This is a genomic window from Sphingomonas adhaesiva (assembly GCF_036946125.1).
Lineage (GTDB): Bacteria > Pseudomonadota > Alphaproteobacteria > Sphingomonadales > Sphingomonadaceae > Sphingomonas > Sphingomonas adhaesiva_A.
The window spans coordinates 613,241-669,172 of sequence record NZ_JAQIJT010000002.1; the positions used below are offsets into that span (position 1 = coordinate 613,241).

General features: G+C 69.5%; 52 protein-coding genes and 1 tRNA gene. 28 read left to right on the forward strand and 25 right to left on the reverse strand.

All coding sequences use genetic code 11. From position 1 onward, the window contains the following. Positions 1–503: 503 nt before the first annotated feature. Positions 504–1,412: a helix-turn-helix domain-containing protein gene (locus tag PGN23_RS09140; protein ID WP_335302571.1), complete on the reverse strand. Its 909-nt coding sequence runs from the start codon at positions 1,410–1,412 to the stop codon at positions 504–506. A 127-nt stretch (positions 1,413–1,539) separates the two neighbouring features. Here PGN23_RS09140 and pobA point away from each other — a divergent pair, with 127 nt between their 5' ends. From pobA to pcaDC, 7 genes are read left to right on the forward strand one after another with little or no spacing between them, the layout of a single operon-like run. Next, on the forward strand, positions 1,540–2,721 hold the full coding sequence (gene pobA, locus PGN23_RS09145) for a 4-hydroxybenzoate 3-monooxygenase (RefSeq protein WP_335302572.1): 1,182 nt from the start codon (positions 1,540–1,542) through the stop codon (positions 2,719–2,721). Further along, complete coding sequence (locus PGN23_RS09150) at positions 2,718–3,431, forward strand: CoA transferase subunit A (RefSeq protein WP_335302573.1); 714 nt, start codon at positions 2,718–2,720, stop codon at positions 3,429–3,431. The genes pobA and PGN23_RS09150 overlap by 4 nt, the downstream gene beginning before the upstream one ends. Continuing rightward, positions 3,428–4,075: a 3-oxoacid CoA-transferase subunit B gene (locus tag PGN23_RS09155; protein ID WP_335302574.1), complete on the forward strand. Its 648-nt coding sequence runs from the start codon at positions 3,428–3,430 to the stop codon at positions 4,073–4,075. Before PGN23_RS09150 ends, PGN23_RS09155 begins: the two co-directional genes overlap by 4 nt. After that, entirely contained in the window at positions 4,072–4,788 is a 717-nt protein-coding gene (gene pcaH, locus PGN23_RS09160; protein ID WP_335302575.1) for a protocatechuate 3,4-dioxygenase subunit beta, read from the forward strand. Before PGN23_RS09155 ends, pcaH begins: the two co-directional genes overlap by 4 nt. Further along, the gene (pcaG, locus tag PGN23_RS09165; protein WP_335302576.1) at positions 4,778–5,473 is read left to right on the forward strand and encodes a protocatechuate 3,4-dioxygenase subunit alpha; all 696 of its coding nucleotides are present in this window, start codon (positions 4,778–4,780) and stop codon (positions 5,471–5,473) included. The genes pcaH and pcaG overlap by 11 nt, the downstream gene beginning before the upstream one ends. After that, positions 5,470–6,612, forward strand: a complete 1,143-nt coding sequence (locus PGN23_RS09170) for a lyase family protein (protein ID WP_335302577.1) — start codon at positions 5,470–5,472, stop codon at positions 6,610–6,612. The genes pcaG and PGN23_RS09170 overlap by 4 nt, the downstream gene beginning before the upstream one ends. A 1-nt stretch (position 6,613) precedes the next feature. Next, positions 6,614–7,795 (forward strand): bifunctional 3-oxoadipate enol-lactonase/4-carboxymuconolactone decarboxylase PcaDC, encoded by a 1,182-nt coding sequence (gene pcaDC, locus PGN23_RS09175; protein ID WP_335302578.1) that lies wholly within the window; start codon positions 6,614–6,616, stop codon positions 7,793–7,795. A 151-nt stretch (positions 7,796–7,946) separates the two neighbouring features. Here pcaDC and PGN23_RS09180 read toward each other — a convergent pair whose 3' ends face one another. The 3 genes from PGN23_RS09180 to coxB form a co-directional block, all read right to left on the reverse strand. Then, positions 7,947–8,147: a hypothetical protein gene (locus PGN23_RS09180; RefSeq protein ID WP_335302579.1), complete on the reverse strand. Its 201-nt coding sequence runs from the start codon at positions 8,145–8,147 to the stop codon at positions 7,947–7,949. Between the two features lie 108 nt (positions 8,148–8,255). Then, positions 8,256–10,706: a cytochrome c oxidase subunit I gene (gene ctaD, locus PGN23_RS09185; protein WP_335302580.1), complete on the reverse strand. Its 2,451-nt coding sequence runs from the start codon at positions 10,704–10,706 to the stop codon at positions 8,256–8,258. After that, entirely contained in the window at positions 10,703–11,311 is a 609-nt protein-coding gene (gene coxB, locus PGN23_RS09190; RefSeq protein WP_335302581.1) for a cytochrome c oxidase subunit II, read from the reverse strand. Before coxB ends, ctaD begins: the two co-directional genes overlap by 4 nt. An 81-nt stretch (positions 11,312–11,392) precedes the next feature. On the opposite strand from coxB, the gene PGN23_RS09195 reads away from it, so the two are divergent. Beyond that, entirely contained in the window at positions 11,393–11,917 is a 525-nt protein-coding gene (locus PGN23_RS09195) for a DUF2231 domain-containing protein (RefSeq protein WP_335302582.1), read from the forward strand. Here the strand turns inward: PGN23_RS09195 and PGN23_RS09200 are convergent. Beyond that, entirely contained in the window at positions 11,887–12,378 is a 492-nt protein-coding gene (locus tag PGN23_RS09200; RefSeq protein WP_335302583.1) for a CopD family protein, read from the reverse strand. The genes PGN23_RS09195 and PGN23_RS09200 overlap by 31 nt on opposite strands. Then, complete coding sequence (locus PGN23_RS09205; protein WP_335302584.1) at positions 12,375–13,088, reverse strand: cytochrome c oxidase assembly protein; 714 nt, start codon at positions 13,086–13,088, stop codon at positions 12,375–12,377. The genes PGN23_RS09200 and PGN23_RS09205 overlap by 4 nt, the downstream gene beginning before the upstream one ends. Before the next feature lie 288 nt (positions 13,089–13,376). Here PGN23_RS09205 and PGN23_RS09210 point away from each other — a divergent pair, with 288 nt between their 5' ends. From PGN23_RS09210 to PGN23_RS09220, 3 genes are read left to right on the forward strand one after another with little or no spacing between them, the layout of a single operon-like run. Next, positions 13,377–14,444: an AI-2E family transporter gene (locus tag PGN23_RS09210; protein ID WP_335302585.1), complete on the forward strand. Its 1,068-nt coding sequence runs from the start codon at positions 13,377–13,379 to the stop codon at positions 14,442–14,444. Beyond that, positions 14,434–15,441 (forward strand): sensor histidine kinase, encoded by a 1,008-nt coding sequence (locus PGN23_RS09215; RefSeq protein ID WP_335302586.1) that lies wholly within the window; start codon positions 14,434–14,436, stop codon positions 15,439–15,441. The genes PGN23_RS09210 and PGN23_RS09215 overlap by 11 nt, the downstream gene beginning before the upstream one ends. Next, complete coding sequence (locus tag PGN23_RS09220) at positions 15,422–16,720, forward strand: NAD(P)/FAD-dependent oxidoreductase (protein ID WP_335302587.1); 1,299 nt, start codon at positions 15,422–15,424, stop codon at positions 16,718–16,720. The genes PGN23_RS09215 and PGN23_RS09220 overlap by 20 nt, the downstream gene beginning before the upstream one ends. Before the next feature lie 88 nt (positions 16,721–16,808). On the opposite strand, the gene PGN23_RS09225 is transcribed toward PGN23_RS09220, so the two are convergent. Beyond that, on the reverse strand, positions 16,809–18,155 hold the full coding sequence (locus tag PGN23_RS09225; RefSeq protein WP_335302588.1) for an alginate export family protein: 1,347 nt from the start codon (positions 18,153–18,155) through the stop codon (positions 16,809–16,811). A 310-nt stretch (positions 18,156–18,465) separates the two neighbouring features. On the opposite strand from PGN23_RS09225, the gene mqo reads away from it, so the two are divergent. Continuing rightward, the gene (mqo, locus tag PGN23_RS09230) at positions 18,466–20,082 is read left to right on the forward strand and encodes a malate dehydrogenase (quinone) (protein ID WP_335302589.1); all 1,617 of its coding nucleotides are present in this window, start codon (positions 18,466–18,468) and stop codon (positions 20,080–20,082) included. A 67-nt stretch (positions 20,083–20,149) separates the two neighbouring features. On the opposite strand, the gene PGN23_RS09235 is transcribed toward mqo, so the two are convergent. The 7 genes from PGN23_RS09235 to PGN23_RS09265 form a co-directional block, all read right to left on the reverse strand. Continuing rightward, on the reverse strand, positions 20,150–20,335 hold the full coding sequence (locus PGN23_RS09235) for a hypothetical protein (RefSeq protein WP_335302590.1): 186 nt from the start codon (positions 20,333–20,335) through the stop codon (positions 20,150–20,152). A 67-nt stretch (positions 20,336–20,402) separates the two neighbouring features. Then, the gene (nhaA, locus tag PGN23_RS09240) at positions 20,403–21,845 is read right to left on the reverse strand and encodes a Na+/H+ antiporter NhaA (protein WP_335302591.1); all 1,443 of its coding nucleotides are present in this window, start codon (positions 21,843–21,845) and stop codon (positions 20,403–20,405) included. A gap of 43 nt (positions 21,846–21,888) precedes the next feature. Then, positions 21,889–22,272 (reverse strand): reverse transcriptase-like protein, encoded by a 384-nt coding sequence (locus PGN23_RS09245; protein WP_335302592.1) that lies wholly within the window; start codon positions 22,270–22,272, stop codon positions 21,889–21,891. Next, on the reverse strand, positions 22,269–22,808 hold the full coding sequence (locus PGN23_RS09250) for a pseudouridine synthase (protein WP_335302593.1): 540 nt from the start codon (positions 22,806–22,808) through the stop codon (positions 22,269–22,271). The genes PGN23_RS09245 and PGN23_RS09250 overlap by 4 nt, the downstream gene beginning before the upstream one ends. Next, a complete protein-coding gene (locus PGN23_RS09255) occupies positions 22,805–24,418 on the reverse strand; it encodes an NAD(P)/FAD-dependent oxidoreductase (RefSeq protein WP_335302594.1) in 1,614 nt (537 codons plus the stop codon). Before PGN23_RS09255 ends, PGN23_RS09250 begins: the two co-directional genes overlap by 4 nt. A gap of 31 nt (positions 24,419–24,449) precedes the next feature. Further along, a complete protein-coding gene (locus PGN23_RS09260) occupies positions 24,450–25,649 on the reverse strand; it encodes a multidrug effflux MFS transporter (protein WP_335304561.1) in 1,200 nt (399 codons plus the stop codon). Between the two features lie 94 nt (positions 25,650–25,743). Beyond that, entirely contained in the window at positions 25,744–26,451 is a 708-nt protein-coding gene (locus tag PGN23_RS09265) for an arylesterase (protein ID WP_443019805.1), read from the reverse strand. 34 nt (positions 26,452–26,485) lie between these two features. Between PGN23_RS09265 and PGN23_RS09270 the strand changes: the two genes are divergently transcribed. The 4 genes from PGN23_RS09270 to PGN23_RS09285 all read left to right on the forward strand — a co-directional run bounded on the left by PGN23_RS09270 (position 26,486) and on the right by PGN23_RS09285 (position 30,784). Continuing rightward, positions 26,486–27,157 (forward strand): ABC transporter ATP-binding protein, encoded by a 672-nt coding sequence (locus PGN23_RS09270; RefSeq protein WP_335302596.1) that lies wholly within the window; start codon positions 26,486–26,488, stop codon positions 27,155–27,157. After that, a complete protein-coding gene (locus PGN23_RS09275) occupies positions 27,154–29,688 on the forward strand; it encodes an ABC transporter permease (RefSeq protein ID WP_335302597.1) in 2,535 nt (844 codons plus the stop codon). The genes PGN23_RS09270 and PGN23_RS09275 overlap by 4 nt, the downstream gene beginning before the upstream one ends. Positions 29,689–29,765: 77 nt before the next feature. Further along, positions 29,766–30,092: a DUF6481 family protein gene (locus PGN23_RS09280; RefSeq protein WP_335302598.1), complete on the forward strand. Its 327-nt coding sequence runs from the start codon at positions 29,766–29,768 to the stop codon at positions 30,090–30,092. Further along, the gene (locus PGN23_RS09285; RefSeq protein WP_335302599.1) at positions 30,092–30,784 is read left to right on the forward strand and encodes a spermidine synthase; all 693 of its coding nucleotides are present in this window, start codon (positions 30,092–30,094) and stop codon (positions 30,782–30,784) included. The genes PGN23_RS09280 and PGN23_RS09285 overlap by 1 nt, the downstream gene beginning before the upstream one ends. Positions 30,785–31,139: 355 nt before the next feature. Here PGN23_RS09285 and PGN23_RS09290 read toward each other — a convergent pair. Continuing rightward, positions 31,140–31,215, reverse strand: a tRNA-Ala gene (locus tag PGN23_RS09290). A 253-nt stretch (positions 31,216–31,468) separates the two neighbouring features. On the opposite strand from PGN23_RS09290, the gene PGN23_RS09295 reads away from it, so the two are divergent. Further along, positions 31,469–32,665 (forward strand): DUF2171 domain-containing protein, encoded by a 1,197-nt coding sequence (locus PGN23_RS09295; RefSeq protein ID WP_335302600.1) that lies wholly within the window; start codon positions 31,469–31,471, stop codon positions 32,663–32,665. A gap of 301 nt (positions 32,666–32,966) precedes the next feature. Here the strand turns inward: PGN23_RS09295 and ypfJ are convergent, their stop codons facing one another. Continuing rightward, entirely contained in the window at positions 32,967–33,881 is a 915-nt protein-coding gene (gene ypfJ, locus PGN23_RS09300) for a KPN_02809 family neutral zinc metallopeptidase (protein ID WP_335302601.1), read from the reverse strand. A gap of 131 nt (positions 33,882–34,012) precedes the next feature. Between ypfJ and PGN23_RS09305 the strand changes: the two genes are divergently transcribed. Then, complete coding sequence (locus PGN23_RS09305) at positions 34,013–34,798, forward strand: 3-hydroxybutyrate dehydrogenase (RefSeq protein ID WP_335302602.1); 786 nt, start codon at positions 34,013–34,015, stop codon at positions 34,796–34,798. Beyond that, positions 34,795–35,442, forward strand: coding sequence for a DUF4893 domain-containing protein (locus tag PGN23_RS09310; RefSeq protein WP_335302603.1), 648 nt, complete (start codon positions 34,795–34,797; stop codon positions 35,440–35,442). Before PGN23_RS09305 ends, PGN23_RS09310 begins: the two co-directional genes overlap by 4 nt. 12 nt (positions 35,443–35,454) lie before the next feature. Here the strand turns inward: PGN23_RS09310 and PGN23_RS09315 are convergent, their stop codons facing one another. The 4 genes from PGN23_RS09315 to PGN23_RS09330 form a co-directional block, all read right to left on the reverse strand. Continuing rightward, complete coding sequence (locus PGN23_RS09315) at positions 35,455–36,099, reverse strand: hypothetical protein (protein ID WP_335302604.1); 645 nt, start codon at positions 36,097–36,099, stop codon at positions 35,455–35,457. A gap of 71 nt (positions 36,100–36,170) precedes the next feature. After that, positions 36,171–37,121: an aldo/keto reductase gene (locus PGN23_RS09320; RefSeq protein ID WP_335302605.1), complete on the reverse strand. Its 951-nt coding sequence runs from the start codon at positions 37,119–37,121 to the stop codon at positions 36,171–36,173. Then, positions 37,118–37,288 carry a hypothetical protein gene (locus PGN23_RS09325; protein ID WP_335302606.1) on the reverse strand — a complete coding sequence of 57 codons (171 nt, stop codon included), beginning with the start codon at positions 37,286–37,288 and terminating at the stop codon, positions 37,118–37,120. The genes PGN23_RS09320 and PGN23_RS09325 overlap by 4 nt, the downstream gene beginning before the upstream one ends. A 32-nt stretch (positions 37,289–37,320) precedes the next feature. After that, on the reverse strand, positions 37,321–37,617 hold the full coding sequence (locus PGN23_RS09330; protein ID WP_335302607.1) for a hypothetical protein: 297 nt from the start codon (positions 37,615–37,617) through the stop codon (positions 37,321–37,323). 154 nt (positions 37,618–37,771) lie between these two features. On the opposite strand from PGN23_RS09330, the gene PGN23_RS09335 reads away from it, so the two are divergent. The 4 genes from PGN23_RS09335 to metH all read left to right on the forward strand — a co-directional run bounded on the left by PGN23_RS09335 (position 37,772) and on the right by metH (position 43,537). Continuing rightward, positions 37,772–38,722, forward strand: a complete 951-nt coding sequence (locus PGN23_RS09335) for an ArsR/SmtB family transcription factor (RefSeq protein WP_335302608.1) — start codon at positions 37,772–37,774, stop codon at positions 38,720–38,722. Beyond that, a complete protein-coding gene (gene metF, locus PGN23_RS09340) occupies positions 38,719–39,687 on the forward strand; it encodes a methylenetetrahydrofolate reductase [NAD(P)H] (protein ID WP_335302609.1) in 969 nt (322 codons plus the stop codon). Before PGN23_RS09335 ends, metF begins: the two co-directional genes overlap by 4 nt. Beyond that, complete coding sequence (locus PGN23_RS09345; RefSeq protein WP_335302610.1) at positions 39,684–40,730, forward strand: homocysteine S-methyltransferase family protein; 1,047 nt, start codon at positions 39,684–39,686, stop codon at positions 40,728–40,730. Before metF ends, PGN23_RS09345 begins: the two co-directional genes overlap by 4 nt. A gap of 131 nt (positions 40,731–40,861) precedes the next feature. Next, positions 40,862–43,537, forward strand: coding sequence for a methionine synthase (gene metH, locus PGN23_RS09350; RefSeq protein ID WP_335302611.1), 2,676 nt, complete (start codon positions 40,862–40,864; stop codon positions 43,535–43,537). Between the two features lie 313 nt (positions 43,538–43,850). Here metH and trmB read toward each other — a convergent pair whose 3' ends face one another. Next, the gene (gene trmB, locus PGN23_RS09355) at positions 43,851–44,531 is read right to left on the reverse strand and encodes a tRNA (guanine(46)-N(7))-methyltransferase TrmB (RefSeq protein ID WP_335302612.1); all 681 of its coding nucleotides are present in this window, start codon (positions 44,529–44,531) and stop codon (positions 43,851–43,853) included. A 59-nt stretch (positions 44,532–44,590) separates the two neighbouring features. Between trmB and PGN23_RS09360 the strand changes: the two genes are divergently transcribed. The 3 genes from PGN23_RS09360 to PGN23_RS09370 are packed head-to-tail and all read left to right on the forward strand — an operon-like array spanning position 44,591 to position 47,106. After that, positions 44,591–45,373, forward strand: a complete 783-nt coding sequence (locus tag PGN23_RS09360; RefSeq protein ID WP_335302613.1) for a hypothetical protein — start codon at positions 44,591–44,593, stop codon at positions 45,371–45,373. Between the two features lie 48 nt (positions 45,374–45,421). Further along, positions 45,422–46,048: a phosphatase PAP2 family protein gene (locus PGN23_RS09365; protein WP_335302614.1), complete on the forward strand. Its 627-nt coding sequence runs from the start codon at positions 45,422–45,424 to the stop codon at positions 46,046–46,048. Beyond that, complete coding sequence (locus PGN23_RS09370) at positions 46,048–47,106, forward strand: NAD(P)H-dependent flavin oxidoreductase (protein ID WP_443019806.1); 1,059 nt, start codon at positions 46,048–46,050, stop codon at positions 47,104–47,106. The genes PGN23_RS09365 and PGN23_RS09370 overlap by 1 nt, the downstream gene beginning before the upstream one ends. Before the next feature lie 646 nt (positions 47,107–47,752). Here the strand turns inward: PGN23_RS09370 and metK are convergent. Together metK and lnt are read right to left on the reverse strand one after the other, a co-directional pair. Beyond that, on the reverse strand, positions 47,753–48,955 hold the full coding sequence (gene metK, locus PGN23_RS09375; protein WP_335302616.1) for a methionine adenosyltransferase: 1,203 nt from the start codon (positions 48,953–48,955) through the stop codon (positions 47,753–47,755). Positions 48,956–49,000: 45 nt separating this feature from the next. Further along, positions 49,001–50,530 (reverse strand): apolipoprotein N-acyltransferase, encoded by a 1,530-nt coding sequence (lnt, locus tag PGN23_RS09380; RefSeq protein WP_335302617.1) that lies wholly within the window; start codon positions 50,528–50,530, stop codon positions 49,001–49,003. Positions 50,531–50,871: 341 nt separating this feature from the next. On the opposite strand from lnt, the gene PGN23_RS09385 reads away from it, so the two are divergent. Together PGN23_RS09385 and PGN23_RS09390 are read left to right on the forward strand one after the other, a co-directional pair. Then, complete coding sequence (locus tag PGN23_RS09385; protein WP_335302618.1) at positions 50,872–51,306, forward strand: VOC family protein; 435 nt, start codon at positions 50,872–50,874, stop codon at positions 51,304–51,306. Continuing rightward, positions 51,303–51,605 (forward strand): polyhydroxyalkanoic acid system family protein, encoded by a 303-nt coding sequence (locus PGN23_RS09390; protein WP_335302619.1) that lies wholly within the window; start codon positions 51,303–51,305, stop codon positions 51,603–51,605. Before PGN23_RS09385 ends, PGN23_RS09390 begins: the two co-directional genes overlap by 4 nt. Positions 51,606–51,829: 224 nt before the next feature. Here the strand turns inward: PGN23_RS09390 and PGN23_RS09395 are convergent, their stop codons facing one another. Beyond that, on the reverse strand, positions 51,830–53,158 hold the full coding sequence (locus PGN23_RS09395; protein WP_335302620.1) for a PQQ-dependent sugar dehydrogenase: 1,329 nt from the start codon (positions 53,156–53,158) through the stop codon (positions 51,830–51,832). Positions 53,159–53,645: 487 nt separating this feature from the next. Continuing rightward, complete coding sequence (gene katG / locus PGN23_RS09400; RefSeq protein ID WP_335302621.1) at positions 53,646–55,868, reverse strand: catalase/peroxidase HPI; 2,223 nt, start codon at positions 55,866–55,868, stop codon at positions 53,646–53,648. Between the last annotated feature and the right edge of the window lie 64 nt (positions 55,869–55,932).

Sequence of the window (55,932 nt, forward strand, 5' to 3'; positions counted from 1 at the left end):
GCGATTTCGAGAGCATCCCCGTTGAATGACCCCGGGGGAGCCTCGCAGGGCTGAGGGGTTCCAGGCACCGCGCGGTCGATGCCATCGCCCGACGGCCGCTGACCTCGTTCCTGCGCGTCGGCGACCGTGGCAGGATGCACGCCGGAGACCGCTTCGGCACCATCCATCAACGAGTGGTCGCCGGCCAAGCGAACCCCGATGATCCGGCGCGACCCGCGCGGACGAGGCGGCGGCCTACAGGAAAGAGGGAGAGGAGATGGCGACACGCCGCGAAGACGGCGCGGACCACCAGATGACCTTCTCCAGCTTCGAGGCCGATCCGGGCTTGCTGATCTGGCATTCGACCGATCCGGTAAACTGGCGGCCGGTGACATCCGTCCTGCCATCGCCGCTCCCATTCGGTGGTGATGCATTATCACCGGATCGGCGGCGGGTGGACGAGCCGAACGGTCCGCCGAACCGGCGGGTTACCGCCACGATTTCCTGTCGCCACCCGCAAGAAATCATCGACGAGAGCCGCAGCGGGCGGATGTTTCGGCGGGGACGGTCGCGGCCGGATCGCGAAAGGCGCGCGCCGAACACCGGGCATGTCGTCGGAAGAAGCGCGAGAAATAAGCCGGATCGCCGAACCCCAGCGAGAATCCGACCTCGGCGATGGAAAGGTTGCTGTAGAGCAGCATGCGCTGCGCTTCGAGCATCGCGCGATCGTCCAGCATCGCGGCGGGAGAACGACCGGCAATGCGCGTGCAGGCCGCGCGCAATCTCGTCTCGCTCGTGCCCAGCGCGGCGGCATGTTGGGCGACGGTTTCGCGCAGGCGGAAGCGCTCGTTGATCCTCGCGCGATAGCGAGCGACCAGTTTCGCCTGGTGCCCGGGCGCGCCGGGATCCGTTCCGGCCGCGGGTTCGACGTGGCGAAGCACCTTGACCATCAGTCCCGTCAGAGCGGCTTCGACCGCGGCGTGATGGCCGGGCGCGGACCAGCTGAGTTCGCGCTGCAAGGTGGCGATGTCGACGCGCAGCGGCGCGACATCGACATCGGAAACGACGGTGGCGGCCGCGAACACCGCGCGAAGCTCGGCATGGCGCTCGACGATCCGGCTCACATAGGATTGCGCGAGCGTGACGACCGTTCCGATCGATTCGTCATGCCACCGAAAGCCGTGCACGACACCCGCCGGCACGACGAGCAGGGCGGGTGCCCGGAAGTCCAGAGTCCGGGCGTCCGACTGCATGATGCCGCCCCCGACGTCGACCACGAAGATCTGGCACAGATCGGCGTGTTCGTGCGGCCGGATCGTCCACTCGCTGGGGCGGGAGCGATCGTCGAGCTGCTCGACGTGCAGGAAGCCTTCCGCAACGGCCTGATGCGGCTCGCCGTAGAGGTAGAAGGTGGGGATGCCCTGGGCCGTCATGTGGCGATCATGCACCTGGATGGGCGAATCGTCCAATTTTTCGGTCGATCCGCCGATGGTGTCGCGGCCGATCGGGCGGCATCGTGGCTCGCGCGCCCGGACGATAGTGGCGGAGAGGAGAGCGAAGGTGCGGACTCAGGTGGCGATCGTCGGTGCGGGACCGGCAGGCATGTTCCTGGCGCATCTGCTGCATCTGGAAGGTATCGATGCGACCGTCATCGAGCGCCGGGACCGCGCCTATGTCGAGGGGCGCGTGCGTGCGGGCGTCCTGGAACAGGGGACGGTCGCGCTGATGCATCGGCTGGGCGTCGCGGACCGGCTGATGCGTGAGGGGCTGGTCCACGGCGGCACGAACGTGGCGCTGGACGGAAAGCTGTTCCGGATCGACATGGCCGCGCTCACTGGCGGTTCGACCGTCACGGTTTACGGCCAGCAGGAGGTGATGCGCGACCTGTTCGATGCCGCCGAGGCGCGGGGGCTGTCGATCGTCTGGGATGCGAGCGATGTGGCGCTGTCGGGGATCGACGGCGATCGACCGCACGTGACGTGGCGCCGGGACGGGGTGACGCAGCAGCTCGACTGCGACTTCGTGGTCGGCTGCGACGGCTATCACGGGGTCAGCCGTGCCGCGATCCCGTGCGACGTGCTGCGGGTGTTCGAGCGGGTCTATCCGTTCGGCTGGCTGGGCGTGCTGGCCGACGTGCCGCCGGCGGAACACGAACTGATCTACGCCAATCACGAACGCGGCTTCGCGCTCGCCTCGATGCGATCGCCGACGCGCAGCCGCTATTATATCCAGTGCGCGCTCGACGAGGAGGTCGCCGACTGGTCCGACGATCGCTTCTGGGACGAACTGTGCCTGCGGCTCGGCCCCGATGCGGCGGCGAAGGTGACGCGCGGCCCGTCGTTCGAGAAGTCGATCGCGCCGCTGCGCTCCTTCGTCGCCGAGCCGATGCGCTGGGGCCGGCTCTTCCTCGCGGGCGACGCTGCGCACATCGTGCCGCCGACCGGCGCGAAGGGCATGAACCTTGCGGTGTCGGACGTGACGATGCTCAGCCAGGCGCTGACCGAACATTATCGCGAGCGCTCCGACGCCGGGATCGACCATTATTCGGCCCGCGCGCTGGCGCGGGTATGGAAGGCGGAGCGCTTTTCCTGGTGGTTCACCTCGGTGACCCACCGTTTTCCCACCATGGATGGTTTCGACCGGCGCATCCAGATGGCGGAACTGGACTATCTGCGCGGCTCGCTTGCGGCGCAGCGCGCGCTTGCCGAGAATTACGTCGGTCTACCGCTGGAGGCAGCATGAAGAGCAAGGTGTACGACAGTCCCGCGGCAGCGCTCGACGGGCTGCTGTTCGACGGCATGACGATCATGTCGGGCGGATTCGGCCTGTCGGGCAATCCCGAGAGCCTGATTCCCGAAATCCGCGCCAGCGGCGTGACGGGTCTGACCGTCATCTCGAACAACGCCGGCGCCGATGGCTTCGGGTTGTGGATGCTGCTGGAGAGCCGGCAGGTGGCGAAGATGATCTCCAGCTATGTCGGCGAGAACAAGCTGTTCGAACAGCAATACCTGTCGGGCGAGCTGGCGCTGGAGCTGAACCCGCAGGGCACGCTGGCCGAACGCATCCGGGCCGGGGGCGCGGGCATCCCCGCCTTCTATACGAAGACCGGCGTCGGCACCGTGGTGGCGGAGGGCAAGCCGGTCGAGACGTTCGAGGGCGAGGAATATGTGCGCGAGACGTGGCTGCGCGCCGACCTGTCGATCGTCAAGGCGTGGAAGGCGGACCCGGCGGGGAACCTTGTGTTCCGCAAGACCGCGCGCAACTTCAATCCCAACATGGCGACCGCGGGCAGGGTGACGGTGGTGGAGGTCGAGGAGATCGTCGAGGCGGGCGCGCTCGACCCCGATCACGTCCATACGCCGGGCATCTATGTCGACCGCATCGTGCTGAGTACGATCAACGAGAAGCGGATCGAGAAACTGACCACCCGCAGCCGGGAGATGACGGCATGAGCTGGACCCGCGACGAGATGGCGGCCCGCGCCGCGCGCGAGCTGCGCGACGGCTATTATGTGAACCTGGGCATCGGCATCCCGACGCTGGTCGCCAACCACGTCCCCGCCGGGGTCGACGTGACGCTCCAGTCGGAGAACGGCCTGCTCGGCATCGGGCCCTTCCCCTACGAGGGGGAGGCCGACCCCGACCTCATCAACGCCGGCAAGCAGACGGTGACGGTGCTGCCGACGTCGAGCTTCTTTTCCAGCGCGGACAGCTTCGCGATGATCCGCGGCGGGCATATCGACATGGCGGTGCTGGGCGCGATGGAGGTGAGCGTCGGCGGCGACATCGCCAACTGGACGATCCCCGGCAAGATGGTGAAGGGGATGGGCGGGGCGATGGACCTCGTCGCCGGGGTGAAGCGCATCGTCGTCGTCATGGACCACGCCAGCAAGGCGGGGAGCCCGAAGATCCTACCCGCCTGCACGCTGCCGCTGACCGGCAAGGCCTGCGTCGACCTGATCGTCACCGATCTGTGCGTCATGGCCTGCGACAAGCCGGGGCTGCGGCTGCTCGAGCTGGCGCCGGGGGTCACGCTGGACGAGGTGCGCGCGAAGACCGGGGCGCCGTTCACGGTCGACGCCGCGGTGGCGGCATGAGCGGGCTCGTCGGTTACGCCCGTGACGACGCCGGAGCGCCGCCGCTGCTGGTCCCCGATTATCGCTCGACCGTCGCGCGCGCGCCGCGCCACGCGCCGATCGCGCTGCCGCCGACCCTGACCGAGACGACGGGCCCCGGCGGCTGCTGGGACCGGCTGATGGGTCCGGCGCTCGCCGACCTGACGACGCAGCACGCCGGCGCACCGCTGGGGCAGCGGATCGTCGTCGCCGGCCGCGTGCTCGACGAGGCCGGACGGGCGGTGCCCGACACGGTGATGGAGATCTGGCAGGCCAATGCCGCCGGCCGCTACATCCATGCCAAGGACCAGTGGGACGCCCCCCACGACCCCAATTTCACCGGCGCGGGGCGGGTGGTGACCGACGCGGAGGGGCGATATCGCTTCGTCACGGTGCGCCCCGGCGCCTATCCCTGGGGCAATCACAGGAACGCGTGGCGTCCGGCCCATATCCACCTGTCGCTGCTCGGCCCCGCCTTCGCGACGCGGCTGGTGACGCAGCTCTATTTCCCCGACGATCCGCTGATCGAGATCGACCCGATCGCCAACGCCGTGCCGCTGCCCTATCGTCAGCGGATGGTCGCGCGGTTCGACATGGACGTCACCGAGCCGAACTGGGCGCTCGGCTACCGCTTCGACGTCGTGCTGAAGGGGCGCGAGCAGACGCCGTTGGAGGAGGATCACCATGACGATTGATCCCGCCGACCTCCGGCCCGCGGCGCGCGCCGACAATCAGGACCCTGCCTTGTTCGGGCAGACGCCCAGCCAGACGGTGGGCCCGTTCTTCCACTACGGTCTGCCATGGAAGGGCGGTGCGGATCTGGTCGGCCGGTCGGACATGGGCGCGCGGCCGGATCTGATGCCCGAGGAGCATTACGTGCTCAACCTGTCCGCTCCGACCGGCACGCCGGCGGGCGAGGTGATCGCGATCACCGGGCGCGTGATCGACGGCGAGGGCGCGCCGGTGCCCGATGCCATGGTCGAGCTGTGGCAGGCGAATGCCGCCGGCCGCTATCGCAGCGTCGACGATCCGCGCGAGGATGTGCCGATCGATCCGCATTTCGTCGGCTTCGGCCGTGCCGCCACCGCGGCGGACGGCCGCTATCGCTTCCGCACGGTCCTGCCGGGCCGGGTGCCGGGGCCGGGCAACAGCCTTCAGGCGCCGCATGTCGCCCTGTCGGTGTTCGCGCGCGGCGTCGTGAAGCGGCTGGCGACGCGGCTCTACTTCGCGGGCGCGGAGGGCAATGACGAGGACCCGGTGCTGGCGGTGGTTCCGGCGGAGCGGCGCGAGACGCTGATCGCCCGCCGCACGGGACCCGACGAATGGACGCTCGACCTGATCCTGCAGGGCGAGGGCGAGACGGTGTTCTTCGACCTGTGAGCGACCTGCTGCGCCTCCGCCCCGCCGCGACCCCGGCGATGATCGCCGTGTTCGACGACGCGGCGGTGATCGCGCATGCCGGCGCGTTCGAGGTCGCGCTGGCGCGAGCGCAGGCGGCCGGGGGACTGATCGCGGACGAGGTGGCGCAGGCGATCGCCGCGGGGATCGCCGCGACGAGGATCGATGCGTCCGAGCTGGCGGAGGAGGCGGCGCTGGCGGGAACGCTCGCGATTCCGCTGGTGGCGCGTTGGCGCGCGGCGCTGTCGGGCGAGGCGGCCGCAGCGCTCCACCGCGGCGCGACCAGCCAGGACGTGGCGGACAGCGTATTGATGCGTCAGGTCGTCGCGGCCCGCGACGTGTTGGCGGCGGACGTCGCGCGGGTCGGCGCCGCGCTGGCGCTTCATGCCCGCACCCATCGGGATATGCCCGCGATGGGACGGACGCTGTTGCAGGATGCGCTGCCGGTCGGCTTCGGATTGCGCCTCGCCCAGGCGGCGGCCGGCATCGCCGATGCCTGGCAGGATCTCGATGCGGCGATCACACGCCATGCCGTCCTGCAACTCGGCGGTGCCGCCGGGACGCGCAGCGGCATGGACGGACGCGGCGGCGCGGTGGCGGAACACATGGCCGCGGCGCTGGGCCTGCGGGCGGGACCGCCCTGGCATGCACGGCGCACCGGCGTGGCGGCGATCGGCGCCGGCCTGGGCGTATTGATCGGGTCGCTCGGCAAGTTCGCGCGCGACGTGGCGCTGCTGGCGCAGAACGGCATCGGCGAGGCGCAGGAACCCGTGGTCGCGGGGCGTGGTGGCTCGTCGGCGATGGCGCACAAGCGCAATCCGACCGGCTGCCAGGTCGCCTTGTCCGCGGCGATTCGCGCACCGGGTCTGGTCGCCGCGTTGATCGCCGGCCTGCCGCAGGAGCAGGAACGCGGCCTTGGCGGATGGCAGGCGGAGGCCCCGGTGCTCGCCGACCTCTGCCTGCTCGCCGCCGGCAGCGCCGCGGCCCTGGCCGTCGTGGCGGAGGGGCTCGACGTCGATCCGGCGGCGGTAGCGCGCAATCTGGATCGGGCGGGAAGGGGGGTGGATATCGGCGACAGCGTCGCGATCATCGCCGAACTGCTGGCCCGCGGAGAGGACTGACATGGCATATACGATCCGCGATGGAGTGCGCCTGCACTGGCGGCTCGACGGCGCGGCGCAACGCCCGGTGCTGGTGCTGCTCAATTCGATCGGGACCGATATCGGCCTGTGGGACCCGACGGTTCCGCTGCTGCTGCCGGCATTCCGCCTGCTGCGGATCGACACGCGGGGGGCGGGCGGCTCGGATGCGCCTGCCGGCGACTATGGTCTGGCGATGCTGTCCGACGACGTCGCGGCGATCATGGACGACGCCGGCGTCGCATCGGCGGCGGTCGCGGGCGTTTCGCTGGGCGGCATGGTGGCGATGCAACTGGCGCTCGACCGCCCCGAGCGCGTCGCCGCGCTGGCGCTTGTTTGTACCTCGGCGACGATGGATCCTGCCGCGTGGGACGCGCGGATCGACACCGTCCGGCGGCAGGGCACCGCGGCCATCGCCGATATGGCGGTCGGCCGCTTCCTGTCGCCCGGCTTCGCCGCCCGGCATCCGGAGATCGCCGATGGCCTGCGCGACGGGATCGCCCGCCAGTCGGACGACGGTTACGCCGGGGCGGGAGCGGCGATCCGCGACATGGCGCTGGCCGACAGGTTGGCGCAGATCGCCCTGCCGACCCTGGTCGTCACCGCGATGCTCGATGTCTCGACCCCCTATGCCGGCCATGGCGAGCATCTGGTCGCGGGGATCGCGGGTGCGCGTCACGTCGGCGTCGATGGCGCGCACCTGCCGCCGATCGAGGCACCCGCGGCGCTGGCGACCGCGCTGCGCCGCTTCCTGACCCGCGACGGGGCGGTGGAGGCCGCGGCCGATGCCTTGTTCGAGGCCGGACTGGTCAACCGTCGCCGGGTGCTGGGCGATGCCTGGGTCGATGCCAGCCTCGCCAGGCGCACGCCGCTGACGCACGAGTTCCAGGCGATGATTACGCGCATCGCCTGGCACGAGATCTGGGGCAGGCCCGGCCTCGACGACCGGACGCGACGGCTGATCGTGCTGGCGATCACCTGCGCGCTCGGGCGTTGGGAGGAATTCGCACTGCATGTCCGCGCCGGACTGACGCAGGGCGGCTTCACCCGTGACGAGCTGAAGGAGGTGCTGATGCAAGCCGCGATCTACGCCGGCGTGCCCGCCGCCAACACCGCCTTCGCCGAGGCGCAGAAGATCATCGATGCTCTGGATCGGGACGCCTGACGACCCGCGCCGGCCGAACCCGATCCTCCCGAAGCGACGTGCCACGTCAGATATCCGAGGGAGGTGGCACCGCCGGCGGGGCGATCCGCCACGCCTGGAAAGCTCGGGCGGGGCGTGCATCAGATGCAGCGCAGCGAAGCTCCCTTGCCGATCACAGACATGTCGGGACGACCAGCAGCGGCACGAACGTGACGAGCGTCGCGGCGAAGCCGGTCCAGGCCGTCGCCATCGCGGCGCGATCCAGCAACGTCGCCCGGTCGCGCGACAGATAAGCCGCCGTCACGAAGGTCGCGATCAGGCAGGCGAGCCACGCCGCGACCAGCACCATCCGCTGGAGGTCGCCGCCCATCACGGCGATCCGCTGCCATCCCCCCCGCGCAACCGAGCCCGTGCAGCCCGTAGATCAGGCAGAAGGCCACGGCCCATCCGATCAGTCCCGCCGACAGGCGCAGCAGCGCGATCATGCCAACCATCCCGGCACGACGAGCAGCACCGCGCAAAAGGCTCCCGCGCCTGCGGCATGATCGCTCCACAGCCGTGCGATCCGCCGTTCGCCCGATCGGGACGCGGAATGGAAGCCGGCACGCTCCCGGGCGAAGACGAACGCCAGGATCAGCACCGCCAGCACCGCATGGAAGATGGCGTAGGCGGCGATGGCCGCGCTGGCCGCAGCATAGGCGTGGCTGGTCGGCGCCGGCGCCGCCACGACCAGCAGCATGACCAGCGCCAGCACGATGACGCCTTGTCCCACGGCGGCGATCATCGCGTTGTCCCGCCTGGCCATGACGACGGCGCAACCCGCGCCGGCCAATGCCAACAGCGGCAGGAGGAGCGACGGCGCCACCAATGCGGGCGGCGGCCAGCCGGGCGCCACGGTCCAGAGAAAACCGTAACCGAACAGCAGCGACGCGAACAACGTGGCACTCGCGCCGATCGCGAGGATGCTGCCCCACCAACCCGTCGTCTGGCGCGCCTCGAAAGCGGTCGGCAGGCGCCGGTCATGCCCCGCATCCACCATCCCGACATCGTGCCTGCTGCCGTTGGTCCAGGCCCAGCGCCAGCCGAGCCACGCCACGACGGGCAGGAACGCCGGGGCGACGGGATACAGGCCGGCGAGCATGGCCAGGAAGAAGCCGCCGAGCGCCGCCGCCGTCGCGATCGGCAGCCAGCTGTTGCCGGGCAGGATCGCGATATGCTCGGGTACGCCCGTCGTCATGTCGACCGCGATCGTCTCGCGCCAGCCGTTGCGGGCCGCACCCAGCATGCCCTCGCCGCGCGCCAGCCGGACGCCGAGGTCCGGGGCCGTCACCAGGGGTTCGCGATCGGCCACGGTCGCGATGCTCGCGAAATTATAGGCGGGCGCCGGGGTCGGCATCGCCCATTCGAGCGTGTGCGCCTGCCACGGATCGCGCGCGTGCCGGCGACCCAGCCTGATCTGCAGCACCACGTCGACGAGAAAGAGGGCGAAGCCGAACGCCTGCACGAAGCCGCCGACCGACGACAGCAGGTTGAGCGCGGTCCAGCCCATCCCCTCCGGATAGGTGTCGATCCGCCGCGGCATCCCGAGCAGCCCGGTCAGGTGCATCAGGAAGAAGGTCAGGTTGAAACCGATGAAGATCAGCCAGAACGCCGCCTCGCCGATCCGCATCACGCGCTGCCGGCCGGTGATGTGCGGCAGCCAGTAATAGGCGGCGGCCAGCATCGGGAACACGAACCCGCCGACCAGCACGTAGTGGAGGTGGGCGGTGACGAAGGCGGTGTCGTGCGCCTGCGCATCGAACGGCACCATCGCCAGCATCACGCCGGTCAATCCGCCCAGCACGAAGACGACGAAGAAGCCGATGAGGTACAGCATCGGCAGCTTCATCTCGGGCCGGCCGCCCCACAGGGTGCCGAGCCACGCGAAGATCTGCACCGCGGTCGGGATGGCCACCAGCGCCGACGCGGCCGAGAAGAAGCCCAGCGCCATGTGCGGAATGCCGGTGGTGAACATATGGTGCACCCACAGGCCGAAGCTGAGGAAGGCGAGGGCCATGATCGCCGCCACGATCGCGCCATACCCCAGCAGCCGGGTGCGCGCCATCACCGGCAGGATGGTCGACACCGCGCCCGCCGCGGGCAGGAAGATGATGTACACCTCGGGATGGCCGAACAGCCAGAACAGGTGCTGCCACAGCAGCGGCGACCCGCCCAGCGCGGGATCGAAGAACGGCCAGCCGAACGCGCGCTCGATCTCCAGCAGGATCGACCCCAGGATCAGCGGCGGGAAGCCGAAGACCATCATCCCCGCGGTCGCCAGCATGTACCAGGCGAAGATCGGCATCCGGTCTAGCCGCATGCCGGGCGCGCGCAGCTTCAGGATCGACACCGCGATCTCGATCGCGGCGGACATCGCGGATATCTCGACGAAGGTGATGCCGAGCAGCCAGACATCGGAATTGATGCCGGGCGTGAAGGTCCTGCCCGACAACGGTGGGTAGAGGAACCAGCCCGCGTTCGGTGCCACCCCGGCCAGCATGGCGACGACGATGATCGTGCCGCCGAACAGATAGCACCACCAGCCGAGCGCGGAGAGGCGCGGAAAGGCGAGATCGCGGCTGCCCAGCATCTTGGGCAGCAGGTACATCGTCAGGCCCTCGAACATCGGAATTGCGAACAGGAACATCATGATGCTGCCGTGCATCGTGAAGATCTGATTATAGACATCCGGTCCGACGAAGGCGCTGCGCGGCGTCGCCAGCTGCGCGCGGATCAGCATGGCCAGCACGCCGCCGATCGCGAAGAAGACGAAGGCGGCGACGATGAAACGCTTGCCGATGTCGCTGTGGTTGACCGAGCGCAGGTGCCCGCGCCAGCCCGGCTCGTTGCGCCAGATCGCGGTCAGTTCGTTGTGCAGGCGCAGCGCCTTCATCGCGCGTTCTCCCCGACAAAGGCGGTCCACCCGGCGGCGTCGTGCGCAACGACGGTGAAGCCGTGGTCCTTGTGGCCTGTCCCGCAATATTCGGCGCATTCGCCCTGGTAGGTGCCGGGCGCGTCCGCCTCGATCCGCAGCACGTTCGTATGTCCCGGAATCGCATCCATCTTGCCGGCCAGTCGCGGGACCCACAGACTGTGGATCACGTCGGTCGCGGTGATGCGCAGGTTGACCGGGCGGCCCGCGGGAATGTGGAGCACGTCCTGCGTCCGCCGCCCGCCCGGATAGGCGACGTTCCAGGCATATTGCCGCGCGACGACGTCGATCGCCACCGCGTCGTCCGAGGGGACGGGCAGCGTCCGCGCGCCGATCACCAGCGCGAAGCCGAGCAGCGCCAGCAGCACCGCGCCCGGCATCGCCAGCCCCAGCCAGCCGATCCACAATCGCGGGTCCTGCGTGCGGTCTCCACCTCCGCCGCGCCGGAAGGCGAGCGCGAGCAGGGCGAAGACGAGCAGCGTCAGCAACGTCGCGCCACCGAGCATCGCCCACCAAAGCCCCGCGACCGAGCGCGCATGGGGCCCGGCGGGATCGATCGTCGACAAGCGGCCGCTGCAACCTTCCAGCAGGCCGAGCGTTGGAGCGGCGATCCCTGCGCGCCGCAGGAATGATGAGGGGGTACGACGATGATGACCGATGCCGCGCGCGAGCAGGTGGCCAGACAGCGACTGGTGGATCCGGTCGAGCAGCGACCGGCATTCGACCGTACCGAATCGAAGATCGCGGTCGCCGGCCACCCGATCCATGCGATGCTGGTCGCCTTTCCGATCGCGCTGACCGCCTGCACCGCGGGAGCCGACATATTCTACTGGTGGACGGGCGACAATTTCTGGGCGCGCGCCGGCCTCTGGGGGGCGGGCGCCGGCTTCCTGCTCGGTGTGCTCGCGGGGATCGCCGGAACGGTCGAACTGCTGCTGGTGCCGGGCATCCGGGCGCGCTCGGCCAGCTGGACGCACTTCGTCATCGCGGTCATGCTGCTGTCGATCCTCGGCGCCAACTGGGGATATCGCCTGACCGGCTACGAACAGGCGGTGCTGCCCTACGGCCTGCTCCTCTCGCTCTTCGCGGTCGGTTTCACGGGCTTCACGGGTTGGCACGGCGGCAAGCTGGTGTTCGAATATCAAATCGGTGTCTCGTCGACGGGAAGCTGACGGTGCTGCGGCACGGTCAGCCAGTGTGGCAGGATGTCCGGGATGATCGGTTTCGACAGGACCAGCAGCAGGACGATCACCATCGTCACGATGCCGCCCACCGTCAGCGGCACGGGGGAGGGCGGCGTGTACTCGCCGCGGCGCTCGCTCATCAGCAGCACGGCGTGACCGACCAGCGCGTGGAGTGACACGAGCAGGCCGACCGCGACCAGCTTGGCGAACATCCACGGCTCGAACACGCCGCGCAGGTAGATCAGCAGCGTTCCCGCCGCGATGGCGACGACCGCGGCGGGCGTGATGATGAAGGCATAGCTGTCGTGGGTCAGCATGCGCAGCCGCGAATATTCCGCCTGATTGTCGTCGGCGCGATGCTTGCCCAGCATCAGCGGCAGCGCGACCAGCCCCGCGCACCAGAGGATCAGTGCGGCGATATGCAGCGCCTTCACCAGGGAAAGGATCATGCCGCGACCCGCACCAGGGCGCCCCAGCGCCGCGCGGATATCCAGCCGGCCGCCAGCGCGAAGGGCAGCATGCCGGGCAGCCACATGACCAGACCGGCGAGCTGCTGGTCGCGCAGCGGGCCGATGCCATAGGAGATGGTGGATGCCAGATGCGCGGCATACAAGGGGCGCGGCGCGAACGTGAGCAGCGCCCCCAGCAGGCCCATCTGTGCCGTGGCGCCGACCAATCCCGCGAAGGCGACGGGAATGGGCGCGCGGAGCGTGGCGCTCCAGAACGACCAGCCCGCGCCCAGCAGCCCCAATTGCATGATCCAGTAGAACGCGATGTTGGAAAGCGCCCGGTCGTAGATCGCGGGGACGTGCCACAGCCAGAGCATCGCGGTCGTGGCGGTGAGCGTCACGGGCACGCCGCCGCGCCCGGCGGGGCGGGCGAGCGCCAGCAACGGGGCGGCCACTGCGAGCAGGACGATGTGATGCACGCTCCGCGCGGTGAACAGCGCCGTCGTCAAGGCACAGAGGGGAGACACGAAAGCGACCGCCAGCACGCCCAGAGCGGCCAACCCGTACCGGCGTCGATCGGGCGTCAGTCGCAGCGCGGCAGCCACCCCCATCGCCAGAACGGCGATCAGGGCGGGGTCGCCATTCCATGCCCCCCACCAGGCATCCGCCGCCGGCGCAGGCCCGCAATAGCTGCGCGATACCTCGATCATCGACCCTTTTCCCCAGTGTCTCGATGAACGCGGGTTATACGGATTTCGGCCGTGCCGGAACCAAAATTTGTAATCGAGGTTAATGGTCGCAGGCAGGTCTGCCTATTGCGTGACGATCCGGAACTCCCAGAACAACATGAACCAGATGTCGGTCACTTTCGAGACATGCGCCATAGGGTCGAAGCGGACGCCGTCCCCGACGACGACGGGTAGCACAGTGGTGTGGCAGGCGTGCCGGGCGCCGGGCTCCTTCGTCGACCGGGGGCGTGGCGATGCCGGTGAGCAGGCGTGGCCGGCGCGGCGCCACCGATGAACGAGAGGGTGGACGCACCTGACGGTCGTATCGGATATGGTGAGTTCGCCATCCGGACGCTGATCGTCATCGCGCTGGTCGCGCTGGCGATCGTCATCTGGAAACTGCACGATGTGCTGCTGCTGGCCTTCGCCGGGATTCTCGTCGCGGTGATATTGCACGCCGCCGCCGATGGGCTCTGTCGTCTGGTGCCGTTGCGCAAGGGCTGGGGGATCGCGCTCGCGGGCATGTTGATCCTGGGCGCGCTGGTCGGTGTCGGCGTGCTGTTCGGGCAGGAACTGCGCGATCAATTGTCCGGCCTGAGCGATCAATTGCCCGGCGCCTGGCAGCGCTTTGCCGCATGGGTCGGTGAACGGCGCGTGCAGAGCGTGATCGACGCGGTGTCGCCGGACGGATCGACGGTGGCATCGATCGCGCAATCGGCGTTCGGCATGATGACGGCGGCGACGACCGGCCTCGTGCTGGCGGTGCTGGGCGGCATCTACTTCGCCGCCAGTCCGGCCGAGTATCACAAGGGGATGCTGGCGATGCTTCCCCGTGCCGCGCGGGCGCGGGTCGGCGAGGCCGCGCGGGAAGCCGGCCATGCCCTTCGCAACTGGCTGCTGGGGCAGTTGGTATCGATGGCGGCGACCTTCGCCGCGGTGCTCGTCGGATTGACGCTGATCGGCGTTCCTTCCGCGCTGGCGCTCGCGATCGTCGCCGGTCTGCTCGAGTTCATTCCCCTGGTCGGTCCCTTCCTCGGCGCGGTGCCTGCGCTGCTGATCGCTTTGACCTCGGGGGTGGAGACATTCGCGTGGACGGCGGGATTCTTCGTCGTCTGGCAGCAGATCGAAGGCAATGCGATGGCGCCGCTCGTCATGCGCTTCGCGGTATCGATCCCCCCGGCGGTGACGTTGTTCGCGCTGTTCCTGTTCGGGGGCATGTTCGGCATCGTGGGCATCATATTGGGCGGGCCGCTCACGGTCGCCGCGTGGGTGCTGGTGAAGTGTCTGTGGATCGATCCTCGCGAGAACCGCGAACACGGATGCCCCGATGGCAGATGATACGGCCAGCGCGCTCCCCGACTGGTTTCCGCGCGGCGTGCCGTCGCTGGCGGTATCGGTGGCGGGGACGGTGGCGATCGTCGCATCGGCGACGCTGCTGCGCTATGCCTTGGGGCAACCGCTCCAGAGTTTCCCGACGTTGCTCTTCTCGCCGGCGGTGTTTCTTGCCGCCTTGTTGTTCGATCGCCGGTGCGGGCTTCTCGCCATCGTCCTGTCGACCGCCAGCTCCGCTTATTTCTTCGTCTATCCCTACAACAGCCTCACGCTGCCGCTCGCCAGTCTCGTCCCGCTGTGCATCTTCGTGCTGACCAGCAGCTTCGTCGTCACCGTCACCGACACCCTCCGCCAGGTCGCGGCCCGGCTCGACCGGGCGGAGCGCAACAAGAGCCTGTTGCTGGACGAACTGGCGCACAGGACCAAGAACGATCTGGCGATCGTCGGCTCCGCCCTCCAGCTCCAGGCACGTTCCAGCGACGACCCCGCGGTGCAGGAAGCGCTGGCGACCGCGGTCGCGCGCGTCAACGTGATCGCCGCGGCGCAGGACCGGCTGCGCTATCGCGAAGGGATCGGCCAGGTCGACATCGCCGACTATCTGCTGGGTCTTTGTACGGGATTGGGCGACCTCTTGCGCGGTGTACGGCCCATCGCCGTACGGCTGGAAGCGCCGACGATGACGGTGAGTGGGGCCGACGCGGTCACGATCGGGCTGATCGTCAACGAGCTGGTCACCAACGCGTTCAAATACGCGTTTCAGGACAATGGCGGGGGCGCGGTGGACGTGAAGATCGAACGGGAGGGCGGAAATCTGCGCATCCACGTTCGCGACGACGGCATCGGTTGCGCCGACGACGCGGTCAGCGGCATGGGATCGCGCCTCGTCCGGCTGCTGGCGCAGCAGCGCGGGGGCGTCGTCTCCCGCGTGGCGACCGAAACCGGCTGCCACGTCACCGCCACGCTTGCTCTGGAGGAGATGCCCGATGTTCGTGTCCGGCCCTGACACGCGGGATGCGCGCCGCCGGGTGGTGATCGTCGGCGGCGGCGTCGCCGGTCTTGATCTGGCGGGTATCCTCGGGCGCGACCCGGCGCTGGATGTGATCCTGATCGATCGCGCGACATCCCATGTGTGGAAACCGATGCTGCACAGCATCGCTGCGGGGACGCATGACGTCGCGCAGGTGGAGGTGCCCTATGTCGCCCAGGCACGGCATCACGGCTTCACCTACGTGCCCGGCCGCGTGGACGGCATCGATCCCGTCACGCGCACCATCGGCGTCGCACCCTTTTCCTTCCATGGGCGGGAACTGCTGCCGCAACGGACGATCGATTATGACACGCTCGTCCTGGCGATCGGAAGCGTCGCAGCGCATTTCGATGTCGCGGGCGTGGAGGAACATGCGCGGCATATCGACACGCTGGCGGAGGCCCGTGATTTCCAGGCGCATGTCGCGCCCCGACTGGTCGAGGCGGCGCAGACCGGCGTTCCCCTGCGCGTCGCCATCGTGGGCGGCGGCGCGACCGGGGTCCAGCTGGCGGCCGAACTGGTGCAGATCGCCGACATCGCCGATGACTATGGCCTGGGAGGGGGGCGCAAATCGCTGGATATCACGCTTGTCGACCGCGGCGACCGGCTGCTTCCAGCGTTTCCCGAGCGGATATCGAGCGCCGCCCGGACCCGGCTAGAGGGTTTGGGGATAACGGTGCGAACCGGGGTGGACGTATCGGCCGTCCATGAATCGGGATTGCAGTTGGAGGACGAGGTGTTGCCGGCGGACCTCTGCGTCTGGGCGGCCGGGGTGGAGGCAGCCCCGCTGGCCGCGACGCTGGACACGCTGCAACGGATGCCGAACGGCCGTGTGGTCGTCGACGACCATTGTCGTTCGATATCGTCCCCCGACATTTTCGCGATCGGCGACTGTGCCGCCTTCGGCGGGTCGGAAGACGGTTCGCCCCTGCCGCCCACGGCGCAGGTCGCCTTCCAGCAGGCGGTCTATCTCGGCCGCTGGCTGCCGACGATCGTCCTGGGAGAGAAGGCACCGGCGTTCCGCTACCGCGATCTCGGCGCGCTGGTGCAACTCGGCGGGTATGACGCTTATGGCGCCCTCGGGCAGTTCGGTATCTTCGGACGGGGCTTTCTGCGCGGGCGGGTAGCACAGGCCGGGCACGCCTTTCTCTATCGGCGGCATCAGATGCGGCTTCATGGCATCGGACCGGCGCTCCGGCTGTGGCTGGCCGAACGGATCGCCGGAAAGGCTCGCCCGTCGAGCAAGCTGAGCTGACCCGGCGCGCCTCCGTGCGGATGGCTGGCCGTTCGCGCGTTCGCAGGCGGTGAGACGGCCCCGTCGGGCGGCAGTTCCTGCGGGCCGGTCAGAAACGGTAGCTGACCCAGCCGGCGGCGAAGACGCTGTCCGTATATCCGGCCCGGGTCAGCGCCTCCTGTGCGTCCAGATATTCCAGCCGCCCCAGGAACGACAGGCGCGGATTGATGGTCCATTGCAGCTGCGCCCGCGGCAGCCGCGCGATCCGGTGCCCGCGCACCCTTGCGGTGCCGACATAGTGCGTCGTGTTGGCGCGATAGATCGAGTCCCGGTCGTTCGGCCGCCACGCCCATTGATGTTCGAGCGTCAGCGTGATGCCACGCGCCGGCTGCACCCGGACGATCGGTGCGAAGGCCACCAGGTTGCTGGGCGTGAGGAACAGGCCGTAGGAATAATAGATGTTGTTGCCGAACGGCGTGCTGGTCGCGCGCAGGGATTCGTCGGGCGAGGCCCCGCCGCCCCCGCTGGCATAGTCGAGGTGGAAGCCGATTTCCGGCGCGTCGTCGGCGTTCGACAGCGCCACCGTCTGCTCCATCAGCGCCTGCCAGGCGCGAATCGGCCGCGCACCATGGCGGCCGCGCTGGTGGTTCAGGGTCCATTCCACGCTGACGCGGCCGGCCTCTCCCCAGATCCGGGCCCCGGCATAGATTCGGCTTTCGCGCGCCGGCGTTCCGCTCCAGTCGCGATCGTCCTCGCGGACCCGCCACAGGAAGGGGTCGACATACAGCGCCGAGCCGCCGAACAGATCGGTCGGCAGGACGACGCCCGCGGTGATACCCGAAAAGCGCGTTCCCCTGTCGGTCCGATCGTCCCCGAACCCGCCCCGTCCCAACGCGACGTAGCGCAGATCGAACGCGGTCAGCCGAAGACGCGACGTGCGCGCCCACAGCCGGACGCCGTCCAGCGCGAAGCGGATCGTATTGTTGTCGCGCGATGCCACCAGCAGGTTCGCGCCGTCCTCGAACTCCTGCCGGCCGACGCGGGCGCCGAGCTCGACCACGCCCGCCCGCGTGCCGTATTCGGCGAAGCCCTGCTGGAGCACCGCGCGATTCCGCAGGCTCGCGGGGGGATCGCCGAGCCGCAGACCTCCTAAACCGCCGTGCGCGACCTCGCCGAACAACCGCAGGTTATCGCCGATATGCAGATCGGCGCCGCCGACCAGCCGCAGGATGTCCTGGCGCTGATGCGATCCATCGCGCAATTGCGGGTTGTCGGTGTAGTTGACGCGGACCCGTACCTCGCCACTCAGGGTCACGTACACCGCGCCATCGGCTGCGATCGGCAGGAACTTCAATCGATCGACGGGATCGCGGCGCTCCTCGGGATCGGCCATGATGCGCCAGTCCTCCGCCCATCGTGACATGGAATAGCGGCCGGCCGGCCAGCGGTCGCCCATCGCGTCGCGCGGATACAGTTCGCCTTCCCGTATGTCGGCAGCGCTTCGGACCTGGGCAGTTGCGTCGACAGAAATGGCGCAAGTCATTGTTAAGGCGGCGGCAATCACCCTCCGCCCTGAGAGGGCAGCTCTTCGCGTTTTCATCTTGGAGTTGATTGGAGCCGTTCGGCGTCCGACGTCGAATTTCATCAGATTGTTTCCGGGATGCGCGAGATGCTTCCGCGACGAGCACCTGCGCTATATCGACTGTTTGCGGATCATAGGAAAGTGGATGCCGGACGGTCCCGCATTTCACGACGAGGGATAGGCGATGGACGAACAGGCTGTCACGAAGAAGCCGATCTCCCGGCGCAAGCTGCTGGCGGGCGGGGCCGCGCTGGGGGCCACCGGCACTGTCAGCTATCTTGCCGGTCGCAATCCGACCGTGGTGCCGGCCAGCCGTCACGTCGACGTCGCGATCGTCGGTGGGGGCGTGATGGGCGCGATGATGGGCGTGTTCCTGAAAATCCTCCAGCCGAACTGGCGGTTGGCGGTCTTCGAGCGGCTCGATGCGCCGGCGCGCGAGAGTTCGGGCGTGTGGCACAATGCCGGGACGGGCCATTCGGCGTTGTGCGAACCCAATTACACGCCGATCGAGAACGGCCGGATGAAGATCGACCAGGCGATCAAGGTCAACGAGCAGTTCCAGGTGACCCGCCAGTTGCTGGCGTCGCTCGTTCGCATGGGCGAGATGCGCAACCCGCGCCGCTTCATCAATTCGGTCCCGCACATGGGGTTCGGCATGGGCCGGGACGACCAGCGGTTCCAGTTGCAGCGTTACCGCACCCTGACCGCCAACCCGCTATGGACCGGCACCGAGTTTTCGGCGGATCGGGGAAAAATCGCGGAATGGGCACCGGCGTTGATCCGCGGGCGCGATCCCGCGCAGCCGGTGGCAGCGACCTGGAACGCGCGCGGCACCGACGTCAATTGGGGCGAGGTGACCGAACAATTGATGGACGCCCTCGCGCGGCACGAAAATGCGACGATCCATTACGGAAGCGAGGTGGAGGACCTCGATCGCCTGCCCGGCGGGGCGTGGCGCATCACCTATCGCGACCGGCGTCTGGACGAGGGGTTGCAGGCGATCGACGCCAGCCGCGTGTTCAACGGTGCCGGCGGCGCGGCATTGCTGCTGCTTCAGGCCAGCGGCATACCGGAGGCGCGCAATTACGGCGGCTTCCCGGTCGGCGGCTCGTTCATCGTCAACGACGATCCCGCGATCGCCGATCGTTACCTCGCCAAGGCCTATGGCCGGGCCAGCGGCGACGCGCCGCCCATGTCGGTGCCGCATCTCGACACGCGTTATCTCGATGGACGTCGCAAGATCTCGTTCGGCCCCTTTGCCACCTTCTCGACCGCCTTCCTGATGCAGGGCGGGCCGAGCGCTTTGTTCCGCTCGATCAACGGCGCCAACATCGGTCCGTCGCTCGATGTCGCCGTCGACGACTTCGGACTGGTCAAATATCTGCTGGGGCAGCTCGCCCAGGGGCCTGCGGATCGACTGGAACAGCTGCGCACGTACTATCCGGAGGCGCCGGCGGAAGGCTGGAACCTCGTGCAGGCGGGTCAGCGCGTGCAGATCATCCGGCGCCGCCCGGGCGGAGGGGGCGACCTGGCGTTCGGGACCGAGCTGGTATCGTCACGCGACGGTAGCCTGATCTCGTTGCTGGGTGCCTCCCCCGGGGCCTCCACCGCGCCGTCGATCGTCATCGATGCGCTGAGGTCGATGTTCCCGCAGGAGTTTGCCGGCGAAGCGTGGCAGCGTTCGTTGCGCACGCTGGTTCCGACAATCGGCATGACCTTGCACCGTGCGCCCGCCGCGCTGCGTGATGCATGGGCCTATTCCGATGAAGCGCTGCAGTTGCGGCCGTCTCCCGGCGGATGAATCGATGCGGCCGCGGCGGCAGGCGGTCGGGGCGACCGGCGTCATCCGGCGCCGGTCGCGACCATCCTTATGCGCGCCCGCGCACCGTGTTCAGCACCGCCAGTGCTGCCACGCCGGCCAGCGCCGCGCTGGTCCACGGGCGGGCCTTGGCGAAGCCGGTCGCCTTTTCGGTCAGCGGCGCGCTGCCGGAGAAATGCTCGCGGAACGCGTCGGTCAGCTTGGTCTTGCCGTTGCTCTGGGTCGCGGTGGTCATCGCTACATCTCCTTTTCGATGGACGGCGCGCCAACGCACCGCGCCGCCGGTGGTGCCGCGCAATGCGTCATTCGGCGTCCTCCGTGCGGCGGGATGCCGCGCCCCACAGCATCAGATAGCCGAACAGCCCGGAGAGCAGCGACGCGGCCAGCACCGACAGCGCCGCCATCTCTACCTGCGTCGCATCGGCGAAGGCCAGTTCGGCAATGAAGAGCGAAATGGTGAAGCCGATCCCCGCCACCCCGCCGATCCCCAGCACCATCCGCCACGTGACCCCATCGGGCAGCCGCGCCGCGCCGAGCCGCGTGGCGATCCACGTCGCCGCCAGGAACCCGATCGGCTTCCCCAGCGCCAGCCCCGTCACGATCCCGGCCGCGAGCGGCGAATGCAATGCCTGCGCCACCATCTCGCCGGAGAAATGGATGCGCACGTTCGACAGCGCGAACAGTGGTAGCACGACATAGGACACCCACGGCGTCAGGATACGGACCAGTCGCTCGTCCGGCTCATCGGTGGCGGCGGCCATTTCGTGGATATAGCCCAGCCGCTTCTGTGCGCGGTGGCGGTGTTCCTGCGCGGCGGCGTCGTCGGGCGCCTCGTCCGCCGCGACTTGCGCCGCGCGCAATTCCTCCAGCGGTTCCTCGACACGGTCGGCGAAGCGGCGCTCGGACAGGCGCGGCGCGGTCGGCAGCAGCAGCCCGATCGCGACCCCCGCGATCGTCGGATGCACGCCCGAACCCAGCACCCCGGCCCAGACCAGCAGCCCCAGCAGCACGTATGGCACCGGCGCCACCCAGCGCAGCCGCAGCAGCAGGACGATCCCGGCATAGGCCGCCCCCGCCAGCAGCAGGTAGGCGGGCGCCAGCGAGGCGGTGTAGGCGACCGCGATGACCAGCAGTCCGAAGACGTCGTCGATCGCGGCGAAGGCGAGCAGGACCGCGCGCACCGCATCGGGCAGGCGGGTGGTGAACATCGCGACGATCGCGAGGCTGAAGGCGGTGTCCATCGCCGCCACCACCCCCCAGCCATGCGCGGTCGCGGTGCCCGCGTTGAATGCCAGAAAGAAGGCGATCGGGACCACCAGCCCGCCGATCGCGCCCGCGACCGGGAAGATCGCGGTACGCAGCGACGACAGCGATCCCTTGGCGAACTCGCGCTTCACCTCCGTGCCGATGATGAGGAAGAACAGCGGCATCAGCGCGTCGTTCACCCATTCCGCCGCACTGCGTGCGATCGCATGGCCGGTGTAGCTGAGGCGGATGGTGCCGTCCCATGCCGCGCTCCACGCGCCGCCCCAGGGCGAGTTGACGATGGCGAGCGCGGCGATCGTCGCGATCAGCAGCGGGCCGCCGGATACGTCCCCGATGGCGAAGAACGGCTCCAGGCGCCGCAGCAGCGCGGCCGCGGGGGAGTGATGCGCGCGGGCGGCAACCCGTCCGGACAGGCGAGGGCTGGTCGCTATCGTGTCGGTCCTTGTGCTCGCGCCTCCGGCGCTCCCGCTCTCTCCCAATGGGCGAGGAAAGGGTGAGCGTGAACAGCGCCTTGGGAACGGATCAGACGATCCTTGGCCGCGTCTGTTCCCGCACCGCCTCCAGTGCGATGCCGGCAAGATTCTGGTGCCGCCGGATGTACCGTAACCTCAGGCGGCCGTGTCGGGGGAGGTCCTGAAAGGTGGCGAGGTGGACGCGACAGGCGGGCGGGCAGCGCACCTCGCGCTTCGCCTGCGCGATCACCGCGGCGGCATCACCCAGCAGCACGGCGTCCGCGATGCCGAGGTCGTACGCCAGGCGGACGGCGTGAAGCAGCGCCAGCCATTCCGCGTCCATACTCGTGCCGGGGCCCAGATCGCCGCAAAGGTGTGCGCGACCGCCGGCGACCACGGCGGTCGCCATGCCGAAGGGGAGGGGGCGGCTGCTGCCGTCGAAGAACAGCTTCACGCGCTACGCCACTGACCGGGCGACAGATCGCCCAGCGTCCAGTCCCCGATCGACCAGCGCACCAGCCGCAGCGTCGGATGCCCGACCGCGGCGGTCATGCGGCGCACCTGCCGGTTGCGCCCCTCGCGGATGGTCAGCCGCAGCCAGCGGTCGGGGATGTGGCGGCGGACGCGGATCGGCGGGTGGCGCGGCCAGATCGCGGGCGCGCCGATCACCTCCACCTCCGCGGGGCGGGTGGGGCCGTCGTTCAGCATCACGCCGCGGCGAAGCGAATCGAGCGCGGCGGCGTCCGGTTCGCCCTCCACCTGTACCCAATAGGTCTTGGGCAGCTTGAACCTGGGATCGGCGATCCGCGCCTGCAAGCGCCCGTCGTCCGTCAGCAGCAGCAGCCCCTCGCTGTCGCGGTCGAGCCGCCCCGCCGGATAGACGCCGGGCAGGTCGATGTGGTCGGACAGCGTCGCGCGCGTTGCCGGCGTGCCGCGATCGGTGAACTGGCTGAGGACGTCGTACGGCTTGTTGAACAGGATCAGCGTCATGCCGCCCCGATGCTGGCCGCGACCGCCTCCGCCACCTTGATCCCGTCGACCGCGGCGGACAGGATCCCGCCGGCATAGCCCGCGCCCTCTCCGGCGGGGAACAGTCCGCGGGTATTGAGGCTCTGGAAATCCGCGCCGCGGGTGAAGCGGACGGGCGAGGAGGTGCGCGTCTCCACCCCGGTCATCACGACATCGGGATGGTCGTAGCCGGCAATCTGACGACCGAACACGGGGATCGCCTCGCGCATCGCCGCCACCGCGAAATCGGGCAGCACGTCGGCGAGGTCGGTCGGGGTCACGCCGGGGCGGTAGGAGGGGACGATCCCGCCCAATGCGGTGGAGGGGCGGCCGGCGAGGAAATCGCCGACGCGTTGCGCGGGCGCGCGGTAGTTGGAGCCGCCGGCGACGAAGGCGCGCTCCTCCAGCCGGCGTTGCAGCGCGATGCCGGCGAGCGGATCGCCGGGATAGTCGCGCTCGGGATCGATCGCGACGACGAACCCGGAGTTGGCGTTGCGTTCGTTGCGCGAATACTGGCTCATGCCGTTGGTGGCGACGCGCCCTTCCTCGCTGGTCGCCGCGACGACGGTGCCGCCGGGGCACATGCAGAAGCTGTAGACCGTGCGTCCGTTCGAGCAGTGGTGCGAGATGTGATATTCCGCCGCGCCCAGGATCGCGTTGCCCGCATCCGCGCCGAAGCGGGCGCGGTCGATCCACGATTGCGGGTGCTCGATGCGGACCCCGATCGAGAAGGGCTTGGCATCGACATGGACGCCGGCGGCGTGGAGCATCGCGAAGGTGTCGCGCGCGCTGTGCCCGATCGCCATCACGACATGGCGGGCGGCAAGGTAGTCGCCGCCGTTCAGGTGCAGCCCCACGATGCGACGTTCACCGCCGCGCTCCGCCACGTCGATGCCGTCGACGCGGGTGGAGAAGCGGTACTCGCCGCCCAGCCCCTCGATCGTCTCGCGCAGGCTTTCGACCATCTTCACGAGGCGGAAGGTGCCGATATGCGGGTGCGCATCGGTCAGTATCTCCTCGGGCGCGCCGGCCTTGACGAACTCGGTCAGCACCTTGCGGTCGAGGTGGCGGGGGTCCTTGATCCGGCTGTAGAGCTTGCCGTCGGAGAAAGTGCCGGCGCCGCCCTCGCCGTACTGGACGTTGGATTCCGGGTTCAGGACGCTGCGCCGCCACAGGCCCCAGGTATCCTTGGTCCGCTCCCGCACCACCTTGCCGCGGTCGAGGATGATCGGGCGATAGCCGGCCTGCGCCAGGATCAGCGCGGCGAACAGTCCGCATGGCCCCGCACCGATGACGACGGGCCGCTGCGCGCCCTCGGGCGGCGGCGCGGGCAGGGGGTAGCGCGTGTCGGGGGTCGGCTGGACATGCCTGTCGCGGCGCATCCTGGCCAGCACGGTGGCTTCGTTGCGGACGTGGACGTCGATCGCATAGACCAGCGAAATCCGCGTCTTGTCGCGCGCATCGAAAGCGCGGCGCGCGACCTGGTGGCGAACCAGCTCGCGCGGGGTGATGCGCAGCCGCTTGCAGACCGCGGCGGGCAGCGCCTCGTCGGGATGATGCAGCGGCAGTTTCAGATCGTTGATACGGATCATCGCGGGCCTATAGCGAAAAGCGGCGCGCCTGTCAGGCGGTGCCGTGGCGCGCGTGGAACAGCCGTCCGCCCTCGACGAACCACACCACCGCCAGCGCGCCCACGCCGATGCACAGATATCCGATCGCGAGCGGCAGCGTGGTGCCCGAATAGGCCTGACCGATCAGCGAGCCGACGACCACCGCACCGACGCTGGTGATGAAGCCCTGCACCGACGAGGCGGTGCCCGCGATATGCCCCACCGGCTCCATCGCCATCGCGCCGAAATTGGAGCCGCACAGGCCGATGCATGTCATGCTGAGCGCCTGGAAGACGATGTAGCTGGTCAGCGTCTCGTGCCCCGTCCCGATGACGACGATGTGGAGGAGGGACAGCGCGATCAGCCCCAGCACCGCCGCCTGCGAGATCAGCCGCGTGCCCAGTCGCTCGACCAGCCGCGCGTTCGCGAACGAGGCACAGCCCATCGCGAAGGCACAGAGCGCGAACAGCAGCACGAAGCGGTCGCCCGCGCCGAATTCGTCGACGAAGATCTGCTGCGCGGAGGAGACGAAGGCGATGATTCCGCCGAAGGTCATCGCCGCCGCCACCGCATAGCCCGCGGAGAAGCGGTTGGTGAGCGTCAGCCGATAGCTCTCGCGCAGCCGCGTGAGCGAGATCGGCACGCGCCGCTCGACCGGCAGCGTCTCCGGCAGCCGCATCGCCGCCCAGGCGAGCACGAAGGCGGCGAACGCGCCCAGCGCGTAGAAGATGAACCGCCACGGCCCGAAGGCGAGCAGCGCCTGCCCCAGCGTGGGGGCCAGGATCGGCACGACGAAGAAGATCATCTGCGCGATCGACAGCGTGCGCGCCATCTGCCGCCCGGACGAACCGTCGCGTACGATCGCCACCGCCAGTACGCGGGTGGAGGCGGACATCATCCCCTGCAGCATGCGCGCGCCCAGCAGCGCGACGAAGGTCGCGGAACCCGCGGCGAAGATGCTGGCGGCGACGAACCCCGCGAGCGTGACGATCAGCACCGGCTTTCGCCCGTAACGGTCGGCGAGCGGGCCATAGGCCAGCTGCCCCGCGCCGAACCCCAGCATATAGGCGGTGACGACCCATTGCCGGTGGTTGGCCGCGGCGACCGCCAGGTCGCGCCCGATGTCGGCCAGCGCGGGCAGCATCAGGTCCACCCCCAGCGCGTTGACCGCCATCACCGCGGCGATGAACACGACGAACTCGCGCCGGTTCATCGATGGGGGAGTATTGTTGTCCTTCATGCGCCGGGCCTTAGGCGGGGATGGCGGGCGATGTCACCCGTCGTGTTCCCGCGTGCGCAGGCGCATGTCAGATCGCCGGCAATTCCTTGAGCCTGTCCGCAACCAGCGGGGCGACGCGGTCGGCGATCTTCTCGACGCCGGTGGCATTGGGGTGGATGCCGTCGGGAAGCATCAGCTGACGCTTGCCCAGCACCCCGTCGAGGATGAAGGGGTAGAGCGCGGCGTGATGTTCCTTCGCCAGATCGGGCCATATCGCATTGATACCGGCGGCATAGTCCGGGCCCAGATTGGGCGGCGCCATCATGCCGGTCAGCAGCACCGGGATGCCGCGGCGGTCGAGCTCCGTCAGCATCGCCGCCATGTTGGCGCGCGTCTCCGCGGGCGGGATCTGTCGCAGCACGTCGTTACCGCCCAGCCCCAGCATCACCAGGTCGGGCTTCCGCTCCAGCCGGTCGAGCGTATAGGCCAACCGGCGGCGACCGTCCGCGGTGGTATCGCCCGAAACGCCCGCGTTGACGACCGTCGCGTCGATCCCGCCCGCGCGCAGCCGCTCGCGGACCGCATCGGGCAGGCTCTGTCCGGGGCGCAGGCCGTATCCGGCATACAGGCTGTCGCCGAACGCGAGCACCGTGCGCTTCGGCCCCGACACCGCATGCGACGCGGTCGCGGCAGGAGCGGGGGGCGACGCCGTGGCGAGCGGGATCGGCGGATCGTCGCGCCGGCTGCACGCGGCGACGCCTTGGAGAATCAGCAGCGCCGCCGCATATGTCGGTATCTTCACGCCCGTTCCTGCTTTCGGAAAAACCCTCATGATCGCGACCGATATGGTCATCGCCGCGCGCGATGTAAGACTGACGCTCGGCCGCGATGCGCCGGTCGAGATCCTGCGCGGCGTCGATCTTGACGTCGCCGCGGGGGAGAGCGTGGCGCTGCTGGGGCAATCGGGGTCGGGCAAGTCGTCGTTGATGGCGGTGCTGTCCGGGCTGGAGCGCGCGACCTCGGGCAGCGTGTGCGTCGCGGGGCTCGATGTCGGCGCGCTGGACGAGGATGCGCTGGCCGTCGCGCGGCGCGGGCGCATCGGAATCGTGCTCCAGGCCTTCCACCTGCTGCCGACGATGACCGCGCGCGAGAATGTCGCGGTGCCGATGGAACTGGCGGGCGTGGCGGACGCGTTCGCGCGCGCCGACGCGGAGCTGGAGGCGGTGGGTCTCGCGCACCGGCTGCACCATTATCCCGCGCAGCTGTCGGGCGGCGAGCAGCAGCGCGTGGCGATCGCGCGCGCGCTGGCGGGGCGGCCCGCGCTGGTCTTCGCCGATGAGCCGACCGGCAATCTGGATGCCGCGACCGGCGCGAGGATCGTCGACCTGCTGTTCGCACGCCGCGCCGCGACCAACGCGAGCCTGGTTATCATCACCCATGACCCCGCGCTGGCGGAGCGGTGCGACCGCACCGTCCATCTGGTCGACGGACGCATCGCGTGACCCCTGCACAGGAGCACGCGGGCGTGCCGGACAGCCGTCGCTGGGCGCTCGCCTGGCGGCTGGCGCGGCGCGAGCTGTCGGCGCGGTTCCGGGGCTTGCGCCTGCTGCTGGTGTGCCTGTTTCTGGGCGTCGGTGCGCTGGCGGCGATCGGGACGCTGACCGACGCAATCTCCACCGAACTGGCGGCGCGCGGGCGCGTGTTGCTGGGGGGCGATGTCGAATTTGCGGCGTCGCAGCGCGGTGCCGATGCGGGCGAGCTGGCGGCGATGCGCGCGCTGGGTCGCGTGTCGGAGACGACACGGATGCAATCGATGGCGGTGACGCCCGCCGGAGCCACCGCGCCGGTGCAGCTCAAGGCGGTGGACGCCGCTTATCCGCTCTACGGGCAATTGACGCTGGCGGACGGGCGCAGCGTGCGCGCGCCGGCTGCGGACACCGTGTGGATCGCGCCGGCGCTGGCGCCGCGGCTGGACGTGCGTCCCGGCGGGCGCTTGCGGTTCGGGACGGCCATGTTCCGCATCGGCGGCGTCATCGACGACGAGCCCGACCGGCTGGGCGAGGGGTTCACGCTGGGGCCGGTGGCGCTGGTGTCGACCGCCGGGCTGGCGCGGACCGGACTGATCCAGCCCGGCAGCCTGTATGAGAGCAAGTATCGCGTCGCCACCGCGCGCGATCCGGCGCAGGCGGTGGCGTGGTTCGAGCGCGCCTTCGCCGCCGCCGGGTGGGAGACGAAGACGCGCGACCGAGCCTCGCCGGGGGCCAGCCGCTTCGTGGCGCGGATGGGGGAGTTCCTGACGCTGGTCGGGCTGACCGCGCTGGTGATCGCGGGAATCGGGGTGGGCAATGGCGTGTCCTCGTACCTCGACACGCGTCGCTCCAGCATCGCGATGTTGAAGGTATTGGGGGCGACCTCGGCGCTGGTGACGCGGGTGTACCTGCTCCAGGTCGTGGCGGTGGCGACGGTGGGCGTCGCGCTGGGGCTGGCCGCGGGCGTGGCGGCGGTGCCGCTGCTGGGCGCGGCGGCGAGCAGGGTGCTCCCCGTCGCGCCGGGCTGGACCTTCGCGCCGGTGCCGCTGGCGCTGGCTGCCGCCTACGGCCTGCTGATCGCGCTGGCGTTCTGCGCGCCGCACCTGGTGGCGGTCGGGCGCGTGCCGGCGCAGGCGCTGCTGCGCGGCGCGCTCGACCCCCGGCAGGGAGCGGGGCGGTGGCGTGCGGCGGCGTGGATGGCGCTGGCGGGCGCGCTGGTCGTCGCGCTGACCATGGCGGCGAGCGAGCGGCCGTGGTTCGCGCTCGCGTTCCTCGCCGCGGCAGCCGGAGCGCTGCTGCTGCTGGTCGGGGTGGGGCAGGCGATCCGGGCCGGCGTGGCGCGGTTGCCGCATCCGCGCCGGCCGCTCCCACGGCTGGCGCTCGCGGCGCTGCACCGGCCGCAGTCGCGCACCGTGGCGCTGGTGGTGGCGCTGGGGCTGGGGCTCACGCTGTTCGTGCTGCTGGCGAGCATCCGCACCAGCCTGGACGGCAATATCCGGCGCAGCGTGCCCGAACGCGCGCCTGCGCTCTTCGCGCTCGACGTGCCGCCGGAGCGCGAGGCGATGTTCCGCGCCACCGTCGAGCGCGCCTCGCCCGGCGCGATCGTCGCGACGGTGCCGCTGATGCGCGGGACGATCACCGGCTATGGTCGCACGCGCGTCGCCGATCTCGCGTCGATCCCGGAAGGGGCATGGGCGCTGCGCGGCGAGCGCGGGCTGACCTTCGCCGCGGCGCTGCCGCCGGGCAGCACGATCACGAAGGGGCGCTGGTGGACCGCCGCGGAGGCGCGCGAGCCGCTGGTGTCGGTCGACGAACGCCTGGCGCAGGCGCTGGACCTCAGGATCGGCGATCCGCTGACCATCTCGATCCTGGGGCTGGAGCGGCAGGCGCGGATCGCGTCGTTCCGGCGCATCGCCTGGGATACGCTGGGCTTCAACTTCGTGCTCGTCTTCTCCCCCGGCGCGCTGGACGACGTGCCGCACAATCTGGCGGCGACGATCGACATGCCCGCCGCGCGCGTGCCCGCGGTGACGCGCGCGCTGCTGCCGCTGTTCCCCTCCACCTCGGTGGTGGAGGTCGGCGGCGTCCTGTCGCAGGTGCAGGACGTGGTGACGCAGATGGCGAATGCGATCGCGGTCGCCGCGGGCATCGCGGTACTGGCGGGGATCGCGGTGCTGATCGGTGCGATCGCGGCGGCGCGGGCGGCGCGGACCTACGACACGGTGATCCTGAAGGTGCTGGGCGCGACCCGCGCGCAGGTACTGGCGGCGCAGGCGCTGGAATATGCGCTGCTCGCCGGTATCGTCGGTGCGGTCGCGCTGGCGCTGGGCGTCGCGGGCGGCTGGTATGTCGTCGTGCAGATGTTCGGGTTCGACTGGCTGCCCGACTGGCCGACGATCCTGCTGACGCTGGCGGCGGGGGCGGGGATCACGATCGCGGTGGGACTGGCCGGCAGCCTGCCCATCTTGCGCGCGCGACCCGCCGCGGCGCTGCGGGAACTATAGGGGCGCCAAGCGCGTGCGTTTTGTGCTAGGGGCGCCCCCGGGCGACCCTGTCGGTCGCTCTATCCAACGGGAATCGCATGGCTCGCTTCAAGACCCCTGACTTCAACGAACGTTCTGCCGCCGCCCGCGCGGCCAAGGAAAGCGCGCTGGAAAAGCTGCGCAACAAGCCGGTCGCCGACCCGGCCGTGATCGCCGAGCGCGAGGCGACGCGCGCCGCACGCGACGCGGCCGCCGCGGAGCGTCGTGCCGAGCGCCAGCGCCTGATCGACGAGGAAAAGGCCGCGAAGGCCGCCGCCAAGGCCGCCGAGGAAGCCGCCAGGGCGCCCAAGCCGAAGAAGTCGGCCGAGGAGCTGAAGGCGCTGCGCGACCTGAAGTACGCGGCGCGCAAGGCCCGCAAGAAGTAATGCTCCCCCGCGAGGTCGTCGGCACGGCGGACGTGCCCGGCGGCCCGCCGCTGCGGCTGGTCCGGCATGGCGGCGACTTCATCATCATGCTCGACCGCAACGAGTTGATGAGCAGCCGGATGAGCGGGTCGGAGGTCGCGCTCGCCACGATGGCGCTGGCGCGACTGTCCTCCCCCGCCACGGCGCAGGTGCTGGTCGGCGGCTATGGCATGGGCTTCACGCTGCGCGCGCTGCTGGCGCGGCTGGGGCCGGACGGGCGCGCGGTCGTCGCGGAACTGGTGCCCGGCATCATCGAATGGGCCCGCGGGCCGATGCAGGCGCTGGCGGCGGGCTGCCTCGACGATTCGCGCGTGACGGTGGTCATCGACGATGTCGGCGCGGTGATCGCGCGCGGCACGCGGCAATATGATGCCATCCTGCTCGACGTCGACAACGGCCCCGACGGGCTGACGCGCGAGGCCAACGACGGCCTGTACACCGCGCGCGGCCTCGCCGGCGCGCGCGCCGCGTTGCGGCCGGGCGGCGTCCTTGCGGTGTGGTCGGCGGGGGCGGATCCCGCCTTCACGCGGCGGCTGAAGAACGGCGGGTTCGCGGTCGATGAGGTTCGGGTACGCGCGCGGGAGAACGGCAAGGGCCCGACGCACACGATCTGGTTCGCGACCCCGGCCCAGACCCCGATCCGTTCAAACTGAAGCACTTCCCCGGCGAAGGCCGAGGGCCTTTGCAAAACAGGTGCAACGACATCGAGCCCACGCCGTGCTCCTGCGCAGGCAGGAGCCCAGAGCCAAGCAGAACAACGCCTTATGGGACCTGCAACCCTGGGCTCCTGCCTTCGCAGGAGTACGGTGTAGCCTTTTGCAAACGTCCCGCCTTCGTCGGGGAGGTGGTTGTGGCCGGTGCAAGCCTCGTGGATCGAACTCCAGCCGCCGGCGCGCGCGGGCGCTCCACTGGCGACGACGGAAGTGGTCGACCCTGCCATGGTCAACGAGGGGCGACCTTTCGGCATGTCCCCGGCAGGAATGGTGGTAGCGATAACGATCGGGCGGGTGGTGGAGCTGAGGGGAATCGAACCCCTGACCTCTGCAGTGCGATTGCAGCGCTCTCCCATCTGAGCTACAGCCCCGCCCGCCGATCCCGCGGCAATGCCGGGGAGCGCCGCCATTAGCCGCCGTCGAACCACGATGCAACAGGCGTTTCGCACCTTGTCCCACGCGCGCCGCATTTTTTCGCGCCGCGGCTGGATGGTGGTGGCGTGCGACGAATGCCTGATTACGAACTCGTAATGATAGGAACGAATGCCGCCGCCATGCCTTCTCCGCCATGTCCGGCATGCGGGCGCAAGCAACGCGTCCGGGCCGGTAAAGTAGGAGGACGCAATGGGCTACGAACGTTACCCGCGCGGGACCAATCCGCAAGGCGACTATTACGGGCGCAACGAGACGCAGGATTACGGCCGCGACTATGGGTCGGGCCGCAACTACAGCTATTCCAGCGCGCGCGATTACCGTGCCGCCGGCGCGTTCGATCGCGACGACGACCGCCGTCCCTATGGCCGCGGCGACGATTACGGGCGGTACGGCTATCAGCGCGACGAGCAGCGCGGCGACTATGGCGCGAACCGTTACCGCGGGCGCGACGACTATCGCCGCGGCGGCAGCTACGGCGGCCGGTATGACGGCGGCGAGGGCTATGGCCAGTCGCGCTATGCCCGCGGCGACGAATATCACGGCAGCTATGCGTCGGACGGGCATCGTTGGGAGGATGTGGGCCGCTACCGCCACGCCGACGACGACAATTACCGCGACCGCTACACCCGCGGGAACGACCGGGATCAGTCCTACGGTCGCCGCGATGCGGGCCGTGCGCCGCAGGGCTACGATTATGACGAGCGCGGGTTCCTGGCGCGCGCCGGTGACGAGGTACGTTCCTGGTTCGGTGACGAGGATGCCGAGCGCCGCCGCGAGATGGATAGCCGCTACGACGAGCGCTACTACAACCAGCAGGGCGGCAACCGTCATGACGATGATTATCGTTCGTGGCGCTCGGGCCAGATCGCCGGGCTCGACCGCGACTATGACGAATATCGTCAGGAGAACCGCTCGCGGTTCGAAAACGAGTTCTCGACGTGGCGTACCCAGCGGCAGACGCAGCGTGATTCGCTGAACAACGTCAAGGAGCACGCGGAGGTCGTCGGCTCGGACGGCAGCCATGTCGGCACGGTCGACAAGGTGCGCGGCGATCGCATCATCCTGACCAAGAACGATGCGGATGCGGGCGGTCAGCACCATTCGATCCCGTCGCGCTGGATCGACAAGGTCGAGGACAGCAAGGTGACGCTGTCCAAGACCGCGGACGAGGCCAAGCAGCACTGGCGCAACGAAGAGAACAACCAGGCGATGTTCGGCGACCGCGCCCAACATAACGACCGCGGCTATTCGCAGTCGTCGACGTCCGGCACCAGCTATGGCCAGTCCCCGACCGAAGCGGGTGCCTATAGCCAGTCCGGCAAGGCGACGACGGGTAGCGATACCGGCGGGACGAACCTGAACAAGAGCTTCTCCGGCACCTATTGATCGGAGAACGCGGTAAGGACGGGAGGCGCGGGCCGCGAGGTCCGCGCCTCCCTCTTTTTGTTCGGGTGAAAGACGCGCAGCGAGCGGAGCGACCTCTCAGATCATTATGATGTCAGGTCGAGCCGTCATTGCGGGCGAAGCGAAGCAATCCGGGGTATCGCGAACTGCGCTCGATCGCTTCGCTACGCTCGCAATGACGAACGGTGCGCGGCGGCGTCGTCGCACCTTCGGGGCTGGGTGCTGGTGCCCTCGTTCCGGCAGAGGTCCCGCCCTCGCCGGGGCGCGGCAAAATGGCGCGCCGTCACACCGCGCCGGAGAAGGTGTCGCAGGCGGCGGGGTCGCCCGATTCCATGCCGCGGCGGAGCCATTCCTGACGCTGCGCGGAGGTGCCGTGGGTGAAGCTGTCGGGAACGACGCGGCCCTGCGACTGGCGCTGGAGCGTGTCGTCGCCGATCGCCTGCGCGGCGCGCATGCCTTCCTCGATATCGCCGGGCTCCAGCCGATCGCGGTTGGCGGCCGCCCAGACGCCGGCGTAGCAGTCCGCCTGCAGTTCGAGGCGCACCGACAGCGCATTGCCCTCCGCCCGGCCGAGGCGCTGCTGTTCGCGCTGAACCCGCTCGGAAATGCCGGTCAGGTTCTGGATATGATGGCCGAATTCGTGCGCGATCACGTAATATTGCGCGAAGTCGCCCGGCGCCTGGAAGCGATTGGTCAGCTCGTCGAAGAATCCGGTGTCGAGGTAGATGCCCTGATCGCTGGGGCAGTAGAACGGCCCCATCGCGGACATCGCCGCACCGCAGCCGGACTGCCCGCCCTGCTGCCCGAAGAACACCAGCTTGGGCGCGACGAACCGCCGGCCGGACCTGGCGAAGATCGCCTCCCAGGTGTTCTGCGCGGAGGAGAAGGCGTTGCAGGCGGCGCGCGCGGCCTGCGTGTCGCACTTCTGCGCCAGCGTCTCGCCGTTGCCGGCGGGGCGCGACACCTGCGTGGACGGCGCGCTGCCGCCGCCGCCGAGCAGCCCGCCCAGATTGCCGAGGCCGCCGAATACCGCCAGCAGCAACAGCGCCACGACCACGCCACCGCAGCCGAAGCGGCTGCCGATCATCGGCAGCAGGCCGAGCAGCAATCCCCCGCCGCCGCCGCCGAAGCCACCGCCCCCGGCGGCGCCGCGCTGATCCTCGACGTTGATGTCCTGATCGTAATCGTCGAGGCGCATGGCCCGTGTCCCCTGGTCGATCGTTGTCGTTGCGGCATGAATGCCCGTGACGTGGCCCGGGTTGCAACCGGCGCGCGCGCGGTCGATGACGTACGCCGGTTTCCGGCATCAGTTTCGAGCGAGGATGACGCATGTTCCTGAAGGGCAAAAGCGCGGTGGTGACGGGATCGACCTCCGGCATCGGTCTGGCGATCGCGCGCGCGCTGGCGGGCGAGGGCGCGAACGTGATGCTCAACGGCTTCGGCGAGGCCGCGGCGATCGAGCGGGCCCGCACCGAGATCGCGGCGGCGAGCGGCGCCGAGGCGCTGTACGACCCGGCGGACATGACCCGGCCGGAGCAGATCGCCGGGATGATCGCGCGCGCGCATGACGCCTGGGGCGGGCCGGACATCGTCGTCAACAACGCCGGCATCCAGTTCGTCAGCGGCATCGCCGACTTCCCGCCGGAGAAATGGGACGCGATCATCGCGATCAACCTGACGAGCGCCTTCCACGTGATGCGCGCCGCCGTCCCGTACATGCGCGCGAAAGGCTGGGGCCGGATCGTCTCGACGGCTTCCGCGCACAGCCTGGTCGCCAGCCCCAACAAATCGGCCTATGTCGCCGCTAAGCACGGTCTGGTGGGACTGTCGAAGGCGGTCGCGCTGGAAACCGCGACCGACGGGATCACCGTCAACTGCATCTCGCCGGGCTATGTCTGGACCCCGTTGGTCGAAAGCCAGATCCCGGACACGATGAAGGCGCGCGGGCTGACGCGCGAGCAGGTGATGAACGACGTGCTGCTCGCCGCGCAACCGACCAAGGAGTTCGTCACGCCCGAACAGGTCGCGGCGCTCGCCCTGTTCCTGTGCCGCGACGAGGCGAAGGCGATCACGGGGGCCAATCTGTCGGCGGACGGCGGCTGGACCGCGGCGTGACGGCGTGGCGCGCGGCGACATTGGGGTCCGGCACGGCCCTGTCGCTGGCGCTGTGCGGCTGCGGGGCGGGGCGCGCCCCGCTGGAACCGCCGCCTGCGTCGCAGCAGGAGGATATGTGGCGGCACCTGGCGACCGATGCGGATCGCACGCGGTTGCGCGGCTGGCGTGGCGCCTGGGTGACGGCCGCCGCGAAGGCGCGGGCCGCCGATCCGGCGGCGGTCGCGGCGGCGGGCGCGCTGTTCGCGCCGGACATCGCGCTGGACAGGCCGGTGCCGCCCGCCGGGCGCTATCGTTGCCGCGTGTTCAAGCTGGGGGCGAGGACGCCGGGGATGCCCGATTTCCTGGCCTATCCGTGGTTCGAATGTCGCATCGCCGCGTCGGCGCAGGGGGAGGCGCAGCTGGTCAAGCTGACCGGATCGCAGCGGCAGGTCGGCACCCTCTACCGTCACGACGACCGACGCGCGGTGTTCCTGGGGACGCTGATGCTGGCGGACGAGACGCGGGCGCTGGCCTATGGCCGCGATCCGGAGCGCGATCTGGCGGGCTGGGCGACGCGGGTCGGCGACGGCCGGTGGCGCATCGCGCTGCCGCACCCGGCGTTCGAATCGTTGCTGACGGTGATCGAGCTGGTGCCGGTCGGATAACAGGGACGGGCGTCACTTCGCGACCGGCGCTTCCTCCTTCTTCCCCGGCATCGTACCGGGGGTGGAGATCGGCGCGTCGATCGGTGCGATGCCGGTGGTCGGCGGATGGGCGGCGAACCATTGCTTGCCGGTCTGCTCGACCGCGACCAGCTGGCCGGGATTGGCGGCATAGACCGCGCGCAGGTAGCTGGTCGGCTTCTTCATCAGCCTGGGGAAGTCGACCTGCGCGACCCCGATCCGCCGCGCCGCCTCGCGCACGAAGGTGACGCAGTTGCGCTTGCCGAGGTTGTAGGTCGCGTCGCCCGTCTTTTCGTCCCAGGCGCGGATCAGGTCGAGGACGGCGGCATATTGCGCATCGCTGATCGTGCGCGCGAAGCGGGCGTGGCTGCCCTCCATATAGCCGTGCTTGGGCCGCTCGACACGGCCGGCGACGTTGCCGAAGAGGAGTGCCGGCGACACCGACTTGGCGGTGAAGCCGTAGCCGGCATCGACCGCCGGCCCGCCGGCGTCGGGTGTCCCGCGCAGCGTGAAGAAGGCGTGGGGGAAGTAGTTCCCGCCGAAATCGCGGCTCCAGAAGGTGATCGTGACCGCTGCCTGCGCCGGCCACGCGGACACCGCGAGCAGCAACGCGGCGAGCAGGACCGTAAAACGGGGCATGACAGGGGCCTTGTGAGGCAGGTGCGACATGCCCGATGTGTCGATCATGTCGCGCCCCGGCGCAACGGCGTTCAGGTGCCGGCGTCGGTCAGGCGCGCGCGCTGGTCGTCGGACAGGGTCAGCGTCATCGCCGGCAGCAGTTCCTCCAGCTGCTTCGCCGAGGTCGCGCTGGCGATCGGGGCGGTCACGCCCGGTTGAGCGATCAGCCAGGCCAGCGAAATCTGCGCCAGCGTCGCGCCCGTTTCGGCCGCGACCCGGTCGAGCGCGGCCAGCATCGCCGCGCCCTTGCCCTCCAGCAGGTCGCGCATCCGCCCGCCGCGGACGCTCTTCCCCAGATCCTCGGCAGAGCGGTACTTGCCGGTCAGGAAGCCCGAGGCGAGGCCGTAATAGGGGACGACGCCGATATTCTCGACGACGCAATAGTCCTGCAACTCGCCCTCGAATTTCATGCGGCTGAGCAGATTATACTCCGGCTGGAGGACCTGATAATGCGGCAGCCCGGCCGCGCGGGCGGTGTCGATCGCCGATTTCAACCGCGCGGCGTGGTAGTTGGAGGCGCCCAGCACGCGGACCTTGCCGGCCTTCACCAGCGTCGCGAACGCCTCGGCCACCGCATCCTGCGACTGTGCATCATCGTCCTGATGCGCGAAATACAGGTCGATGCGATCGGTGCCGAGCCGACGAAGCGAGGCGTCGCACGCCGCGGCGATCCGCGCCGGCGCCAGTTTCTCGCCACCCTCGCCGGGCAACATGCCGACCTTGGTCGCGATCTGCACCCGGTCGCGCTTGCCGCTGGTGCGCAGCCACTCGCCGATCATCGTCTCGGACTCGCCGCCCGAATGGCCCGGGACCCAGGCAGAATAGACATCGGCGGTGTCGATCATCGTGCCGCCGCCCTCGACGAACGCGTCGAGCACCGCGAAACTGGCATCGCGATCCGCCGTCCAGCCGAAGACGTTGCCGCCCAGGACCAGCGGCGCGATCTTCAGATCGGAGGCACCCAGCCGCCGCAACTCGGTCATGAGCCATTCTCCGTCACGTTGTCGGTCACCTGCTCCAGTGCCACGCTGTTGGCGTCGAGCATCTCCGCCGCCTCGTTCAACTGCCGATCCTGATCGGCGGTGAGACCCGGCGTGGGATCGCCGCCGCCGGAACAGGCGGCGGCGAGCAACAGCGGCACCGACGCCAACACCCGCACATGGGGAAGGCGCCGCCGCGTCATCACTTGTCGTCGCGCAGCTTCTGGCCGGCGGCGACCATCGCGTTGCCGGTCGCATCGGCAGCCGCGTCGCCCGAATTCTCCAGCTTCGCGCCTACCTTGTCGAGCGTGCGCTCGGCCGAGTTGAGCGCCTTGTCCGTGGCGGCGTCGACGTCGTTCACGGCGTTTCGCGTGGTGGCGCTGGTGTCGGCGGCGACGGCATTGGCGGCCTCGGCGCTCTCGTTCTGCGCCCTCTCGCTGCAGGCGGCCAGCGAGATCGCAGCGGCGGCGGTCAGGACGGTGATGGTCAGGCGCTTCATCTGGGCTCTCCCCGGTTGGTGATGACGTCGATCGTTACGCCGGCAAAACTGCCGGAGCCGCGCTGCGAACGCCAGACCCGTGCGAAAGGGTCCCTGACGCCGATGACGACGATGTCGTTTGACGACATATAAAGATATCTTTATATCTGATCGCATGAAGGTCGCGCTCGACATCTTCCGCGCACTGGCGGACGAAACCCGCCTGCGGATCGTCGCGCTGCTGGCGTCGATGGAATTGTCGGTGGGCGAGCTGGCACAGGTGCTGGGGCAAAGCCAGCCGCGCGTGTCGCGCCATATCAAGATCCTGGCGGATGCGGGACTGGCGGAGCGGCGCAAGGAAGGCAGCTGGGTCTTCGTCGCGCTGGGTGCGGCGGCGCTGGTCGACCCCGTCATCGCCGCGCTGAAGGCGTGGGGTACGGAGGCGGAGGCGCAGGCGGACATCGCCCGGCTGGAGGCGGTGCGCGCGGATCGCGCGGCGGCGGCGGCGGCCTGGTTTCAGGCGCATGCCGGCGAATGGGACGCGATCCGCTCGCTCCATGTTGCGGAGGAGCAGGTCGAAGCGGCGATGTTCGACGTGCTCGGGGGCGCGCCGCTGGGGCGCGTGGTCGATATCGGCACCGGGACCGGGCGGATGATCGAGCTGTTCGCGCCCCGCGCCACGCACGCGCTGGGGATCGACAAGAGCAGCGAGATGCTGCGGCTGGCGCGTGCCCGGGTCGGGGAGCGCGGATTGGGCAATGCCGAGCTGCGGCAGGCCGATCTCTACGCCTTGCCCGTATCGGACGGGGGCGCGGATGTCGCGATCCTGCACCACGTCCTGCATTTCGCGCAGCAGCCCGGCGCCGCGATCGCGGAGGCGGCGCGGGTGCTGGACGCTGGCGGGCGGCTGCTGATCGCGGATTTCGCCTCGCACGACCGCGAGGAGCTGCGCGCGCGCGATGCGCATACGCGGCTGGGCTTCTCCGATGCGCAGATCGACGGCTGGTTCGCGGCCGCGGGGCTGGCGTCGATGCGGACGGAAACGCTGGAGGGCGGGGAATTGACGGTGAAATTGTGGCTCGGTCGCAAGGCGGGCGAGCCGGTGCGGGAGGCGAAGGCGGCATGACGTTCTCGGTCGATCAGCTGGAGGAGGCGCGCCGCGCGCACGCCGACGGTGAGAGCGCGGTCGCGCTCGGGGCGCCGCTGTATGCGGATGTCGGCGGCGACGTGGTGGTCAGCTTCGAATTCTCGCCGCCCAAGACCGACAAGGCCGAGGTGAATCTGTGGCAGTCGATCGAGACCTTGTGCCCGCTGAACCCGCGCTTCCTGTCGGTGACCTATGGCGCGGGCGGCTCGACGCGCGACCGCACCCACGCGACCGTGGCGCGGATCGCGCGCGAGACCGACGTGCCGGCGGCGGCGCACCTGACCTGCGTCGAGGCGACGCGGGGGGAAATCGACGCCATCGCGCAGGAATATTGGGCGGCGGGCGTGCGGCATATCGTGGCGCTGCGCGGCGATCCGCCCGCGGGCGCGACGAGCTATGCGCCGCATCCGGGCGGCTATGAGAATGCCGCGGCGCTGGTCGCCGGGCTGAAGCGGCTGCATCCGTTCGAGATTTCGGTCGCGGGCTATCCGGAGGGGCATCCGTCGTCGCAGAACCAGGCGGCCGACCTCGACAATCTGAAGCGCAAGCTGGATGCAGGCGCCAACCGTGCGATCACGCAGTTCTTCTTCGAGCCGGACACCTTCTTCCGCTACCGCGATGCCGCGGCGGCGGCGGGGATCGATGCCGAGATCGTCCCCGGCATCATGCCGATCGGCAGCTTCGCGGGCGTGCAGAAGATGGCGGCGATGTGCGGCACCGCGGTGCCGGGATGGCTGGTGCGGCTGTTCGACGGGCTGGAGGATCAGCCCGGCGCGCGCCAGCTGGTCGCCGCGACCGTCGCGGCCGAGCTGTGCCGCAAGCTGTATGCGGGCGGGGTCAAGCAGCTCCACTTCTATACCATGAACAAGGCGGAGCTGAGCTTCGCCATCTGTCACCTGCTGGGCGTGCGCGCGCAGCCGGCGAAGGAAAGGGCGGCGGCATGAGCGTGCGCGAGAGCTTCAATGCCGAGGCCGCGAAGCGCGTCCTCATCACCGACGGCGCGTTCGGGACCGAGATCCAGAACTGGAAGCTGTCGGAGGCCGATTACGCCGGGACGCTGGGGCTATCCCACGACCAGAAGGGCAACAACGACATCCTGGCGCTGACCAAGCCCGAGGTGCCGGAATCGATCCACCGCGCCTATTTCGAGGCGGGGGCGGACATCGCCGAGACCAACACCTTCTCCGCCAACCGCATCAGTCAGGCGGATTACGGTGCGGAGGCGCTGGTGCGCGAGATCAACGTCGAGAGCGCACGGCTCGCACGGCGGATCGCCGACGAATTCGCAGGCAGGGATGGCCGTCCGCGGTTCGTCGCCGGCGCGATCGGCCCGACCAACAAGACGCTGTCGCTGTCGCCGGACGTCAACGATCCGGGCTATCGCGAGATCGATTTCGACTATCTGAAGGACGTTTATCGCGAGCAGATCGACGCGCTGGTCGAGGGTGGGGTCGACTTCGTCCTGATCGAGACGGTGTTCGACACGCTGAACGCGAAGGCCGGGATCATGGCCGCGATCGAGGCGGGGCAGGCGCTGGGCCGCGACCTGCCGATCATGCTGTCGATGACGCTGACCGACCTGTCGGGGCGCAACCTCTCGGGGCATACGGTCGAGGCGTTCTGGCACGCGGTGCGCCATGCCAGGCCACTGACGATCGGGCTGAACTGCTCGTTCGGCGCCGAGCAGCTGCGTCCGCACGTGAAGACGCTGAGCGAGAATTGCGACACGCTCATCATGGTCTATCCCAACGCCGGCCTCCCCAACGAGCTGGGCGCCTATGACGAGGCGCCCGCGACCACCGCGGGGCTGGTGATGGAATGGGCGCGCGCGGGGCAGGTCAACGTGCTGGGCGGCTGCTGCGGATCGACGCCGGCCCATATCAAGGCGATCGCGGACGCGGTGCGCGACGTCGCGCCGCGGCAGGTGCCGGTGCCGGCGGTGCGCACGAAGCTCGCCGGGCTGGAGCCGTTCACGATGGCGGCGTGACGGATAGAAGCCCCTCCCCTTCAGGGGAGGGGTTGGGGGTGGGGCCGTCACGAGCCCCATACCCCGCCGCTCGATGGGACAGCCCCACCCCAACCCCTCCCCTGAAGGAGAGGGGCTTTGAAGAAGATGACATGACCACCACCTCCTCCACCCATTTCGTCAACGTCGGCGAGCGCACGAACGTCACCGGATCGGCGGCGTTCAAGAAGATGATCATGGCCGGCGACTATACCCGCGCGGTCGAGGTCGCGCGCCAGCAGGTGGAGAATGGCGCGCAGGTCATCGACATCAACATGGACGAGGGCCTGCTCGACGCGCACCACGCGATGACGACCTACCTGAAGCTGATCGCGGCGGAGCCCGATATCGCGCGGGTGCCGTTCATGATCGATTCGTCGAAGTGGGACGTGATCGAGGCGGGGCTGAAGTGCGTGTCCGGCAAGCCGATCGTCAATTCGATCAGCATGAAGGAAGGCGAGGAGCAGTTCCTGCACCACGCGCGCATCTGCATGAACTATGGCGCCGCGGTCGTCGTCATGGCGTTCGACGAGGTCGGGCAGGCGGATACGAAGGACCGCAAGGTCGAAATCTGCGAGCGCGCCTATGCGCTGCTGACCGGGATCGGCTTCCCGCCCGAGGACATCATCTTCGACCCCAACGTCTTCGCGGTGGCGACAGGGATCGAGGAGCACAACAACTACGGCGTCGACTTCATCGAGGCATGCCGCGAGATCAAGGCGCGCTGCCCGCACGTCCATATCTCGGGCGGTCTGTCGAACCTGTCGTTCAGCTTCCGCGGCAACGAGCCGGTGCGCCGCGCGATGCACTCGGTATTTCTCTACCATGCGATCCCCGCGGGGATGGACATGGCGATCGTCAACGCGGGGCAGCTCGACGTCTACGACGCGATCGACCCCAAGCTGCGCGCAGCGTGCGAGGACGTCATCCTCAACCGCGATCCGGAGGCGGGCGAGCGGCTGGTGGCGCTCGCCGAGACGTTCCGCGGCACCGACGCGGCGGCGGAGAAGCAGGCCGCGGAATGGCGCTCGCTGGAGGTCGCCAAGCGGCTCGAATATGCGCTGGTGAAGGGCATCGACGCGCATGTCGTCGAGGATACCGAGGAATGCCGCCAGCAATATGTGCGCCCGATCGAGGTGATCGAGGGGCCGCTCATGGACGGGATGAACGTCGTCGGCGACCTGTTCGGCAGCGGCAAGATGTTCCTGCCGCAGGTGGTGAAGTCCGCGCGCGTCATGAAGAAGGCGGTCGCGCACCTGATGCCGTTCATCGAGGCGGCGAAGGAGCCGGGCGCGAAGGGCAAGGGCAAGGTCGTGATGGCGACCGTGAAGGGCGACGTCCACGATATCGGCAAGAACATCGTCGGCGTCGTGCTCCAGTGCAACGGTTTCGAGGTGGTCGACCTGGGCGTGATGGTGCCCTGGTCGAAGATCCTGGCGGCGGCGAACGAGAATGACGCCGACATGATCGGGCTGTCGGGCCTCATCACGCCGTCGCTGGACGAGATGGTGACGGTGGCGGAGGAGATGCAGCGCGCGCAGATGAAGATGCCGCTGCTGATCGGCGGCGCGACCACGTCGAAGGTGCACACCGCGCTGCGTATCGCGCCCGCCTATCAGGGGCCGGTGGTGCACGTGCTGGATGCCAGCCGTGCGGTCGGCGTCGCGACGACGCTCGTCTCCGATACGATCCGCGCCGATTATGTCGCAGGGGTTGCGAAGGAATATCAGGCGGTGCGCGACGCGCGCGAGGGCAAGGGACAGAACGCGCTGCTGCCGCTGGAGGAAGCGCGCAGGCGCGGCTTCGTCGCGGACATGACGCTCAAGGCGCCGGCCGCGGCGAAGCCGGGGGTGCATGTGTTCGACGATTGGGACCTGGCCCACCTGCGCGAGTTCATCGACTGGACGCCGTTCTTCCGTGCGTGGGAACTGGCGGGCAACTTCCCCGCGATCCTGACCGACGAGGTGGTGGGGGAGAGCGCGTCGTCGCTCTATGCCGATGCGCAAGCCATGCTGGATCGCATCGTCGCGGAGAAGTGGCTGACCGCGCGCGGCGTCGCGGGGCTGTGGCCGTGTCATCGCCACGACGACGACGTGTGGGTCTACGACCGTCACAGCGTCGACACGCGCACCCCGGACGGCGGCAGCGTGCCGCCGGGGCTGCACCTGCCCGATCTCGACCGCACCAACGAACATTCCACCCGCCTGCCGTTCCTGCGCCAGCAGATCGCCAAGCGCGAGGGGCGGGCGAACATGTGCCTGGCGGATTTCATCGATCCCGCGGGCGACTGGATCGGCGGGTTCGCGGTCGGCATCCACGGGATCGACGCGCATCTGGAGCGCTACAAGGCCGACAACGACGATTACAACGACATCCTGCTGAAGGCGCTGGCGGATCGGCTGGCGGAGGCGTTCGCGGAGGCGCTGCACGCGCATGTCCGTACCGAATTGTGGGGCTATGCCGCGGGCGAGCAACTGACCAACGAGGCGCTGATCCGCGAGCAATATCGCGGCATCCGCCCGGCGCCGGGCTATCCCGCGTGCCCGGAGCACAGCCTGAAGCGGACGCTGTTCGACCTGCTGTCGGCGGAGGAGAATGTCGGCCTGTCGCTGACGGAGAGCTATGCGATGCTGCCGACCGCGGCGGTCAGCGGCTTCTACTTCGGCCATGCGCAGGCGGAATATTTCGGCGTCGCGCGGATCGGCGAGGACCAGGTCGCCGATTACGCCGCGCGACGCGGCGTCGACGTGGAGCGCGCGAGGCGGCTGCTGCGCCCCAATCTGGATTGATCGCCTGCCGGCCGTGATCGGCCGGGCTCGATCGATGGCCGCGCCGCCGTCCCCCCGGAAGGTGGCGCGGCCATCAACCTCTCAGAAACCGTCGGATCAGCGAAGGACGATCACCGCGGCATCGCCGACCGCGGCCATGGCGCACCACGCAGCGGCGCCCAGCATGGCCCAGATCCCGATGCGGCGGCGCATAGAATAGACTTCCGTCATGATGTCCCTCCCCTGTGGGACGGTTCTTACGACGAAACACCTTAGCGCGACAACGATCAATTCGGGTCAGAATGATCGTTCCGGTCGATGACAGGCGCCACCATCAATCGCGCCGGTAGCGGAAATACCAGACCTCGTGACCCTTCCGGCGCGCCTTGCGCTCGTAACGGGTCTCGGGCCAGTCGGCGGGGCGGGTCAGGAAATCCTGCGGGCCGTCCGCCAGCCAGGTGAAGTCGCGACGCTGGTCCATCACCATCATCGACCAGCGGCAATAGGTCGGGTCGTCGGTGCCGAGGCGGAATTCCGCTCCCGGCTTCAGCTTGCGCGCGATCAGGTCCAGCGGGCCGTGGTTCATCATGCGGCGCTTGGCGTGGCGCGCCTTGGGCCAGGGATCGGGATGCAGCAGATAGACGCGCTCCAGCGAGGCGTCGGGTAGCCGCTCGATCACCTCCAGCGCATCGCCCATGTGGAGGCGGACGTTCTCCAGCATACCGTCGCGGATATGACCCAGCGCCCCCACCACGCCGTTCAGGAACGGCTCGCACCCGATGAAGCCGGTGCCGGGCGCGGCGGCGGCCTGTCCGGCGAGATGCTCGCCTGCGCCGAAGCCGATCTCGACCTGCATCGGGCGATCGTCGCCGAACAGGCGGGCGGCGGTCAGCGCGCCATCGGAGGGGACGGACACGCGCGGCAGCAGTTCCTCGACCAGCGCGGCCTGTCCGGCGCGCAGCGCGTGACCCTGGCGCCGGCCATACAGGCGGCGGATCGTTGTGGGATCGTTCATGCAGCGCCGCCTATCGCCTTTGCCCGCAAAACGGAACGGCAGGAAGCGAAAGGACGGTCATGCGAGCGTGGACGATCGGGGCGGCAGCGGTCATCGGTCTGAGCGGTGCGGCGATAGCCCAGATGCCGGAGCCGCTGACGCCGGGGCGGCAATCCATTTCGATGCAGAACCGGGGGCAGGGATGGCAGCCGGTGGTGTTCGTGTGCGACTCGGTCAACCGCGACCGCGTCTTCACCCTGTCGCCGCCGGCGCGCGACCGCACCGCGACGCTGACCGCCTTCGCCAAACCGGGGCTGGCGACGCGGACGATGGAGGTGCGCGTCGGCCCGAGCGAGGCGGGGATGAGCCAGATCTGGTATCCGCTGACCGATGCGAGCGGGCGGGCGCTGGGCAATGTCCATGCGGTCAATCCCGGGGTGGTGGAGCCGGGCGCGACGACGCCGACGGTCACCTCGATCACGCTGGGCGACGACACCAGCGGCTGCCGCTTCGCGCCGCAGACGCGCGTGCTGGGGGTGACGCCGAAGCGGTCGATCCAGGTCACGCGGACCGAGCGCAACGGCTATCGCTATCGCAGCTACAATGACGATTCGAACCTGCCGGAGGTCCCGCAGAATTGGGGCGGGCGCGACACGCGCGCCTCGCTGTCGATCGACAACGGGCGGCTGGTGGCGCAGCGCGGGGGCAACCGCGTGTACCAGTTCGAGAACGGCGGCTATGTCTATCGCGTGCTGGCCTCCACCGACCCCGCGCAGGCGGGCGGCGGGGTGCAGGTGTGGCATGGCGGGCGGCTGGTGCTGGCGGAGCGGTTCGGCGCCTATACCGCGACGGTGCAGCCTTAACGCGGGCGCAGGCGTTGGGCGGGCGTTGACGAGGGAGACGCCGCAGCGATGGGCAGGAAGAAGGACAAGGCGCGCAAGGCGGCCGAAAAGGAGCATCGCGTGACCAGGAAGCTGAGCATCGACGACGGCGGGTTCGTGGCGGCGCTGCTGTCACCTGTTGCGAAAGCGACCGACGAGCCGCCGCTGTTGGCGCTGGCGGTCGGGACGCTGGCGCTGGGTGCGGTGCTGCGCAAACCGGCGATGACGCGGACGGGCACGCGGATGCTGGCGAGTCACCTGCTGGCGACGGGCCTGAAGACCGCGCTGAAGGCGAGCGTCGACCGCACGCGGCCCGATGCGGGCGGGGCGGGCCCGCATCTGGCCAAGGGCAGCGGGACCGCGGACACCGACCGCAACGCCTTTCCGTCCGGCCATACCGCGGGCGCGGTGGCGGTGGCGCAGTCGGTGGCGCATGACGTGCCGGCGGTGGCGGTGCCGGTCAAGCTGGCGGCGGGTGCCGCGGGCGCGGCGCAGGTGCCGCGCGGGGCGCACCACGCGACCGATGTGGCGGCGGGCGCGGCGATCGGATGGCTGTCGGAACGGCTGGCGAGCTGGGCGATCGGCACGGTCGACCGCTATGTCGAGAAGCGCGCGCAACGCGACGCCGAGGCCGAGGTCGAGGCGCATCCGAGTTGATGTGGCTAGACCGGCTGGGGTGCACGCTGCCGATCGTGCAGGCCCCGATGGCGGGCGTGTCGACCCCGGCGATGGCGGTGGCGGTGTCCGGGGCGGGAGCGCTGGGGTCGATCGGCATCGGCGCGGCGGACGTGGCGGGCGCGGCGGCGATGATCGCGGGCGTGCGTGCGGGCACGGCGCGGGCATTCAACGTCAATGTCTTCGTCCACCCCGCGCCGGGGGTCGATCCCGCGCGCGAAGCGGCATGGATCGAGCGGTTGCGCGCAGCGTTCGAGCGCTTCGGCGCGGTGCCGCCAGAGGGGTTGCGCACGATCTACACCAGTTTCGCGGACGACGACGCGATGCAGGCGATGCTGGTGGAGGCGGCGCCGCCGGTGGTCAGCTTCCATTTCGGCCTGCCGCGCGCGGAGGTGATCGCGGCGTTGCGGGCCAGGGGCGTGGTGACGCTCGCCACCGCGACGAACGTGGCGGAGGCGCGCGCGATCGCCGCGGCGGGGATCGACGGAATCGTCGCGCAGGGGATCGAGGCGGGCGGGCATCGCGGCCTGTTCGATGCCGACGCGGACGATCCGGCGCTGGGGACGATGGCGCTGGTGCCGCTGCTGGTGCGCGCGACGGCGCTGCCGGTGATCGCCGCGGGCGGCATCATGAACGGCGCGGGCATCGCCGCGGCACTCGATCTGGGTGCGGTAGCGGCGCAATTGGGCACGGCGTTCGTCGGCTGTGACGAATCGGCGGCGGATGCGGGCTATCGCGCGGCGCTATTCGGCGAAGCGGCGTACCGTACGGTAATGACGCGCGCGATCTCGGGACGCCCCGCGCGGGCGCTGGCGAACCTGTTCACCGCGCTGGGGGAGGGATGGGAGGCGGAGGTGCCCGATTATCCGCGCGCCTACGACGTGGGAAAGGCGCTTCACGCGGCGGCGCTGGCGTGTGGCGAGAGCGGTTTCGGCGCACAATGGGCGGGGCAGGGGGCGCCATTGGCGCGTGCGATGCCGGCGCGGGCGCTGGTGGAGACGCTGGCGCGCGAGTGGCGGGCGGCGTCGCGCGGGGCGTGACCGGCATGGCTAGCGTGTCCGTGCATTCACGACGTCGCACATTCGTTGCGGGCGAGTTTGCCGAACCGTGGACTCCGGAACATGTCCGGGGTGACGGGTGGGTCAACGGGGAGGTTGCACGCTGTCACCCGCCTTGCAGGTGCCGAGCGGCTCACTGATGCTTTCCCCGTCATGCCGGGCCCTTCGACAAGCTCAGGAAAGCCTTGTCCCGGCATCCACCGCTCCGCTCGGCAGTCTAACCGTTCCCCGGCGAAGGCCGCGGCCCAGTTGGCGTGGCTGCGCGATATAGTGCCGACCGTCCCCAGTTGAACCCCGGCCTTCGCGGGACGTTTTCAAAAGGCCATACCGTGCTCCTGCGCAGGCAGGAGCACGGGGTTGCCGGTCCCATAAGGTGTTGATGTGCTTGGCCCTAGGCTCCTGCCTGCGCAGGAGCACGGTGTGGGCTCGGTGCCGTTACACCCGTTTTGCAATGGTCGCGCCTTCGCCGGGGAACGGAGGAGGTTTCGGACTTGTGCAAAGGTCCCGCCTTCGCCGGGGAACGAGGAAGTGAGGTTCGTGGGCGGGGGCCAGATTTCCCGTACGTCGCCACGCTCGGCAACACACCGCGCAACGCGGGCCGGGGCGGCCGTGGCCGCCCCGGGTGCGATCAGGCGACGGCGGCCTTCAGCGCGTCGACCAGGTCGGTCTTTTCCCAGGTGAACAGCGCGCCCTCGGGGTCGCGGCCGAAGTGGCCGTAGGCGGCGGTCTTCGAATAGATCGGCGCGTTGAGCTTCAGGTGCTCGCGGATGCCCTTCGGCGTCAGGCGGACCAGCTTGGGCAGCGCGGCCTCCAGCTTCGCTTCCTCGACGGTGCCGGTGCCGTGCAGGTCGACATAGACCGACAGCGGCTCTGCGATGCCGATCGCGTAGGACAGCTGGATCGTGCAGCGACGCGCCAGCCCTGCGGCGACGACGTTCTTCGCCAGATAGCGCGCGACATAGGCGGCCGAGCGGTCGACCTTGGTCGGGTCCTTGCCGCTGAACGCGCCGCCGCCGTGCGGCGCGGCACCGCCGTAGGTGTCGACGATGATCTTGCGGCCCGTCACCCCCGCGTCGCCGTCCGGCCCGCCGATCTCGAACAGCCCGGTCGGGTTGACGTAGATCTTGCCCTCTTCGGGCAACCAGCCCTCGGGCAGGACGTCGGCGAAGACGCCCTTCACATAATCGCGCAGCTTCGCCTGGCCCGCCTCGTTCGACAGCTCGGCCGAATGCTGGGTCGAGACGACGAGCGCGGTCGCCTTGACCGGCATCTCGTTCTCATATTGCAGCGTCACCTGGCTCTTGGCGTCCGGCTCCAGGAACGGCGCCGCGCCCGAGTGGCGGTCGGCGGCCATGCGCTCCAGGATCTTGTGGCTGTAATAGAGCGTCGCGGGCATCAGGCCGGGCGTCTCGTCGGTCGCATAGCCGAACATGATGCCCTGGTCGCCGGCGCCCTCGTCCTTGTTGCCGCTCTCGTCCACGCCCATCGCGATGTGCGCCGACTGCGGGTGCAGGTTGTTCTCGAAACGGAAGGTCTGCCAGTGGAAGCCCGACTGCTCGTAGCCGATGCGCTTCACGGTATCGCGGACGGCCTTCTCGATCTCGTCCTTCACGCCCTCGGCCCAGTTGCCGTCGGCGTCCATGATCCCCTTGCCGCGGATTTCGCCCGCCAGCACGACGAGCTGCGTCGTCGTCAGCGTCTCGCACGCGACGCGCGCCTCGGGGTCCTTCGACAGGAACAGATCGACGATGGCGTCCGAAATCTGGTCAGCGACCTTGTCCGGATGGCCCTCGGACACCGACTCGGAGGTGAAGATGAACGACTGACGCATGGGCGCTCCGATAAAGAGATAACGATATAAAGATGCCTTTATGTCTTATCCCCGGCGGCGGCGCATTGCAATCGCCCCCGCGCACAGCAGCAGTGCGACGATCGCGGCCATCGCGTTGCCGACGCGGGCGAAGAGCGTCGGCGGGCGGGCGGGGGGCAGCGGCAGGTCGATCGCGCCCGCGCGGTGATGCGGCACGTTGCCCAGCACCTCGCCATCCGCGGAGATGACGGAGGTGTTGCTGTTGGGCGTGGCACGGACGATCGGCAGCCCTTCCTCGATCGCGCGCAATTGCGCCTGACGCAGGAACTGCGGCGGGCCCCAGGTGCCGAACCACGCCTCGTTCGAGGGGTTGAAGATCATCCGCGGGCGGCGGGCGCGGTCGGTGACATGGCCCGAGAAGATGATCTCGTAGCAGACTTGAACGCCGATCGCGCCGAAGCCGGGCAGGTTCAGCGTGCGCGGCCCCGGACCGGGCAGGAAGTCCATGTCGCCGGGCACCAGCCGCGACAGGCCGAGCGGACGCAGCAGCCAGGGCATCGGCAGATATTCGCCGTAGGGGACCAGATGCGCCTTGTCGTAGCGCCGCAGGATGCGCGCGCGATGGTCGAGGACGAAGACCGAGTTGGTCGCGGTCGCCACATCGCCCCTGCGATCGAACTGGAGCGCGGTACCCCCGGTCATCAGCAGGTCGCGCGGGCCGAGCACCGAGGCCATGCGCGCGCGCGTCGCCCACGGACTGGTGTCGCCATAGACCCAGAGCGGGTAGTCGTCCTCGATGAAGTCGCGGATCACGCCCTCCGGCCACAGCACCAGCCGCGGCACCGCGCCGGGGCGGCCCGACAGGCGGACGAGGCGCGCGAGCATCATCGCCTGATCGCTCTCGCCGCGCTGGTCCTGCGGCACGTCGGGCTGGACCGTAACGACGCGCGGGGCGGTGGTCGCCTGCGACGGCGGCACGTCGAGCGCGCCGCGCACGACCTGCACCAGCAGCAGCGCCACGACCGCGACCGGCAGCGCCCGGCGGCGGCGGGCGGCGAGCAACAGCGCGCCGGCGAAGAGCACGAACACGCCCGACAGCGCATAGGTGCCGATGTCGCGCGCCAGCAGCGCCATGTCGTCGAGCGGAAGGCCGAGCCACGCGACCCCGAGCGGGTCCCAGGCATAGCCCGTGAAGACCCAGCTGCGCAGCCATTCGCTCGCGATCCACGCCGCGGCGAAGAACAGCACCCACGCGGTGTCGATCCGCGCGCGCCGCACCCGCCACGCAAGCCCCGCGGCGATCATCGGATAGACCGCGAGATACAGCGCCAGCGCGAACGGCGCGGCATAGCCCAGCACCGGCGGCATCTGATCCTGAAAGGTGAAGGCGTGCTGGATCCAATTGTCGTTGATCGTGAAATGCCCGACCCCGAACGCCCAGCCGCGCCACAGCGCCTGGCGCATCGTGGGCGCGGCATGGACCAGTGCCATCCAGAGCGCGAGCGCGGGGAATGCCGCCCACCATGCGTCGAGCGGCGCGAACGCGCAGGCGACGATCGCGCCGAGGACGAGGGCGATGAGCGCGGGGAATCTCATGGGCGGGCGTCCTAGACGATCGGCGGGGGCGGGGGGAGGGGGCTGCGTGGTCCCGGGTCTGACCCTGGGTCCCGCTCCCTTGCCACGGTCGAGAGAAAGCGGGACCCCGGCTCAAGGCGGGACCTTTGCAAAAGGTTACATCGGGCTCCTGCGCAGGCAGGAGCCCGGAGTTGCAGGTCCCATAAGGCGTTGTTCTGCTTGGCCCTGGGCTTTTGCCTGCGCAGGAGCACGGCGTGGGCTCGGGGCCGCTGCACCTGCTTTGCAAAGGCCCCGCTCAAGGCCGGGGTGACGGATTAGCGACAGGCTTCCCCTCCGCTGTCGCGGTCGTGTATCATGCCCGCATGACACTCAGACCCTTCCACCTCGCCTTTCCCGTCCACGATCTCGCCGCGGCGCGCGCCTTCTACGGGGGCGTGCTGGGCTGCGTGGAGGGGCGGTCGAGCGATGAATGGATCGACTTCGACTTCGGCGGGCATCAGATCGTCGCGCACCTCGATCCCGCGGCGCAGCCGGTGGCGGTGACCAACGCCGTCGACGGGCACGACGTGCCGGTGCCGCATTTCGGCATCGTGCTGACCATGCCCGACTGGCACGCGCTGGCGGCGCGGGTGGAGGCGGCGGGCGTCGCGTTCGGGATCGCGCCGCATATCCGCTTCAAGGGGCAGGCGGGGGAGCAGGCGACGATGTTCTTCCGCGACCCCAGCGGCAACGCGCTGGAGTTCAAGGCGTTCGCCGACGACGCCCAGCTCTTCGCCACGGGAAGGGACGCCGCATGACGCAACCGATCGAGGTCGACCTGCCGCACCAGCTGGGCGTCGCGGGCGCGCGGCAGCGGATCGAGGGCGGGTTCGGCAAGCTGGCCGGCTACATCCCCGGCGGGCATGTCAGCGAGCATCGCTGGGAGGGCGACACGCTGCATTTCACGGTCGAGGGGATGGGGCAGCGGATCGCGGTCGAACTCGCGGTGGCGGAGCGCAACGTGCATGCGACGTTCGTGCTGCCGGGGTTCCTGGGCATGTTCGCGGAACAGATCCGCGCGAAGCTGCAGAAGGACGGGCCGAAACTGCTGGAGTGAACGGCGCGCCCCGACGGCACCTCGTCATGCCGGACTTGTTCCGGCATCCAGGGCCCCGCGCCCCTCACGCCCTGCGTAACGCGGAACCCTGGACCCCGGAACACGTCGAGACCTCTGCGAACGTCGTGGATCGCTCGACAATCTCGCCGGGGAACAAGGGACTGAGTTTCGCAGAAGTCTCGAACAGGTCCGGGGTGACGTCGTGATGGGGACGGGCAGGCTCCTTACCGCCCCGCGCTCACCCGCCAGATCGCGTTGCCCACGTCGTCCGCCACCAGCAGCCCGCCGGTGCGGTCGGTGACGACCCCGACGGGGCGACCGCGTGCCCGGCCGTCGTCGTCGACGAACCCGGTCAGCACGTCGACCGGCTTGGCGCCCGCCACCGGCCAGCCCTGCGCCGTGAAGGGAACGTAGACGACCTTGTACCCCGACAGCGGCTTGCGGTTCCACGAGCCGTGCTCGCCGATGAACGCGCCGCGCGCGAAGCGGTCGCCGAGCTTCGCCTGATCGGCGAAGGTCAGGCCCAGCGCGGCGACGTGCGGGCCCAGCGCATAATCGGGGCGCTTCGAATATTGCTGGAGCTGCGGGTTCTTGGGCTCGACGCGCGGGTCGACGTAGCCGCCCCAATAATACCACGGCCAGCCGAAGTGATCGCCCATCTCGACCGCGGTCAGGTAATCGGGGACGAGGTCGGAGCCGAGCATGTCGCGTTCGTTCGACACGGTCCACAGCCGGTTGCTGCCGGGGACCAGCGCCATGCCGTTGGGATTGCGGATGCCGGCGGCGAAGACGCGGAACGTCTTTTCCTTGGGATAGACCTGGAGGATCGCGGCGCGGAAGCGTTCGCGCTCGATGCCGTTCTCGGCGATGTTCGACGACGATCCGACCGAGACGTAGAGCGTGCGCCCGTCCTCCGCCGGAATGACGTTGCGCGCCCAGTGGTTGCCGCCGCCGGGGAGCTTGACGACCAGCTCGGGCGTGGCGGTGATGCGGGTCTGGCCGTCGGTATAGGGCACGCGGACCAGCGCGTCGGTGTTCGCGATATAGAGCTGCCCCTGGAACAGCGCCATGCCGTAGGGCGAGTTGAGCCCGGTCATGAACGGGGTCTTCACCTCCGCCACGCCGTCGCCGTTCGCGTCGCGCAGCAGCGTGATGCGGTTGGCGGAGGGGACGCCCGCGCCGACGCGGCCCATCAGCAGCTTCATCACCCAGCCGGTGATTCCGCCGCCCTCGCGCGGGGGCGAGTTCGTCTCCGCCACCAGGACGTCGCCGTTGGGCAGGCGGTACAGCCAGCGCGGATGATCGAGCCCGGTGGCGAATGCCGCGACGCGTAAGCCAGCGGCCGGGGTCGGGGTCTGCCCGGCGGCCCAGCCGACCGGCTTGGCGGTCTTGACCGTGGGCAGCACCTGCTCGCGCGGGGATGAGATGACGGGGCGCTGGCCGGACACATCCGCGACGCTGAGGCGCGCCGCATCGGGCCAGGCGAGATAGGCGACCACCGCGACCGCGACGAGGACGATGAGGCCGAGGACGGCGAATAGGTGTCTGCGCATGGTAACGATCTAAGGTGCGCGCGAGGGGGCGGCAATGGGGGGACGCCTGAGCACGTTTCCGACAGCGCCACCCTGCTTGGGGGGACCTTTGCAAAAATGGCCACCGTGCTCCTGCGCAGGCAGGAGCCCCGGGCCCAAGCGGAGCAACGTCTTATGGGACCTGCACCCCTGGGCTCCTGCCTGCGCAGGAGCACGGCGAATGCGCGGCACCGTACCAGCCGTTTCGAAACGCGGTTTTCGGCCTCGCCGGGGAAGGTACGGCGGGATGGGGAGAGATCGGAACGAAAACGCGCCGCTCCCCGGCGGGGGAACGGCGCGTCCGACACGAAAGGTCGCCGATGTGGGGGGCACACCGACGACCCCCAGCCAGGCAGCACTCGGGCGACCCGAAGGGCATACATGGCCGGTAACGGAGGAAGGGACCGACGGGGCGGCCGTGCCGCCCGACGATCCCTTCCGATTCCTCAGGGGGTTACTACCCCATCATTCAGTGGCGGACCAGATCAAATCGGTCAGCATCCATAACCTTGTTCCATGCCTTCACGAAATCGGCGACGAACTTCTCCTTCGCGTCGTCGCAGGCATAGACCTCCGCCAGCGCACGCAGCTGCGAGTTGGAGCCGAACACCAGGTCGGTGCGCGACGCGGTCCACTTCTGCTCGCGCGTGGCGCGGTCGGTGCCGACGAACTCCTCGTCGCTCTCGTCGCTGACCTGCTTCCACGCCGTGCCCATGTCGAGCAGGTTGACGAAGAAGTCGTTGGTCAGCTGCCCCACGCGCTTCGTGAACACGCCGTGCTCGCTGCCCTGCGCATTGGCGCCGAGGACGCGCAGACCGCCGACCAGCACCGTCATCTCCGGTGCGGTGAGACCCAGCAGCTGCGCGCGATCGACCAGCAGCTCCTCGGTCGGCACGTTGAACTTCACCTGGAGGTAGTTGCGGAAGCCGTCCGCCTTGGGCTCCAGCACGTCGAAGCTCTCCGCATCGGTCTGCTCCTCCAGCGCGTCGGCACGGCCGGGGGTGAACGGCACGGTCACGTCATGGCCGGCGTCCTTCGCCGCCTTCTCCACCGCCGCGGCGCCGCCCAGCACGATCAGGTCGGCGATCGACACCTTCTTGCCGCCCGCCGCCGCGCCGTCGAAGTCGCGCTTGACCTGCTCCAGCACCCCGAGCACGCGGGTGAGGTTCTCGGGATCGTTGACCTCCCAGTCGCGCTGGGGGGCGAAGCGGATGCGCGCGCCGTTCGCGCCGCCGCGCTTGTCCGACCCGCGGAAGGTCGAGGCCGAGGCCCAGGCGGTCTTGACCAGGTCCTGCACCGACAGGCCGCTGTCGAGCAGCTTCGCCTTGAGCGCCGACACGTCCGCCTCGTCGATCAGGGCGTGGTCGACCGCCGGGATCGGATCCTGCCAGATCAGGTCCTCCTGCGGCACTTCCGAACCCAAATAGCGCGCCTTCGGCCCCATGTCGCGGTGGCACAGCTTGAACCACGCACGCGCCCAGGCATCGGCGAAGTACGCCGGGTCGGCGCGGAACTTCTCCATGATCTCGCGGTACTTGGGGTCGACCTTCAGCGCCATGTCGGCGCTCGACATCATCGTCGGCACCTTCTTGCCCGGGGTGTGCGCGGCCGGGGCCAGCGTCTCTTCCGGATTGCCGACGGGCTGGAACTGATGCGCGCCCGCCGGGCTCTTCACCAGCTCGTACTCATGGTCGAGCAGCATGTCGAAATAGGTCATGTCCCAGGTCGTCGGGGTGGGCGTCCACGCACCCTCAAGACCCGAGGTGATCGTGTGATCGCCCATACCGCTTTCATGCGTCGACGCCCAGCCCAGGCCCTGCGACGCGATGTCCGCACCCTCCGGCTCGCGGCCGACGTGCTTGGGATCGCCCGCGCCATGCGCCTTGCCGAAGGTGTGGCCGCCCGCGGTCAGCGCGGCGGTTTCCTCGTCGTTCATGCCCATCCGCGCGAACGTCTCGCGCATGTCGCGCGCCGAGCCCATCGGATTGGGGCAGCCGCCCGGACCCTCCGGGTTCACGTAGATCAGGCCGTGCTGGATCGCGGCAAGCGGGCTTTCGAGCGCGAGGCCCGCCTCCTCGTCGATGCGGGTCTGGCCGAGCCACTCTTCCTCGGTGCCCCAGTACACGTCCTTTTCGGGCTCGAACACGTCCTCGCGTCCGCCGCCGAAGCCGAAGGTCGGGCCGCCCATCGATTCGATCGCGACGTTGCCCGCCAGGATGAACAGGTCGGCCCAGCTGAGCGCGCGGCCATACTTCTGCTTGACCGGCCACAGCAGGCGGCGCGCCTTGTCGAGGTTGCCGTTATCCGGCCACGAGTTGAGCGGGGCGAACCGCTGCTGCCCCGCCGACGAGCCGCCGCGGCCGTCGCCGGTGCGGTAGGTGCCCGCCGAATGCCACGCCATGCGAATGAAGAAGGGGCCGTAATGCCCGTAGTCGGCCGGCCACCACGGCTGGCTGTCGGTCATCAGCGCGGTCAGGTCCGCCTTCACCGCCTTCAGGTCGAGCTTCAGGAACTCGGCCGCATAATCGAAGTCGTCGCCGAACGGATTGCCGGACTTGCCCTGCTGATGGAGGATGTCGACCGACAGCGATTCCGGCCACCAGTCCTTCGCGGTCCGGCCGAGCAGCGTGCGCATGGCGGCCGGCTGCTTCTTCGGATCGTTGATCGGGCTACCTTCGGTGATGGCGTCCATCGTCTCTTCTCCTAATGCCGCCGCAGCATGGCGGCGGCTCGCGAACCTTTGATGACGTACGTTA

Excerpts from the sequence above, each read along its gene's own strand:
- PGN23_RS09370 (WP_443019806.1), top strand. The coding sequence starts at position 46,048 with ATGTGGCTAGACCGGCTGGGGTGCACGCTGCCGATCGTGCAGGCCCCG.
- PGN23_RS09315 (WP_335302604.1), bottom strand. The coding sequence starts at position 36,099 with ATGCCCCGTTTTACGGTCCTGCTCGCCGCGTTGCTGCTCGCGGTGTCC.
- metH (WP_335302611.1), top strand. The coding sequence starts at position 40,862 with ATGACCACCACCTCCTCCACCCATTTCGTCAACGTCGGCGAGCGCACG.
- pcaDC (WP_335302578.1), top strand. The coding sequence starts at position 6,614 with ATGGCATATACGATCCGCGATGGAGTGCGCCTGCACTGGCGGCTCGAC.
- ypfJ (WP_335302601.1), bottom strand. The coding sequence starts at position 33,881 with ATGCGCCTCGACGATTACGATCAGGACATCAACGTCGAGGATCAGCGC.
- PGN23_RS09295 (WP_335302600.1), top strand. The coding sequence starts at position 31,469 with ATGGGCTACGAACGTTACCCGCGCGGGACCAATCCGCAAGGCGACTAT.
- PGN23_RS09150 (WP_335302573.1), top strand. The coding sequence starts at position 2,718 with ATGAAGAGCAAGGTGTACGACAGTCCCGCGGCAGCGCTCGACGGGCTG.
- PGN23_RS09285 (WP_335302599.1), top strand. The coding sequence starts at position 30,092 with ATGCTCCCCCGCGAGGTCGTCGGCACGGCGGACGTGCCCGGCGGCCCG.
- PGN23_RS09140 (WP_335302571.1), bottom strand. The coding sequence starts at position 1,412 with ATGACGGCCCAGGGCATCCCCACCTTCTACCTCTACGGCGAGCCGCAT.
- PGN23_RS09155 (WP_335302574.1), top strand. The coding sequence starts at position 3,428 with ATGAGCTGGACCCGCGACGAGATGGCGGCCCGCGCCGCGCGCGAGCTG.
- PGN23_RS09225 (WP_335302588.1), bottom strand. The coding sequence starts at position 18,155 with ATGGGCGACCGCTGGCCGGCCGGCCGCTATTCCATGTCACGATGGGCG.
- PGN23_RS09270 (WP_335302596.1), top strand. The coding sequence starts at position 26,486 with ATGATCGCGACCGATATGGTCATCGCCGCGCGCGATGTAAGACTGACG.
- PGN23_RS09395 (WP_335302620.1), bottom strand. The coding sequence starts at position 53,158 with ATGCGCAGACACCTATTCGCCGTCCTCGGCCTCATCGTCCTCGTCGCG.
- ctaD (WP_335302580.1), bottom strand. The coding sequence starts at position 10,706 with ATGAAGGCGCTGCGCCTGCACAACGAACTGACCGCGATCTGGCGCAAC.
- PGN23_RS09330 (WP_335302607.1), bottom strand. The coding sequence starts at position 37,617 with ATGAAGCGCCTGACCATCACCGTCCTGACCGCCGCCGCTGCGATCTCG.
- PGN23_RS09305 (WP_335302602.1), top strand. The coding sequence starts at position 34,013 with ATGTTCCTGAAGGGCAAAAGCGCGGTGGTGACGGGATCGACCTCCGGC.
- metK (WP_335302616.1), bottom strand. The coding sequence starts at position 48,955 with ATGCGTCAGTCGTTCATCTTCACCTCCGAGTCGGTGTCCGAGGGCCAT.
- PGN23_RS09280 (WP_335302598.1), top strand. The coding sequence starts at position 29,766 with ATGGCTCGCTTCAAGACCCCTGACTTCAACGAACGTTCTGCCGCCGCC.
- trmB (WP_335302612.1), bottom strand. The coding sequence starts at position 44,531 with ATGAACGATCCCACAACGATCCGCCGCCTGTATGGCCGGCGCCAGGGT.
- PGN23_RS09250 (WP_335302593.1), bottom strand. The coding sequence starts at position 22,808 with ATGACGCTGATCCTGTTCAACAAGCCGTACGACGTCCTCAGCCAGTTC.
- PGN23_RS09360 (WP_335302613.1), top strand. The coding sequence starts at position 44,591 with ATGCGAGCGTGGACGATCGGGGCGGCAGCGGTCATCGGTCTGAGCGGT.
- PGN23_RS09220 (WP_335302587.1), top strand. The coding sequence starts at position 15,422 with ATGTTCGTGTCCGGCCCTGACACGCGGGATGCGCGCCGCCGGGTGGTG.
- PGN23_RS09390 (WP_335302619.1), top strand. The coding sequence starts at position 51,303 with ATGACGCAACCGATCGAGGTCGACCTGCCGCACCAGCTGGGCGTCGCG.
- PGN23_RS09200 (WP_335302583.1), bottom strand. The coding sequence starts at position 12,378 with ATGATCCTTTCCCTGGTGAAGGCGCTGCATATCGCCGCACTGATCCTC.
- PGN23_RS09255 (WP_335302594.1), bottom strand. The coding sequence starts at position 24,418 with ATGATCCGTATCAACGATCTGAAACTGCCGCTGCATCATCCCGACGAG.
- pcaG (WP_335302576.1), top strand. The coding sequence starts at position 4,778 with ATGACGATTGATCCCGCCGACCTCCGGCCCGCGGCGCGCGCCGACAAT.
- PGN23_RS09215 (WP_335302586.1), top strand. The coding sequence starts at position 14,434 with ATGGCAGATGATACGGCCAGCGCGCTCCCCGACTGGTTTCCGCGCGGC.
- lnt (WP_335302617.1), bottom strand. The coding sequence starts at position 50,530 with ATGAGATTCCCCGCGCTCATCGCCCTCGTCCTCGGCGCGATCGTCGCC.
- katG (WP_335302621.1), bottom strand. The coding sequence starts at position 55,868 with ATGGACGCCATCACCGAAGGTAGCCCGATCAACGATCCGAAGAAGCAG.
- PGN23_RS09365 (WP_335302614.1), top strand. The coding sequence starts at position 45,422 with ATGGGCAGGAAGAAGGACAAGGCGCGCAAGGCGGCCGAAAAGGAGCAT.
- PGN23_RS09320 (WP_335302605.1), bottom strand. The coding sequence starts at position 37,121 with ATGACCGAGTTGCGGCGGCTGGGTGCCTCCGATCTGAAGATCGCGCCG.
- pcaH (WP_335302575.1), top strand. The coding sequence starts at position 4,072 with ATGAGCGGGCTCGTCGGTTACGCCCGTGACGACGCCGGAGCGCCGCCG.
- metF (WP_335302609.1), top strand. The coding sequence starts at position 38,719 with ATGACGTTCTCGGTCGATCAGCTGGAGGAGGCGCGCCGCGCGCACGCC.
- PGN23_RS09335 (WP_335302608.1), top strand. The coding sequence starts at position 37,772 with ATGAAGGTCGCGCTCGACATCTTCCGCGCACTGGCGGACGAAACCCGC.
- PGN23_RS09235 (WP_335302590.1), bottom strand. The coding sequence starts at position 20,335 with ATGACCACCGCGACCCAGAGCAACGGCAAGACCAAGCTGACCGACGCG.
- PGN23_RS09260 (WP_335304561.1), bottom strand. The coding sequence starts at position 25,649 with ATGAACCGGCGCGAGTTCGTCGTGTTCATCGCCGCGGTGATGGCGGTC.
- PGN23_RS09205 (WP_335302584.1), bottom strand. The coding sequence starts at position 13,088 with ATGATCGAGGTATCGCGCAGCTATTGCGGGCCTGCGCCGGCGGCGGAT.
- mqo (WP_335302589.1), top strand. The coding sequence starts at position 18,466 with ATGGACGAACAGGCTGTCACGAAGAAGCCGATCTCCCGGCGCAAGCTG.
- PGN23_RS09345 (WP_335302610.1), top strand. The coding sequence starts at position 39,684 with ATGAGCGTGCGCGAGAGCTTCAATGCCGAGGCCGCGAAGCGCGTCCTC.
- PGN23_RS09195 (WP_335302582.1), top strand. The coding sequence starts at position 11,393 with ATGATGACCGATGCCGCGCGCGAGCAGGTGGCCAGACAGCGACTGGTG.
- PGN23_RS09385 (WP_335302618.1), top strand. The coding sequence starts at position 50,872 with ATGACACTCAGACCCTTCCACCTCGCCTTTCCCGTCCACGATCTCGCC.